The sequence below is a fragment of the Micromonospora sp. NPDC052213 genome (assembly GCF_040679695.1).
In the GTDB taxonomy this organism is placed as follows: Bacteria; Actinomycetota; Actinomycetes; order Mycobacteriales; family Micromonosporaceae; genus Micromonospora.
The window spans coordinates 1-56,610 of record NZ_JBFAVI010000001.1 but is presented as its reverse complement, the minus strand read 5'-3'; the positions used below and the strand labels follow the sequence as shown (position 1 = coordinate 56,610).

Below are 56,610 nucleotides of genomic sequence, written 5' to 3'. Positions count from 1 at the left end.
GCCGCGGCGGAGGTGAACGCCAGCACGTGGGTACGACCGCCGGTCGTCCAGGTGCCCCAGCCCAGCGGCGCCTTCCCGGCGAGCGCCTCGGCCGAGACCGGCAGCAGCAGCTCGGTCTGGGCCAGAACGCGGAAGTAGAGCTGCTGGTCGTTGGCGCGCAACGCGTCGCGCATCGCCGCTTCGGCGTCGGTGGCCGGCTCCCAGTCGGTCACGGCCACCCCTCCTCCCGCGAACAGGCCATAGGCATCGCGTACAACCTACAAGGTAGAAACAAGATCACAATGGCTGGCCGGCGGTGGTCCGCGCCGTCGCGCCGGAGGCGCTAACATCCCGTCCCGGAGTCGACACGATACGGAGGCGGTCGATGTCCCGGTCCCCCGCGCGCCCGCTCCTGGCAGCCCTGACGACGGCACTGCTGACCGCCGTCCCGGCCGCCCCGGCCGCCGCCGCCCGGCCGGACCGGGCCGCCCCGGAACCGGTCGCCGTCGGCCGTTCCGGGCCCGCCGCGCTCACCGCGTGGGCGGCCCCCGGCTGCCCGTCCCCGCTCGCCCCGGTCCGGCCGGTGTCCGCGTCGCCCTGGCCCCACCAGCGGTACGCCCCGGAGCGGCTCGCGCCGTTGGCCACCGGGGCCGGGGTGACGGTGGCGGTCGTCGACTCCGGGGTGGACCGCCGCCACCCGCAGCTGGCCGGGCGGGTCCTCGACGGCACCGACCTGCTCGACCCGGGCGGCGACGGCAGCCGGGACTGCGCCGGTCACGGCACCGGCGTGGCGAGCATCATCGCCGCCCGCCCCCGCGACGGGGTGGCGTTCCACGGGCTCGCCCCGGACGCCCGGATCCTGCCGGTACGGGTCAGCGAGCAGCAGGTCGTCGAGGGGCGGGAGTCGGGGCGTACGGTCAGCGCCGAGGACTTCGCCCGGGCCATCCGCTGGGCGGTCGACCACGACGCCGACGTGCTCAACCTCTCCGTCGTGCTCTACGCGGACAACCCCGCGGTGCGGGCTGCGGTCGGCTACGCGGTCGAGCGGGACGTGGTCGTGGTGGCCGCCGCCGGAAACCTGCACGACAGCGGCGACCCCCGGCCCTACCCGGCCGCGTACGACGGGGTGCTCGGGGTGGGCGCGATCGGGGCGGACGGGGCCCGCTCCCCGTTCTCCCAGACCGGCGCGTACGTCGACCTGGTCGCCCCGGGCAGCGACGTGCTGATGGCCGCCCCCGGCCAGGGGCACCACCGGGCCGAGGGGACCAGCTACGCGGCGCCCTTCGTGGCGGCCACGGCCGCGTTGCTGCGGCAGTACCGGCCGGAGCTGAGCGCGGCGCAGGTGGCGCAGCGGATCATGGCGAGCGCCGATCCGGCGCCCGGAGGCGGCGGGGGCGGGTACGGCGCGGGGGTGCTGAACCCGTACCGGGCGGTCACCGAGACCGGCGGCGGGGCGCCGGAGCGGCCGCGCCCGGCCACGGCGCTCGCCGACGACCGGGACGATCCGGCGCTGGTGGCGCAGCAGGCCCGCCGGGCGACGGCCCGGGACCGGGCGCTGCTGGTGGCCGGGGTCAGCGGAGCGGCGGTCGCGGTGGCGGCGCTGCTCGCGCTGGTCGTGCCGCGCGGGGCCCGCCGCCGCTGGCAGCCCGCCGGTCCGGCCTGACGGCGTGCTGCCGAGGAGTCCGGCTCTCCGCCCGGTCGCCCAGTCACGAGCGGAAACGACGGTGGCGCCGACCGGGTCAGGGTCGGCGCCACCGCCGGGCGTGGCTCACTGGAACAGGCCGACGTTCTTCTTCTCCGTGTCGAGATAGTCGGCCGCGGAGTCGTCGACCGCGAGCTTGATGTCACGCAGCATGGCCTGCAGGTCCTGCGATGCGGAGCGCCAGCGGCCCTGCCGCTGCTCGTACGCCTGTCGGGCCTCGCCGGACCAGCTCGCCACGAGCGGGGCGGCGTCGCGTTCGAGCTGCCCGAGCTGCGAGTCGAGCGTGTTCAGCGCCCGTTGGATGTCCGCGCTGGCCTGCTGCAACGCGGCGAAGTTGACGACCAGCACACCGTGGTCCATCGGATGTCTCCTCCCCCGAAGACCGGGTCAGAGCGGCAGCTGGATGCCGCCGCGGTTGGTGGTGGACACGCGGCTGGCGGCCTCGCTGTCCGAGACGTCGTACTGCTGACCGGCCGTGCGGATGGCGCCGGCGGTCTCCCGCAGCGCCCGCTGCAGCGTCGCCTGGTCCTGTGCCCACTGCTGCTTGACCTGCTCGAACGAGCGCCCGCCGGCGCCGCGCCAGGCCTGCTGCAACACCTCCAGCTGGGCCATCAGGCTGCTCAGCATGGATTGCAGGGACTGGTCCACCTGCTCGAACTTCGCGGCGGTCTGCTGCATCACCGCTGCTTCTGCCTGGGTCTGGGACACCCGGGACGTCACCTCGTCTCATCGGTCGTGGCTGGCCGTCGGCGCGCCCGCTCACTCGGGCGCCCCGCTCGCGCCGCCCGGGCGTCGAGCGCGGCGGGCGCGGGGTCAGCGGAACTCGTCGCTGACGGTAGCCGTCACGTCGCGGTTCTGCTACCCCGTCGCCATCCCCTGTGGACAACCGCGCTCCCGCTCCCCGGAGCAGGCCCTTACGATGGGCGGCGTCGATGTCGCGGCGGGTGACCGGTCGAGGAGGCACGGTGACGGTGACCACCAGCACGGGCCCGGTCCGGCCGGCCGCGCAGCCGGCCGCCGCCGTCCCCGCCCCGGCCCCACCCGCACCGGCCGGTCCCGCACCGGGGGCGTCGGGGCCCCGCGCCGTCCTGCCGCCACAGTGGATTCCGGCCGCCCGGCGGCGGGCCGTCGGCGTCCGGGCCGGTCAGGTCGTCGCCGCGCAGGTCGCGGTGGCCGCCCTGGTCGCGGCCGCCGGCCGGGGCGTGCTCGCGGCGCTGGCCGCCGTGGCGCTGGCCGCGACGCTGCTGCCCCTGGCGTGGGTGCGGCTGCGAGGGCGCTGGCTTTTCGAGTGGCTCGCCACCGGCCTGGGCTATGCGACCCGCCGCCGCGCCCTGCCGCCGGCCGCGGGCCCGGCGGCCCTGCTGGACCTGGTCGACCCGGGTGCGGTGGTCCGCCCCGCCGAGCTGGCCGGCACGCCGGCCGCCGTGCTCGACGACGCCGCCGGCATGGTGGCCCTGGTGGAGGTCGGCGACCCGGCCGACCTGCTCGGCGACGGTCCCCGCGCGCTGCCGTTCCCGGCGTCCCTGCTGTCGGCCGCCGCGCCGGACGGGCCGCCGGTCCGGCTCCAGCTCCTGCTGACGGGCGCGCCGGCACCGACGGTCGGGGCGGGCGGCGGCACGGTCGCCACGTCCTACCGGCAGCTCACCGACGGGCGGCTCGCCGGCCTGGAACAGGCCGTCCTCGCCGTGCGGGTGCTCCGCGCCGAGGGCTGGACCGGCGAGGAGCTGCGGCGGGCGCTCTCCGGCACCGTACGCCGGATCGTGCGCCGGCTCGGGGCGGTCACCGCCCGCCCGCTCGGCGAGCACGCGACGCTGCGCGTGCTGGCGGAGTCGGCCCGCCACGACGACCATCCGGCGCGGGAGTCCTGGCAGACGGTGCGGGCGGGTGACCTGCTCCAGACCACGTTCCGGCTGCGCCGCTGGCCCGACGCGCGCACCGAGGCCGGCCGGCGGCTGGTGCCCCGGCTGCTCGCGCTGCCCGCGACGGCGACCACGGTGTCGCTCTGCGCCGGGCCGTGGGCCGGCGCCGACCCCGCGTCGGCGCCGACCGAGGTGGCCGTACGGCTGGCCGCCGCCACCCCGGCGGAGCTCTCGGTCGCCGCCCAGGCGCTGCGCCGGCTGGTGACCGAGGCGGGCGGCGAGGTGCACCGGCTCGACGGAGCGCAGCTCGGAGGGCTGGCCGCCACGCTGCCGCTCGCGGCGGCGGGGGCGCCGGGGCCGGGGCCGGCGCCCGACGCGTTGGAGCTGACCGTCGGCGAGGCGGGGCTGATGGTCGGCGCGAACCGGCACGGCGGCGCGGTGACCGTCCGGCTGTTCCGGCCGGAGAGCACCCGGGTGATGCTCGTCGGCGGGGTACGCGCGGCGCAGCTCGTCGCGCTGCGGGCCATGGCGCTCGGCGCCCGGGTGGTGGTGCAGACGACGCGCCCCCGCAGCTGGGAGCCGTTCGTGCGGGGCGTCGGCACGCCGGGCGCGATGATCCCGCTGGTTCCGCCGGGCCGGCCGGTGGGCGGCGGACCGGGCTCGCCGCTGTGCCCGCTGCTGGTGGTCGTCGACGCCGGCCCGACGCCGGCCGACCCGGAACCGGGCCCCGCGTGGCGGGCCACGCTGCTGGTCCGCGACGAGCTGACCCCGGCCGACGCCGACGCGCTGGGCCGGGCCGACCTGGCCGTGCTGCAACCGCTCGACCCGGCCGAGGCGGTGGTGGCCGGCGCCGCGTTGGGCCTCGGCGGGTCGGCGGAGTGGCTGACCCGGATCCGGGACGACATGGTCGCGGTGGTCAACCGGCGCGCGCTGCGCTGGGCGCTGCTCTCGCCCACCCCGATCGAGTCACAGCTCATCGGCCGCCCCTCCCGCCGCTGACCGGCGCACCACCCGCCACCGACCGGCGCCACCCGCCACTGACCGGCGCGCCACTCGCCACTGACCGGCGCGCCACTCGCCCGGCGGCCGGCCGCGGATCCGGCTTCCCGCGGCGGTCCGTCGATCTCGCGGGTTCCGCGCGTGGCGCGTCCGTGGCACGATCCCCGCCATGGGATTCCTCAAGGGGCTGCTGATCCGGCTGGCCAGCACGGCACTGGCCTTCTGGCTGGCCACGCTGCTCATCCCGGGCATCACGCTGGAATCGGAGTCCGCCACCGACGCGGTCACCACGCTCGTCCTCGTCGCGGCGATCTTCGGCGTGGTCAACGCGGTGCTCCAGCCGGTCATCAAGACCGTCGGCTGCGGCTTCTACCTGCTGACCCTCGGGCTGATCGCGCTGGTGGTCAACGGGCTGTTGTTCCTGCTCACGAGCTGGATCGCCGACCAGGCCGGGCTGCCCTTCCATGTCGACAGCTTCTGGCCGGAGGCCGTGCTCGGCGCGCTCCTCGTCGGGATCGTCACCTGGATCCTCGGCGCCGTCCTCGACCGGGACTGAGCCGCACCGCCGCGGGGCGGCCGACCAGATGCCGGGAACTGGCTGCTCAGCGGCCCGAGTCGCCGGGCTAGTGTCACCAGGGTGACCACCATGACCACCCTGACCCGCCACGACGGCTACCAGCTCAGCACCGACCCGGACCGGATCGACCTGGACCGCGTGCACCACTGGCTCTCCACCGACGCGTACTGGGCGATCGGGCGGGACCGGGAGACGGTGGCGCGCGCGCTCGCCGGGTCGGTGGCGTTCGGCGTCTACCGCCCCGGCGACGGGCGGCAGGTCGCCGTCGCCCGGGCGGTCACCGACGGGGCCACCTTCGCCTGGCTCTGCGACGTCTACGTCGACCCGGGCGAGCGCGGCCGGGGGCTGGGCACCTGGTTGGCCGGCGCGGTCCGCGACCACCTCGCCGGCCTGGGCGTACGCCGGATCCTGCTGGCCACCTTCGACGCCCACGAGGTGTACGCGAAGGTGGGCTTCGCCCCGGTGGCCGAGCCGCACCACTGGATGCAACTCGACCAGCGGGACCAGCCGATGAGACCGGTCACCGGCAAGGAACCGGGCGGCCAGTCGCCCCTTACGCTGGAGGCGTGACGCCACTTCGCCTCGGCTACCTCTACGGTTTCGGCGCGTACCTGCTCTGGGGCTTCTTCCCGCTCTACATGAAGGTGCTGCGCCCGGCCGGGCCGATGGAGATCCTGGCCCACCGGATCGTCTGGTCGGTGGCGTTCGTCGCCCTGCTGCTGGCCGCGATGCGCAACGTCGGCTTCCTGCGGGCGTTGCTGCGCCGACCCCGCGCGCTGGCCGGCGTCGCCGCGGCCGCCGCGCTGATCGCGGTCAACTGGGGCACCTACATCTACGGCGTCAACTCGGACCGGGTGGTGGAGACCGCCCTCGGCTACTTCATCAACCCGCTGGTGGTGGTGCTGCTGGGCGTCACCGTGCTGCGCGAGCGGCTGCGGTCCGCGCAGTGGTTGGCGCTCGGCATCGGCGGGCTGGCCGTGGCGGTGCTGACCGTCGACTACGGCCGGCCGCCCTACCTGGCGCTGGTCCTGGCGCTCAGCTTCGCCGGCTACGGACTGGTCAAGAAGCGACTCGGGCTGCCCGCCGCGGAAGGGCTCTTCGTCGAGTCGGCGGTGCTGGCGCTGCCCGCGCTGGCGTACCTGGGCTGGCTCACCGCCGGCGGCGACGCCACCTTCGGGCACGTCTCGGTCGGGCACACCGCGCTGCTGGTGGCGGCCGGCGCGGCGACCGCGATCCCGCTGCTGCTCTTCGCCGGGGCGGCGAACCGGCTCCCGCTCACCGGCCTCGGCATGCTCCAGTACCTCGCCCCGATCCTCCAGCTCGGCTGCGGCGTGCTGATCTTCCACGAGCCGATGCCGCCGGCCCGGCTGGCCGGCTTCGCCCTGGTCTGGGCCGCGCTGATCGTCTTCACCATCGACGCCCTCCACCAGTCCCGCCGCACCCGCGCCGCCACCGTCGCCGCCCGCCACGCCGCCCCCACCCCCGCCACGACCCGCTGACCCCACCCCGCCCTCACCCCTCGCGATCTTGCACTGCTCGCCCTGACAAAGGGGATGTGCGAGATCGACGGCGCGGGGACGGGAGGGCCGGGGCGAGGGGCGGGTCAGCGGACGTCGTAGGCGAGGACGGGGGTGCCGTCGGCGCGGAGCAGCTCCAGACGGACCAGTTCGGCGTCGGTGAAGCGGGTCGCGCCGGTGATCCGCAGGTCGTCGCCGGGGGCGGCGAGCCACGAGCCGACCTGCTCCGTCGCGCCGTCCGGGCCGTGCGCCACCAGCCGGAAGGTGTACGCCTTGGCGTAGCCCGTCCTGGCGACGTACCCGCAGCGCATCCGCACCTCGGTGCCCCAGCCGGTGCTGGTCAGGGCGATCTCGGCGGACACCGGCACGGCGCCGGCCACCGGCTGCATGGTGACCATCCGCACGTCGCCGGTCGGCGGGGTGGCCGCCTCGCGGGGCAGCACCACGGCGGTGCCGACGCCGACGACCAGGGCCAGCGCGGCGGCGGCGAGGGCGGTGAGGGCGTACCGGCGGCGGGCGGCCGTCCGCTCGCGGCGCCGGCGGTCGCCCGCGGCGGTGAGCAGCTCGGACACCCGGGGGTTCTCCGGCGACGGCAGGAACTGCTCCAGCCCGGCCGGATCGAGCCGGCCCAGCAGGCCGGGCAGAACGGCGATCTCGGCGACCGCCTCGCGGCACGCGACACAGCCGGCGAGGTGCCGCTCGTAGGCCGCCCGTTCGGCGGGGGCCAGCGCACCCAGCACGTACGCGCCGTCGTCGTGCGCGAAGTCGCACCGGGTCATGCGGTCACCCCCATCTCGGCCAGGACCAACCGTAGTGAGCGCAGGGCGTAGTGCGTCCGGGACTTCACGGTGCCCGGCGGCACGCCCAGCCGGGAGGCCGCCTCGGCCACCGACCGCCCCTGGTAGAAGCACTCCACCAGCACCTCCCGGTGGGTGGGGCTGAGCCGGTTCAGCGCCTCGGCGACGGTCCACGCCTCCACCGCGCGTTCCGCCTCGTCCACCGTCTCCGGGGGCTCGGGCAGCTCGTCGGTGAAGACCTCGCCGACCCGGGTGGAGCGGCGCCGCCAGGCGTCGATGGCCAGGTTGCGGGCGGTGGTGAAGAGCCAGGCCCGGACCGAGCCGCGCTCCGGGTCGAGCGACTCCGGGTGCCGCCAGGCCCGCAGCAGCGTCTCCTGCACCAGGTCCTCTGCCCGCTGCCGGTCGCCGTTGACGAGGCGCAGGGCGTGCGCGTAGAGCGCCTCCGCGTGCTCGTCGTGCAGCGCGCGGAGCAGTTGGGCGTCGTGGTCGCTGATGGCGGTCTCCTCGCTCTCGGCGCGAGTCCGACAGTGGCGTTCGCACGGGAATACGTGCCGTCACCCGGATCGGTTCAGCCGCAGGTCATCGTGGCAGTCCCGGCGGAGGTGTTCATGCCCGGTTCACGCCGCCGCCGACGCCCGCTCACCGGGTCCTCCTACCGTCCGGCGGGTACGCACGCCAGCGGCTGTCCGGCGTGCACCGACCCCCTCCAGGAGGCTCCTTCCATGAGCGACCGTCCCCGGCTGCTCCCGTTGCTGGGCGCCACCCGCCACGGCAGCCGCGACGCCATGACCTGTCTGTACCGGTGCGGCAACGCCTGCGACCACCCGGTACCGAACACCTCCGACAACGCGTACTTCGGCGACGTGGTGGGCGCGGAGGTCTCCCGGCGCGGCGTGGTCCGGGCCGGCGCGGTGGGCGCGCTGGTCCTCGGCTTCGGCGGCGCGGCGGCCGGCGCGCTGGCCGGCGCCGCCCCCGCCGCGGCCGCCCCCGCCGCCCCCGTGGTGCCCGAGGGCGCCGGCTTCGGCCGCCCCGCCGGCGGCGTCGGCAGCGGCGCGCTGACCTTCAAGCCGGTCCCGCCGAACACCCTGGACACCTTCGTCGTCCCCAACGGGTACGACCACGCGGTCGTCATCCGCTGGGGCGACCCGGTCGTCCCGGGCGCGCCCGAGTTCGACCTGCACGGCCAGACCGCCGCCGCGCAGGCCAAGCAGTTCGGCTACAACAACGACTTCGTCGGGGTGCTGCCGCTGGACGGGCGCGGGCAGCGGGCGCTGCTCGTGGTCAACCACGAGTACACCAACGAGGACCTGATGTTCCCCGGCTTCACCGGCCAGGACGCGCTGACCGTGGAGCAGCTCCGGGTCGCGATGGCCGCGCACGGCATGTCCGTGGTGGAACTGGAGCGGGTCGAGGGCACCGGGCAGTGGCGGCCGGTCACCAAGGGCCGCCGGCCCTACAACCGGCGGATCACGGCGCTGGCCACGAAGTTCGAGCTGACCGGGCCGGCCGCCGGCTCGGCCGCCCTGAGGACCGCCGCCGACCCGAAGGGCCGCACGGTCGTCGGCACCCTCAACAACTGCGCCGGCGGGGTGACGCCGTGGGGCACGGTGCTCTCCGGCGAGGAGAACTTCAACCAGTACTTCGTCGGCGGCGACGGCGCGCCGGAGGCGGACAGGCCGAAGCTGGCCCGCTACGGCATCACCACCACCGCCCGCTACCCGAGCGGCAGCCGCAAGTGGGAGCGCGCCGACGAGCGGTTCGACCTGGCCAAGCACCCGAACGAGGCCAACCGGCACGGCTGGATCGTGGAGATCGACCCGTTCGACCCGGAGAGCCGCCCGCGCAAGCACACCGCGCTGGGCCGGTTCAAGCACGAGGGCGCGAACGTCATCGTCGCCGCCAGCGGGCACGTGGTCGCGTACATGGGCGACGACGAGCGGTTCGACTACCTCTACAAGTTCGTCTCCGACAAGAAGTTCATGAAGGGCAACTCCTGGGTCGCCCGCAGGCACAACCTGACCCTGCTGGAGTCGGGCACCCTCTACGTCGCCCAGCTGGAGCAGACCAGCGCCGGCGAGATCGACGGTTCCGGCAAGCTCCCCGCCGACGGCGCGTTCAACGGCCGGGGCCGCTGGATCAAGCTGGTCAGCGGCAACCGCTCGTACGTCGACGGGATGACCGCCGCCGACGTGCTGACCTTCACCCGGCTCGCCGGCGACAAGGTCGGGGCGACCAAGATGGACCGCCCGGAGGACGTCGAGCCGAGCCTGCTCACCGGCAAGGTGTACGTGGCGCTGACCAACAACACCGACCGGGGCAAGGCCGGCAAGCCGGCCGCCGACGAGGCCAACCCGCGCAGCCTGAACAAGCACGGTCAGGTGCTGGAGCTGGTCGAGGACCGTGGCGACAACACCGCCGAGACGTTCGCCTGGTCGCTGCCGATCGTCTGCGGCGACCCGACCGACCCGTCGACGTACTTCGCCGGGTACGACAAGGGGGCGGTCTCCCCGATCTCCTGCCCGGACAACGTGGCGTTCGACGCCACCGGGAACCTCTGGATCTCCACCGACGGCAACGCGCTGGGCAGCAACGACGGCCTCTTCGCGACCGCCGTCGAGGGACCGGAGCGGGGCCACCTGAAGCAGTTCCTGACCGTGCCGGTGGGCGCGGAGGCCTGCGGCCCGTTCATCACCGGGGACAACCGCTCGGTCTTCGTGGCCGTGCAGCACCCGGGTGAGATCAGCGGCGCGTCGGTCGAGAAGCCGGCCTCGAACTGGCCGGACGGCGACTACGCCAAGCCCGGCGTGGTGGTGACCTGGCGTCTCGACGGCGGGCCGGTCGGCAGCTGACTCCTCCTCGGGCGGTCCGGCGCTGGACCGCCACCGAGGGCCCTCTCCCAGCCGGGGTGAGGGCCCTCGGCCGTTTCCGGGCACGGCCGCTGCGGCGGTGCCCGTCGGCCGGGTCAGCTCTCCGACGCCAGGCCGTCGGCGATGGCCCGGGCGGCGGTGAGCAGCTTCGCCCGGACCACCCGGGCGGAGGTCATCATCTCGCTGGCCGGCAGCGCGCAGGCCAGCACCACCCGGCGCTCCATGTCCTTGTCGGGGCTGACCAGCACCGCGGCGCACGCCACCCCCTGCCGGAACTGCCCCAGCTCCAGCTGCATGCCGCGCCGGTCGCCGGCGGCCAGGTCGGCCTCGAACGCCTCGGTGCTGGTCAGGGTGGCGGAGGTGAAGGGGCGCATGCCGTACTCGCGCAGGTAGCGGAAGCGCTGCTCGGCGGTCAGCGTGGCGAGCAGGGCCTTGCCCAGGGCGGTCGCGTGCGCCCCCTCGTCGAACCCGGGCACCAGGTCCTCCAGGTAGGGCGAGCGGGGGCCCTCGGCGACGGCCGTGACGGCCACCTGACCGCCCACGAACCGGCCCAGGTAGTGGCTGTAGCCCGTGTCCACGGCGGCCCGGCGCAGGCTCTCCCCGACCGCCGGCGGCCCCCGGAACGCCGTCACCAGCTCGCGGTAACGGTCGGCCACCTCCAGGCCCACGATGTACGTGCCGTCCTCGCGCCGGATCACGTAGCCCTCGTAGGCCAGGGTGCGGACCAGGTGGTAGGTCGTCGCCACGGTCAGCTCACACCGCCGGGCGATCTGCTTGACGGTCAGCCCCTTCGGGGCGCGACCGACCGACTCGAGCACTCGTAGCGCGCGGGACACGCTCCGGATGAGATCCGAAGGTTCCGCCAAGGGGTCGCGCACAACCACCTCCGCCGCCGGGGACTTACACCATATGAAATACAGGCCCGGTGCGAAATGCCTGTTCGGGTGGAGGATGCCAGATCGTCGGGAACAGCGCGTACCCGCACCGGCACGGTGCGTCACCCGAGACGGCCTCGCGTAGGTTTGCCGCACCATGACCCGCCCCGCGCTCCACCCCGCCCCGGACGTCGCGCCGCCCCGCCCCGCCCGGGCCGCCGCCGGTGCCGTCGCCGTCACCATCGCCTCCGTCCTGCCGGTCTTCCTGGTCGGCGGGCTCGCCGTGCAGTTGGGCGACGACCTCGGCTTCTCCCCCGCCGGGCTGGGCCTGGCCGTCTCCGTCTACTTCGGGGTCGGCGCGCTGGCGTCGGTGCCCTCCGGGAGGCTCGTCGACCGGTACGGGCCGGCCGTGGTGGCCCGCTGCGCCATCCTGCTCTCCGCCGGGGCGATGCTCGCCGTCGCCGCCCTCGCCCGCTCGTACGCCATGCTGGTGGGGCTGCTGGCGCTCAGCGCCGCCGCCAACGCCCTCGGCCAGCTCGCCAGCAACGCCGCGCTGGCCCGGCACGTGCCGGCGCGGCGGCAGGGGCTGTCGTTCGGGGTGAAGCAGGCCGCCATCCCCGTCTCCACCCTGCTGGCCGGCGCGGCGGTGCCGACGGTCGCGCTGACCGCCGGCTGGCGGTGGGCGTTCGTGGTGGCCGCCGGGGCGGCCCTGGCGGCGCTGCCCGCCGTACCCGCGCGGGAGCCGCGCCCGGGCCGGACGGCCGCCCCCGCCCGCGCCGGCCGCGCCACGGCGGCCCTGCTGGTGGTCGGGGGCGCCGCGATGCTCGCCGCGGCGGCCGCGAACGCGCTGGGCACCTTCGTGGTGGACTCCGCCGTCGACCGGGGGCTCACCCCCGGACTGGCCGGGCTGACCCTGACCCTCGGCAGCGCGGTCTGCGTCACCGCGCGGGTCTGCGCGGGCTGGCTGGCGGACCGGCGCCCCACCGGGCACGTGGCCGTCATCGCCGGCATGCTCGTGGTCGGCGCGGCCGGGCTGGGCCTGCTCGCCGTCGCCGGTCCGGCGCCGCTGGTCCTCGGCGTGGTGCTCGGCTTCGGCCTGGGCTGGGCGTGGCCGGGGCTGATGACGTTCGCGGTGGTCCGGCTGCACCCGCAGGCCCCGGCCGCCGCCACCTCGATCACCCAGACCGGGGTGTACGCGGGCGGGTGCCTCGGCCCGCTGGGCCTCGGCACGGTTGCCGCCCACGCCGGCTACCCCGCGATGTGGCTCACCGCCGGGGCGGCCATGCTGGCGGCCGCCGCCCTGATGCTCACCGGCAGCCGGCTGCTCACCCGTCACTGAGCGGGCCGACGATCCTGTCGGTGCCGACGGCTAGTTTGTCGATCATGAATTCGTGGCACCACGCGCAGTCGGCGGCGCGCAAGTGGGGCGGCACCCCGGAGGACTACCTGCCGATCGAGGAGTTCATCGACTCCTCCAAACAGATCATCGGGGACGTCCGGCACCGCGCGATGTACCACCACACCGCCGGCATCTACCTCTGCCAGCGGATCTTCGGCGACACCCTGCGGGTCGGCCGCAAGCGCGTCCCGGTCCGCCTGATCGCCGAACGACACGTGCTGGAGGACCTGGGCTGGCTGCCCAGCCCCGCCGACTACCTCGACGGGATGCCGATCCGCCCCTGGATGTCCGGCGCCCAACGCAAGGACCTGCCCCTCTCCACCCTGCTCGGAGGCGACCAGTGAGTCACGTCAGTTTCCTCGGCATCCCGGTCGAGGGTGAGATCACCCAGGGCCACCGGGTCCCGCAGCGGCCCCTGGAGGAGCTGCGACCGCTCCTGCGCGCCCTGCTCGACGACGAGGCCGTCACGGAGTTCGGCTGGCGGCAGTTCACGCCCTACTTCAACGACGGGGAGCCGTGCGTCTTCGGCGTCCAGGACGTGTGGGTACGCACCACCGCCGACGGGCCGCAGGCCGACCCGGACGACCTCTGCGTGGGCGAGTACGCCGACCGGCACCCCAGCCTGGGCGGTTGGGCCTCCTCGAGGCGGGACACGTACCGCGGGCACGACGAGGCCCGCTACCTGCGGGCGTACGCCTTCGCCGAGGCCCTCGAACAGGGTGGTTTCGACGACGTGCTCCTGGAGACGTTCGGCGACCACGCCGACGTGACCGTCCGGCGAGCGGGAATCCAGGTCCGGTACTACGAGCACGACTGACCGGCCGCACCGGGCCGCCCCTGCTGCGGGGCGGCCGGGACGGGCGTCAGCTCGTGCGGTCGGCGATGTAGTCGCAGAGGGATTCCAGGGCGCGGCGGGCCGGGCCCTCCGGGAGCGGCGCGAGCTGCTCCCGGGCCTCCTCGGCGTAGCTGCGGACCGTCTCCCGGGCCCGCTTGAGCGCCGGGCTCTCGCGGAGCAGGCCGAGCGCCTCGGAATGCAGGTCGTCGTCGGTCAGCGGGCCGGTGGCCAGGATCTCCCGCAGCCGCACCGAGGCGGCGTCGGCGTCGTCCGAGGCGAGCGCGTAGAGCACCGGCAGGGTCGGCACGCCCTCACGCAGGTCGGTGCCGGGCGTCTTGCCCGACTCCACCGACTCCGAGGCGATGTCGAGCAGGTCGTCGGAGAGCTGGAAGGCCACCCCGATGGTCTCGCCGTAGCCGGCCAACGCCTCGATGTGCTCCGGGGCGGCGCCGCCGAACATGCCGCCGAAGCGGGCCGAGGTGGCGATCAGCGAGCCGGTCTTCCCCGCGATCACGTCCAGGTAGTGGGCCACCGGGTCGTCGCCGGGGCGGGGGCCGACGGTCTCGGCGATCTGGCCGTGCACCAGCCGGGCGAAGGTGCGCGCCTGGAGGCGTACGGCCTCGATGCCCAGGTCGGCCGCGATGTCGGCGGCGCGGGCGAAGAGGTAGTCGCCGACGAGGATGGCGACCGAGTTGGTCCACCGGGAGTTGGCGCTGGGCGCCCCCCGGCGCACGGCGGCCTCGTCCATCACGTCGTCGTGGTAGAGCGTCGCCAGGTGGGTGAGCTCCATCACCACCGCGGCCGGCACGACCTGGGCGCTGGTCGGGTCGCCGAACTGCGCGCCCAACGCCACCAGCAGCGGGCGGAACCGCTTGCCGCCGGCCTCCACGAGGTGCCGGGCGGCCTCGGTGACGAACGGGTCGGCACTGGCCACACTGGCCCGCAACTCGACCTCGACGCCCTCCAGCAGGCCCAGCACGGACGCCTCGACGCGGGGATCGGCGAGATAGAGGCCGAGCGCGCCGAACTGACTCGTGCTCACCCTGGTCCGACGGCCGCCGGACCCGATGGCACTTGAACGCTCGCCAGCCGGATTCACCACGCCTTCAACCATGCCACACCCCTCCGACCTGCCCGGGACGGGGGATACGGCGCGGGGGCCGGCACGCCGTGGCGTACCGGCCCCCGCAGGCCAGAGCGTCGGTCATCTGACAAATTCGGCGGCACCGGTGGCCAGGTCGAGCAGCGGCGCCGGGGCGACGCCGAGGACCAGGGTGGCGATCACGCCGATCATCAGCGCGGCCGAGGTCAGCCCGCCCGGCACGGCGACGGTCGGCGTCGACTCGCCCGGCTCGGAGAGCCACATCATCACCACGACCCGCAGGTACGGGAAGGCCAGCACCATGCTGGTCAGCACGCCGGCGATCACCAGCCACGCCTGCCCGCCGTCGAGCGCCGGCCCGAAGACCGCGAACTTGCTCGTGAAGCCGCTGGTCAGCGGAATGCCGGCGAAGGCGAGCAGGATGAAGGTGAAGACGCCGGCGTAGAACGGCGAACGCCGCCCCAGCCCGGCCCAGCGGGACAGGTGGGTGGCCTCCCCGTCGGCGTCGCGCACCAGGGTCACCACGGCGAACGCGGCGAGCACCGAGAAGCCGTACGCGACCAGGTAGAACATCGTCCCCGAGACCCCGTCGGCGCTCGGCGCCAGCACGCCCACCAGCAGGTAGCCGGCGTTGGCGATCGAGGAGTACGCCAGCAGCCGCTTGATGTCGGTCTGGGTGACCGCCAGCACCGCGCCGACAAGCATGGTCAGCACCGCCACCGCGCCGAGGACCGGGGTGAAGTTCCACCGCGCCCCGTCGAAGGCGACGTGGAACACCCGCAGCAGGGCGCCGAACGCGGCGACCTTGGTGCAGGCGGCCATGAAGCCGGTGATCGGGGTCGGCGCGCCCTGGTAGACGTCCGGCGTCCAGACGTGGAACGGGGCGGCCGCGGCCTTGAAGAGCAGACCGATGGCGAGCATCGCCATGCCGGCGAAGAGCAGCACCGGGCTGGCCGGGGAGTCCGCCACGGCCGCGTGGACCGTGGCGAAGTCGACGCCCGCCTGCCGGCCCGGGACGCCCGCGGTGAAGCCGTACACCAGGGCCACGCCGAACAGGAAGAAGGCCGAGGCGTACGCGCCGAGCATGAAGTACTTCAGCGCGGCCTCCTGGCTCAGCAGCCGCCGGCGGCGGGCCAGCGCGCAGAGCAGGTACAGCGGCAGCGAGAAGACCTCGAGCGCGATGAACATGGTCAGCAGGTCGTTCGCCGCCACGAAGATCAGCATGCCGCCGATCGCGAACGTGGTCAGCGGGTAGACCTCGGTGAGGCCGTTCTTGCCCTCGGCCTGCCGACGGTCGTCGGCCGACTCGGCGGTGACCGCGGCCTGGGCGACGAACGCCCCGCCCCGCTCCACCGAGCGCTCGCCGATGAGCAGCAGCGCCATCGCGGCGAGGACCAGGATCGCGCCCTGGAGGAAGAGCGTCGGCCCGTCGACCGCGATCGCCCCGCCGATGGTGATCGACCGCTCGTCCGCCGCCAGCACCACCATCGTCAGCGCGGCGAGCACCGCCAGCAGGGCCAACGAGAGCTGCACCACGTGCCGGAGCCGGCGGGGCACGAACGCCTCGACCAGCACGCCGAGCAGCGCGGCACCCAGCATGATCAGGGTCGGCGCGAGCGCCGCGTAGTCGATCGACGGCAGTTTCAGCTCATTCACTTTGCCGCCTCCTGGACGGTGCCGCCCGAGGTCGGGGCGGGGTCGGTCCTGCCGATGTCCTGCATGGTCGCCTGCACGGCCGGGTTGATCACGTCGGTCACCGGCTTCGGGTAGAAGCCGAGCAGCACGATCAGCACGATCAGCGGGGCGACCACGAACTTCTCGCGCAGGTTGAGGTCCCGCCGCATGCCGTCGACCTCGGTCAGCGCCGGATTGAGCGTGCCCTGCGTGGTGCGCTGCACCATCCACAGCACGTACGCGGCGGCCAGGATGATGCCGAGCGTCGCGATCACCGCGACCGGCTTGTTCACCGTGAACGTGCCGATCAGCACCAGGAACTCGGAGACGAACGGCGCGGTGCCCGGCAGCGCGAGCGAGGCCAGACCGGCGAAGAAGAGCACCCCGGCCAGGAGCGGCACCAGCTTGCCGGCGCCGCCGAAGTCGCTGATCAGCGCCGAGCCGCGCCGGGCGATGAGCATGCCCACCACCAGGAAGAGCAGGCCGGTGGCGAGGCCGTGGTTGAGCATGTAGAGCACCGCGCCGGTGCCCGCCTGGGTGGTGAAGGCGAAGATGCCCACCCCGATGAAGCCGAAGTGCGCGATCGACGTGTACGACACCAGTCGCTTGAGGTCGTTCTGGCCCACCGCCAGCAGCGCGGCGTAGATGATGCCGATCAGGCCCAGCGCCAGCGCCCACGGGGCGAACCACTTGGCCGCGTCCGGGAACAGCGGCAGGCAGTAGCGCAGGATGCCGAACGTGCCGACCTTGTCGAGCACGCCGACGAGCAGCGCCGCCGCGCCGGCCGGGGCCGCGCCACCGGCGTCCGGCAGCCAGGTGTGGAACGGGAAGAACGGCGCCTTGATCGCGAACGCGAGGAAGAAGCCGAGGAACAGCCAGCGCTCCGTGCCGGTGGAGATGTCCACCTGGGACAGCGCCTGCCAATCGAAGGTCTTCCCGCCGACCACCCAGAGGCCGATCACCGCGGCGAGCATGAACAGGCCGCCGACGAGCGAGTAGAGGAAGAACTTCACCGCCGCGTACTGCCGCTGGTGGCCGCCGTAGCTGCCGATGAGGAAGTACATCGGCACCAGCATGACCTCGAAGAACACGTAGAACAGGAAGACGTCGGCGGCGGCGAAGACGCCGATCATCGTGCACTCGAGGACGAGCAGCAGCGCGAAGTAGACCGGCACCGACCGCTTCGACGACTCGGCGTCGTGCCAGGACGCCAGGATCACCAGCGGCACCAGCACCGCGATCAGCATCAGCATGACCAGCGCGATGCCGTCGGCGGCGAAGGTGAAGCTGACGCCCCAGTTCGGGATCCACGGGTACGACTCGCGGAACTGGAAGCGGTCACCGCCGACCTGGAAGGTCACCCACATGACCACCGACAGCGCCAGCACCAGCAGCGACCAGCCGAGCGCCACCTGCTTGGCCAGTTCCGGCCGGCTGCGCGGCAGGAAGGCCACCACCAGGGCACCGACCAGCGGCGCCACGGTGAGCACCGAGAGGAACGGGAAGTCGGACATTATGCGGCCTTACCTCCGTCGTCACTGCGCGGTCCGCCGACGACGGCCGCCTGGAAGAGGTCGATCACGCCAGCCACCCCGCCTCGACGGCCAGGAACGCCGCCACCACCAGCAGCGCGCCGGCCAGGATCGAGGTGGCGTACGACCGGACGAAGCCCGTCTGGAGCCGCCGGAGCCGGCCCGAGCCGCCACCGATCCCCGCCGCGAGGCCGTTGACCAGCCCGTCGACGCCCCGGTTGTCCAGGTAGACCAGGGCCCGGGTGAGGAAGATGCCCGGCTTCTCGAAGACCGCCTCGTTGAACGCGTCGGTGTAGAGGTTGCGCCGGGCGGCGGTGACCAGCACCCCGGCCGGCTGCGGCGCGGTGGCCGTGCCGCCCCGGAACAGGAACCAGGCGAGCCCGGCACCGAGCACGGTGGCCAGGATCGACAGGATCGTGACCACGGCGTGCGAGAGCACCGGGTGGTGCTCGGCCTCCTGGCCGCCCAGCCCGGCGGTGGCGGTCAGCCAGTCCGGCACCGAGGTGGAGAGCAGGTAGCCGGCCCCGACGGAGCCGATCGCCAGCAGGACCAGCGGGACGGTCATCAGCTTCGGCGACTCGTGCGGGTGCTCGATGTCCTCCGTCCAGCGCTTCGGGCCGTGGAAGGTGAGCACGAAGAGCCGGGTCATGTAGAACGCGGTCAGCCCGGCGCCGAGCAGGGCCGCGCCGCCGAAGAGCCAGGCGGTCCAGTCCTCCCGCCCGAACGCGGCCACGATGATCGGCTCCTTGGAGAAGTAGCCGGACAGCGGCGGGATGCCGATGATGGCGAGCCAGCCCATCATGAACGTCAGCCAGGTGACCTTCATGTGCTTCGAGAGGCCACCGAAGCGGCGGATGTCGACCTGGTCGTTCATGCCGTGCATGACCGAGCCCGCGCCGAGGAACATGTTGGCCTTGAAGAAGCCGTGCGCCAGCAGGTGGATGATGGCCAGCGCGTACGCGCCCCCACCGAGGCCGACGCCGACGAACATGTAGCCGATCTGGCTCACCGTCGACCAGGCCAGCACCCGCTTGATGTCGTCCTTGGCCGCGCCGATGACGCAGCCGATCAGCAGGGTCAGCGCGCCGACGCTCACCACCACGAGCTGGAGGGTGGAGTTGGCCGAGAAGATCGGGTTGGAGCGGGCGATCAGGTAGACGCCCGCCGTGACCATGGTGGCGGCGTGGATGAGCGCCGACACCGGGGTCGGACCCTCCATCGCGTCCGGCAGCCACGCCTGGAGCGGGAACTGGCCGGACTTGCCGGTCGCGCCGAGCAGCAGCAGCAGGCCGAGCACCAGCACCGTGGTCGCGGTCAGCGAGCCGACGCCGTTGAAGACCTCGTCGTACTGGGTGGTGCCGAGGGTGGCGAACATGATGAAGATGCCGATCGCCAGGCCGGCGTCGCCGACCCGGTTCATCAGGAACGCCTTCTTGCCGGCCGTGGCGGCGCTCGGCCGCTCGTACCAGAAGGAGATCAGCAGGTACGACGCCAGACCGACGCCCTCCCAGCCGAAGTAGAGCATCACGTAGTTGTTGCCGAGCACCAGCAGGAGCATGGCGGCGACGAACAGGTTGAAGTACCCGAAGAACCGCCGGCGCCCCGCGTCGTGCGCCATGTACTCGACCGCGTAGAGGTGGATCAGGAAACCCACCCCGGTGATCAGCAGCACGAAGACGGCGGCCAGCGGGTCGAAGAGCAGGCCGAAGTCCACCCGCAGGTCGCCGACCGTGATGAAGTCCCACAGGCTCAGCTCGACCGACTTGTTCTCCAGGCCACGCAGCTGGAAGAAGTAGGCCAGGCCCAGCACGAACGCGGCGCCGATGGCGGCCACCCCGAGCCAGTGCCCCCAGCGGTCCGCCCGCCGGCCGAGCAGCAGCAGGATCGCCGCGCTGACCAGCGGGATCGCCACCAGCAGCCAGACGCTGCCCAGCAGCCCGTCCGCCGTCGCGTACGCGACGGTGCCCGCCGGCTCAGCCGGGGCGTTCGTCAGAATCGTTCCCACCGCAGGACCCCTCAGTACTTCAGCAGGTTGGCGTCGTCGACGCTCGCGGAGCGCCGGGTCCGGAAGATCGCCATGATGATCGCGAGCCCGACCACGACCTCGGCCGCCGCGACCACCATCACGAAGAACGCCATGATCTGGCCGTTGAGGTCACCGTTGATCCGGCTGAAGGTGACCAGCATCAGGTTGGCCGCGTTGAGCATCAGCTCGATGCACATGAACAGCACGATCGCGTTGCGCCGGATCAGCACACCGGCCGCGCCGATGGTGAACAGCACCGCGGCCAGCACCAGGTAGTAGTCGGGCGTCATTTCTCGGTCCCCTTCAGCGAGGTCTCCCGGTCGGTGAGCTCGCGCACCGGCAGGATGTCGGGGGTGCTCACCTCGGTCAGCCGGCCGTCGGGCAGGCGCGCCGGGGTGGCCACCGAGGACGAGGTCGCGTAGACGCCCGGGCCGGGCTTCGGGCCCGGGTAGTTGCCCGGGGCGAAGCGCGCCCGCATGGTCGTCGGCTGGTCCAGCTTGTCCTGCTTGCGCCGCTCGATGTGCGCCAGCACCATCGCGCCGACCGCGGCGGTGATGAGCAGCGCCGAGGTGAGCTCGAACGCGAAGACGTACTTGGTGAAGAGCAGCCGGGCGATGCCCTGCACGTTGCCCTCGGCGTTGGCCTGCTCCAGGCCGACGGCCGTGGTGCCCTCCAGCGCGCGCCAGAGCCCGCCGCCGACGAGGCCGGCGAAGCCGAGCCCGAGCACCACCGCCGCGACCCGCTGGCCGCGCAGCGTCTCGATCAGCGAGTCCGAGGCGTCCCGGCCCACCAGCATCAGCACGAACAGGAAGAGCATCATGATCGCGCCGGTGTAGACGATGATCTGCACCATGCCGATGAACGGCCCTGCCTGGAGCACGTAGAACACGCCCAGGCAGAGCATGGTCAGCACCAGCCAGAGCGCCGAGTGCACGGCGTTGCGCGCCGCGACCATCCCGATCGCGCCGATCAGCGCCAGCGGAGCCAGGATCCAGAACGTCACCTGCTCCCCGCTGGAGACCTCGCCCGCCGCGGCGAGCACCGTCTGCGTGGTCATGCTCCGTCCCCCTTGGCGGCCGCCGCCCGCTGGGCGTGCTGCTCGGCGCCGGGGAAGGTCACACCGGGGTGCTCCTCCACCTGGTACCGGCCCGGGTTGTTGGCCGAGTGCTCCGCGCCGGCCGAGGTGCCCGGGTTGGTCAGCGCCCCCACGTAGTAGTCCTTCTCGCTGTCGCCCAGCCGCATCGGGTGCGGCGGCTGCTCCATGCCCGGCAGCAGCGGCGCGAGCAACTGCTCCTTCGTGAAGATCAGATCCTGCCGGCTGTCCCGGGCCAGCTCGTACTCGTTGCTCATCGTCAGCGAGCGGGTCGGGCAGGCCTCGATGCAGAGCCCGCAGAAGATGCAGCGGGCGTAGTTGATCTGGTAGATGCTGGCGTACCGCTCACCCGGCGAGAAGCGCTGCTCGTCGGTGTTGTCGCCGCCCTCGACGTAGATCGCGTCGGCCGGGCAGGCCCAGGCGCACAGCTCGCAGCCGATGCACTTCTCCAGCCCGTCCGGGTGCCGGTTGAGGATGTGCCGCCCGTGGTAGCGCGGCGCCGACACCGGCGGCTTGAACGGGTAGTCGGTGGTGACGACCTTCTTGAACATGTGCGAGAAGGTGACACCGAAGCCCTTGAACGTTCCGGTGATCGCGCCCACGTCACACCTCCCTGGAGTCCGAGCCGGCGGCGATGTTGGCCGGCTCCCGCTCGGCGACCACGCGCCTGGTGCGCGGGCTCGGTGGTACCTGCAGGTCCATCGGGGGCAGCGGGAAGCTCCCGTGCGGCCGGTTGTCGACCTGTTCCTGGACGGTGGGCTTCGGCTGCGGCTTCCGGCTCGGCCACAGCAGCGTGGCGAGCAGCAGGATGCCGGCGGGGATGCCGACCGCGATCAGCTTGCTGCGCGAGTCCCAGTCCTCGATCGAGCGCAGGCCGGCCAGGACCAGGATCCAGGCCAGGTTGATCGGGAGCAGCACCTTCCAGCCGAAGCGCATGAACTGGTCGTAGCGCAGCCGGGGCAGCGTGCCCCGCAGCCAGACGAAGACGAAGACCAGCAGGACGACCTTGGCGAAGAACCAGAGCATCGGCCACCAGCCGGAGTTCGCGCCGGCCCAGATGGTGGTGATCGGCGCCGGGGCCCGCCAGCCGCCCAGGAAGAGCGTCGTCGTGACCGCGGACATGGTGACCATCGAGACGTACTCGCTGAGCATGAAGAGCGCGAACTTCAGCGAGCTGTATTCCGTCATGAAGCCCGCGACCAGCTCGGACTCCGCCTCGGGCAGGTCGAACGGCGCGCGGTTGGTCTCGCCGACCGTGGCGATGAAGAAGATGACGAAGCTGGGCAGCAGCAGGATCGCGTACCAGCCGGGGGCCGGGACCTCGACGCCCGCGATGCTCAGCCGGGTGCCGTCCGCCTGGGCGGCGACGATCCCGCTGGTGGACATCGTGCCGGCGGTCATGAAGACCGCCACGATGCTCAGGCCCATCGCGACCTCGTACGAGATCATCTGGGCGGTGGAGCGCAGGCCGCCGAGCAGCGGGTAGGTCGAGCCGGAGGCCCAGCCGCCGAGCACGATGCCGTAGATGCCCATCGACGAGCAGACCAGCAGCACCAGCACCGCCACCGGCACGTCGGTGACCTGCAGCGGCGTCCAGTGGCCGAAGATGCTCACCATCGGGCCGAACGGCACCACCGACAGCGCGGTGACCGCGCAGATCACCGAGATGGTCGGGGCGAAGAAGTAGACGACCTTGTCGGCCGCCTTCGGCAGGATGTCCTCCTTGAAGGCCATCTTCAGGCCGTCGGCGAGGGTCTGCAGCAGGCCGAACGGGCCGACCTGGTTGGGGCCGGGCCGCACGGCCATGCGACCCACGACCCGCCGCTCGAACCAGACGCCGAGCAGGGTGGCGAGCAGACCGAAGACGAAGGCGAAGACGATCTTGCCGAGGACCAGCCACCAGGGGTCCCGGCCGAAGTCGGCCAGCGTCGGATCCTGGGCCAGGTAGACCGCGTTCACTGGATTGCACCCCCTGCGTTGAGGAGCGGGCCCGGACGGCCGGCCGCGTCCGCGGCGACCTCTCCGGCCTCCGGCGCCGCCCCGGTCCGGGCGGGAGCGGAGATCCGGACGACCGCGCCGGACGTCGCGCCGAGGCTGCGCCGCACGGTCGAGCCGGGCGAGTTGGTCGGCAGCCAGACGACGCCGTCCGGCATCTCGGTGATCGCCGCCGGCAGGGTCAGCGCCCCCCGGTCGGTGCCCACCGTCACCGGGTCGCCGTCGGCGACGCCGAGCGCCTCCGCGGTGCCCTTGCCCAGCCGGACCACCGGCGGGCGGGCGGTGCCCGCGAGGTGCTCGTCGCCGTCGGTGAGGCTGCCCAGGTCGACCAGCTGGTGCCAGGTCGCCAGCACCGCCTCGCCGGCGCCCGGCTGCGGCACCGCGGCCGGCTCCACCGCCGGGGCGGCGGGCCGGTCGGTGCGGGTGCGCGGCAGCGCGCCCAGCTCGCGGCGGACGCTGAGCACGTCGCCGGTGCCGAGCTGCACGTCGAGCTGCGCGGCGAGCGCGTCCAGCACCCGGCCGTCGGTCATCGCGGCGGTCCGCAGCACCGCCTCGAAGGTGCGCAGCCGGCCCTCCCAGTCCAGGAAGCTGCCGGCCTTCTCGGCCACCGGGGCCACCGGGAAGACCACGTCGGCCCGGCGGGCCACCGCGCTCATCCGCTGCTCCAGGCTGACCAGGAACGGCACCGCGTCGAGGGCCGCCTCGGCCAGCCGCGGGTCGGCCAGGTCGGCCGGGTCGACCCCGGCCACCACCAGCGCGCCGAGCTGGCCGCCGGCGGCGGCGGCGAGGATGCCGTCGGTGTCCCGGCCGGCCTGGCTCGGGATCACCCCGGCCGCGATGTCCCACGCCTCGCCCAGCTCTGCCCGGGCGGCGGGCTCGGTGACCAGGCGGCCGCCGGGGAGCATGTTGGGCAGGCAGCCCGCGTCGACCGCGCCGCGGTCACCCGCGCGCCGCGGCACCCAGGCCAGCTTCGCGCCGGTACGCCGGGCGACGTCCGCCGCCGCGGAGAGGCCACCCGGCACGCTCGCCAGCCGCTCGCCGACGATCAGGATCGCGCCCTCGGCGCTCAGCGCCTCGGCGACCGTGGCGTGCTCGGCGAGCACGGTCGCCTCCTCGCCCGGCACCACCCGGGCCAGCTTGGCGCCGAGCTTCTCCAGGCCGCGGGTGGCGAACGGCGCGATCGCGTACACCGTCAGCTTCTTCTTGAGGTACGCCTTGCGCAGCCGCAGGAAGAGGATCGGGCACTCCTCCTCCGGCTCCAGCCCGACCAGCACCACGGCCGGCGCCTTCTCGACGTCGGCGTACGTGACGTCCGTGACCCCGGCGACCGAGCTGGCCAGGAAGTCGGTCTCCTCGCGGGAGACCGGCCGGGCCCGGAAGTCGATGTCGTTGGTGTTCAGGGCGACCCGGGCGAACTTCGCGTACGCGTAGGCGTCCTCGACGGTCAGCCGGCCGCCGGTCAGCACCGCCGTGCCCTGGCCGTCCCGCGCCGCGCGCAGCCCCTCGGCGGCGACGGCCAGCGCCTCGCTCCACGACGCCTCGCGCAGCTCGCCGGTGCGCTCGTCGCGGACCAGCGGGGTGGTGAGCCGGTCGAAGGCGCGGGTGTACTGGAAGCCCCACCGCCCCTTGTCGCAGTTCCACTCCTCGTTGACCTGCGGGTCGTCGCCGGCCAGCCGGCGCAGCACCTTGCCCCGCCGCCAGTCGGTGCGCTGGGCGCACCCGGCCGAGCAGTGCTCGCACACGCTCGGCGTGGAGACCAGGTCGAACGGGCGGGCACGGAACCGGTACTGCGTGCCGGTCAGCGCACCGACCGGGCAGATCTGCACCGTGTTCCCGGAGAAGTACGAGTTGAACGGCACGTCACCCGCGTCGCCCTCCTCGCCGTACTCCTCGTCCCGGTAGATGTTGATCTCCTCGGCGGACGACCGGCCCATCAGGTCGATGAACTTGTCGCCGGCGATCTCCTCGGAGAACCGGGTGCAGCGCTGGCAGAGCACGCAGCGCTCGCGGTCGAGCAGCACCTGGGTGCTGATCGGCAGCGGCTTCGGGTACTCCCGCTTGTGCTCGTGGAACCGCGAGTCGGCGCGGCCGGTCGACATCGCCTGGTTCTGCAGCGGGCACTCGCCGCCCTTGTCGCACATGGGGCAGTCGAGCGGGTGGTTGAGCAGCAGCAGCTCCATGACCCCCTCCTGCGCCTTCTTGGCGACCGGGGAGGTGAGCTGCGTGCGTACCACCATGCCGTCGGCGACGGTCTGGGTGCAGGAGGCGACCGGCTTGCGCTGCCCCTCCACCTCGACCAGGCACTGCCGGCACGCGCCGGCCGGGGCCAGCAGCGGGTGGTCGCAGAACCGGGGGATCTCGGTGCCCAGCTGCTCGGCGACCCGGATCAGCAGCGCCCCCTTCGGGGCGGTGACCTCGACGCCGTCGATGGTGAGGGTGACGGTCTCGGTCTGCTTGACGACGTCAGTCATTAGTGCGCTCCCACCAGCTGCTTGTCCGACAGCTTCGGCGCGGTACGTCCCTCGATGTAGTCGAGGTAGTCCTGCTTGAAGTACTTCAGCGACGAGGTCACCGAGCTGGTCGCACCGTCACCCAGGCCGCAGAACGAGCGGCCGAGGATGTTGTCGCAGGTGTCGAGCAGGGTGTCCAGGTCCTCGTGGGTGCCCTGGCCGGCGAGGATCCGCCGGTAGACCCGGACCATCCAGTAGTTGCCCTCCCGGCACGGGGTGCACTTGCCGCACGACTCGTGGTGGTAGAACTCCAGCCACCGGTAGGTCGCGTAGACCGGGCAGTCCTGGTCGGAGAAGATCTGGGTGGCCGTGGTGCCGAGGATCGAGCCGGCCGCCGCCACCCCCTCGAAGTCCAGTGGCACGTCCAGGTGCTCGGCGGTGAGCAGCGGCGTCGACGAGCCGCCCGGCGTCCAGAACCTCAGGTTGTGGCCCGGCTGCATGCCGCCGGCCAGCTCGATCAGCTCCCGCAGGGTGACGCCCATGGTGCACTCGAACTGGCCGGGGTTGGCGACCCGGCCGGAGAGCGAGTAGATCATCGGGCCGGAGGACTTCTCCGTGCCCATGGTCTTCCACCAGTCCGCGCCGCCCAGCACGATGTACGGCACGCTCGCGATGGTGCCGACGTTGTTGACGACGGTCGGGCTCGCGTACAGGCCGTGGGTCGCCGGGAACGGCGGGCGCAGCCGGGGCTGGCCCCGGAAGCCCTCCAGCGAGTCCAGCAGCGCGGTCTCCTCGCCGCAGATGTACGCCCCGGCGCCCGAGTGCACCACCAGGTCCAGGTCGAAGCCGCTGCCCTGGATGTTCCGGCCGAGGTAGCCCCGGGCGTACGCCTCCTGCACGGCGTTGCGCAGCCGGCGCGCGGCGTGCACCGCCTCGCCCCGGATGTAGATGTAGGCGCGGCTGGCCCGGATCGCGTACGACGCGATGATCACGCCCTCGACGAGCGAGTGCGGGTCGTGCGTCATCAGCGGCAGGTCCTTGCAGGTGCCCGGCTCGCCCTCGTCGGCGTTGACCACGAGGTAGTGCGGCTTGCCGTCGCCCTGCGGGATGAACCCCCACTTGAGACCGGTCGGGAAGCCGGCGCCGCCGCGACCGCGCAGCCCGGAGTCCTTGACCAGCTGGATGAGGTCGTCCGGGTGGGCCTTGAGCGCCTTGCGCAGGGCCGCGTAGCCGTCGAGCTTCTCGTAGGTGCCGATCCGCCACGCGTCCGGCGACAGCCAGCGCTTGGTGAGCACCGGCGTCAGCTTGGCCAGGGTCTCCGGCCGGGGAGTGGTCACTTCTGGACCCCCGTCTCGCTCGCGCGGGCGGAGCCCGCGCCACCGGCGCCGGCCCCCGCCTCGGCTTCCTTGAGGTTGCGCTCCTGCGCCCCGGCCTCGTCGCCGGCGGGCTTGCCGTCGCCGGCCGGCGCGTTGGCCGCTGCTCCGGCGGCCTCCGCCGCCTGGGCGTCGCGGGGCGCCGGCGGCACGCTGTCGGCGGGGACCTTCGTGCCGGGGGCGTCCGGCACGGCCGTCCGCGCGTCCGGCTGGCGGGTCTCGGCGGCCCGCACCTCGGGCGACTTGTCGTCCGGCGCCTTCACGTCCCGGGTGGTGCTGCCGGCTGCCTCGGCCGCCGGGGCCGGCTCGCCGGCGCCCGCCTTGCCGGCGGGCCCAGCGCCGTTGCCACTCGCGGCCGGGGCGGGAGCCGGCTTCGCGGCGGCCTCGCTCCTGGCCTTCGCCTCGGCGGCGGCCTTGTCGGCCTCGGCCTTGCTGCGGATCGGGGTGTTCGGGTCGAAGCCCGGCACCGAGATGCCGTGCTGCTGCGCCAGCCGCAGCCCGCGCAGGGTGGGCTCCCCCGGCCCACCGTCGGCCACCGCGCCCTCGCGCTCGTCGGCGAAGCCGGCGAGCTGCACCGCCATCTCCTTGAGCGTGCAGAGCCGGGCGCCCCGGGTCGGCATCGGCCGGCCCCCGGCGCGCAGCTCGTCGACCACGCCGAGCGCGGTCTGCGGGTCCACCCCGTCGAAGAAGTCGTAGTTGACGGTCATCACCGGCCCGTAGTCGCAGGCCGCCAGGCACTCGGCGTGCTCCAGGGTGATCTTCCCGTCGGTGGTGGTCTCGTCGTGCCCCACGCCGAGGTGCTCGGCGAGGGTGTCGTAGACCTCCTGGCCGCCGAGCACGTTGCACATCGTGTTGGTGCACACGCTCACCAGGTAGTCGCCGGTCGGCCGGCGCTTGTACATGGTGTAGAAGGTGGCCACCGCGCCGACCTGGGCCTTGTTCAGGCCCAGCACCTCGGCGCAGAACTCCACGCCGGCCGGCGAGACGTAACCCTCCTCGGCCTGCACCAGGTGCAGCAGCGGCAGCAGCGCCGAGCGGGACCGGTCGGCCGGGTACCGGGCGATGATCTCCCGGGCCCGTTCGCGGGTCTCTTCGGTGAAAGCACTCATCGGTCACAACCACCCATCACGGGGTCCAGCGAGGCGCCGCCGGCGATCACGTCGGCGATCAGGCCGCCCTCGGCCATCGCCGGGAGGGCCTGGAGGTTGACGAAGCTCGGTTCGCGGTAGTGCACCCGGTACGGCCGGGTGCCACCGTCGGAGACGGCGTGCACGCCCAACTCGCCGCGCGGCGACTCGATGCCGACGTAGACCTGGCCCGGCGGCACCCGGAAGCCCTCGGTGACGAGCTTGAAGTGGTGGATCAGCGACTCCATCGACTGACCCATGATCTTCGCGACGTGCTCCAGCGAGTTGCCCATGCCGTCGACGCCGATGGCGAGCTGCGCCGGCCAGGCGATCTTCTTGTCGGCCACCATCACCGGGCCCGGCCGGAGCCGGTCCAGCGCCTGCTCGACGAGCTTGAGCGACTCCCGGATCTCGGCGAGCCGGACCAGGTAGCGGCCCCACACGTCGCCGTCGGTGTGCGTCGGCACGTCGAACTCGTACGTCTCGTAGCCGCAGTACGGCATCGTCTTGCGCAGGTCCCAGGCGAGGCCGGCGGAGCGCAGCACCGGGCCGGTCACGCCGAGCGCGAGGCAGCCGGTCACGTCGAGCACCGCCACGTTCTTCGTCCGCTCGAGCCAGATCGGCTGCCCGGAGAGCAGGTCCTCGTACTCCTTGAGCCGCTTCGGCAGCAGCTTCAGGAACTCGCGGATCTTCACGACCGCCTCGTCCGGCACGTCCTGGGCCACGCCGCCCGGCCGGACGTACGCGTGGTTCATCCGCAGCCCGGTGATGATCTCGAAGATCTCCAGGATGTACTCACGCTCGCGGAAGCCGTAGAGCATCATGTTGATCGCGCCCAGCTCCATGGCGGTGGTGGCCAGCCAGACCAGGTGCGAGGAGATCCGGTTCAGCTCCATCATCAGCACGCGGATGGTGGTCGCCCGCTCGGTGACCTGCTCCTCGATCCCGAGCAGCTTCTCCACCGCCAGCGCGTACGCCGTCTCGTTGAACAGCGGGGAGAGGTAGTCCATCCGGGTCACGAAGGTGCTGCCCTGGACCCAGTTGCGGTATTCGAGGTTCTTCTCGATGCCGGTGTGCAGGTAGCCGACGACCGAGCGGGCCTCGCGGACCGTCTCGCCCTCCAGCTCCAGGATCAGCCGGAGCACGCCGTGCGTCGACGGGTGCTGCGGCCCCATGTTGACGACGATCCGCTCGTCGTTGATGGGGTCGGTGCCCGACACGACGCTGTCCCAGTCGCCACCGGTGACGGTGAAGACCTTGCCCTCGGTGGTGTCACGCTCGGTGGCGTAGTTCGACGTGGTCACTGGTACGACCTCCGCTGGTCCGGCGGTGGAATTTCAGCGCCCTTGTACTCGACGGGCACGCCGCCGAGCGGGTAGTCCTTGCGCTGCGGGAAGCCCTCCCAGTCGTCCGGCATGAGGATCCGGGTCAGGCTGGGGTGGCCGTCGAAGACGACGCCGAACATGTCGTACGTCTCGCGCTCCTGCCAGTCCGCCGTCGGGTAGACCGAGGTGACGCTCGGCAGGTGCGGGTCCTCGGCGGGGACCGCGGCCTCCAGCCGCACGCGGCGGCGGTAGGTCATCGAGGTGAGCTGGTAGACGACGTGCAGCCGGCGGGAGTCGGCGCCCAGGTAGTCCACACCGGACACCGAGGAGCACAGCTCGAAGCGGAGCGCCAGGTCGTCCCGCATCACCTGGCAGACCTCGACGATCCGCTCGGGGCGTACGTGCAGGGTCAGCTCGCCCCGGTCGACCACGACCTTCTCGATGGCGTCGCCGAAGGCCGGGTACGCCTCCTCCAGCGCGTCGCGGACCTCGTCGAAGTAGCTCCCGTACGGCCGGGGGGCGTCCTCGACGGTCCGGCGCTGCCGGACCAGGCCGCCGAAGCCGGAGACGTCGCCGGAGCCCTGGTTGCCGAACATGCCCCGGCCCGCCGGGCTGGCCGGCGGGTGCTCCGCCGGGGCCCCGCTGGTGGCGCCGGCCGGCGTCACCGGCACCGGCACGCCGCCGTCGTTCGCCTTGTGGTTAGGTGCGGTCACTTGACGCCCCCGTGCTGCAGGTGGTTCTGGGCCTTCATCCAGTTCTCGATCCGCAGCTGCTCCTCGCGGCCCTCGCGGACCGCCTTGGTCCACTCGGCCCGCCGGGCCTTGTCGCTGCGGTACGACGACGGCATCGAGCCGTACGGGACGACCGGGACGTCACCGCGCGCCTTGCGCGCCTCGAGCATCTTGCGGCCGTTCGGGCCGAGCGGCTCGTGCATGATCTTCTCGCGCAGCTTGAGGACCGCGTCGATGAGCATCTCGGGCCGGGGCGGGCAGCCGGGGAGGTACATGTCCACCGGGACGACGTGGTCGACGCCCTGCACGATGGCGTAGTTGTTGAACATGCCGCCGCTGCTGGCGCAGACGCCCATCGAGATGACCCAGCGGGGCTCCGCCATCTGGTCGTAGATCTGGCGCAGCACCGGGGCCATCTTCTGGCTCACCCGGCCGGCCACGATCATCAGGTCGGCCTGACGGGGCGAGGCCCGGAAGACCTCCATGCCCCAGCGACCCATGTCGTAGTGCGGGCCACCGGCGGCCATCATCTCGATCGCGCAGCAGGCCAGGCCGAAGGTGGCGCCCCAGACCGACGACTTCCGCGACCAGTTGACCAGCTTCTCCACCGAGGTGAGCAGGACACCGGCGGGGAGCTTCTCCTCGATACCCATCTGAGGTTCCTCCCTCAGTCCCAGTCCAGGCCGCCACGCCGCCACACGTAGGCGTACGCGACGAAGACCGCGACGATGAACAGGACCATCTCCACGAAGCCGAAGATCGGCAGGGCGTCGAACGAGACCGCCCAGGGGAAGAGGAAGATGATCTCGATGTCGAAGACGATGAAGAGCATCGCCGTCAGATAGAACTTGATCGGGAACCGGCCGCCGCCGACCGGCTGCGGGCTGGGCTCGATGCCGCACTCGTACGCCTCGAGCTTGGCCTTGTTGTAACGCCGGGGACCGGCGAAGCGGGCGGCGCCCACGGAGAACAGCGCGAACCCCGCGGCGAGGGCGAACAGCCCGATGATCGGTGCGTAAGGCGAGAGCGACATCGTTTTCTCCTGCTCGTCCTTCCCTGCCCCTGGTCCTTGACGAAAATCACACTATTCACGTCCCCCGCGACGGCTGTCGCCGGGGGGTCGATCTCTGTCCGCGCCGCGGTCGTCGCCGGCCGCGGCCCGGCCGTCACACGAGCCCGCCTTCGTCTGCGACTGCGGGCTCGCGAGCTCACTCCTCGCGCTACACGGCTGGTGCCACCTTCGTCATCGCGTTGATGACCCGGTCCATCGCGTCCCCGCCACGGGGGTCGGTCAGGTTGGCCAGCAGCTTGAGCACGAAGCGCATCAACATCGGGTGCGGCATGCCGTGCTTCGTGGCCATCCGCATGATCTCGGGACGGCCGATGAGCTTCACGAAGACACCGCCGAGCCGGTAGTAGCCGCCGAAGCGGGCCTTCAGCTCCGCCGGGTAGGCCGTCAGGGCGCGCTCGCGCTCGGCGCCGGCCGGGCGCGCGAGGGCCTGCACGGCGATCTCCGCGGCCATCTCACCGGACTCCATCGCGTACGCGATGCCCTCGCCGTTGAACGGGTTGACCATGCCGCCGGAGTCGCCGACCAGCATCACGCCGCGGGTGTAGTGCGGCACCCGGTTGAAGCCCATGGGCAGCGCGGCGCCGAGGATCGGCCCCTCCGCGTTGGCCTCGTCGGTCATGCCCCAGTCCGCCGGGGTGTTGGCCAGCCAGTCGGTGAGCAGCCGGCGGTAGTTCGTCTTGCCGAACGCGGAGGAGGAGTTGAGCACGCCGAGGCCGACGTTGACCCGGCCGTCGCCGAGCCCGAAGATCCAGCCGTACCCGGGCAGCAGGTTGTCGCCGCTGTCCTTGCTGCGCAGTTCCAGCCAGGACTCCAGGTAGTTGTCGTCGTGCTTGGCGGGCGAGCGGTAGTAGCGCCGGACGGCGACCCCGATCGGCCGGTCCTCCCGCTTGGCCAGCCCGAGGGCGAGCGGGAAGCGGCCGGAGACCCCGTCGGCCGCGACCACCAGCGGGGCGTGGAAGGTGGCGGGCTCCTTGTCCGGGCCGACCTCCGCCTCGACGCCGACGACCCGGCCGTCCGGGTCGAGCACCGGGCCGGTGACGTTCACGCTGGTGCGCAGCTTGGCGCCGGCGGCGACGGCCCGCTGGGCGAGCAGGTCGTCGAAGTCCAGCCGGGTGCGCACCAGGCCGTAGTTGGGGAAGCTCGCCAGGTCGGGCCAGTCCAGCTCCAGCCGGACGCCGCCGCCGATGACCCGCAGGCCCTTGTTCTGGAGCCAGCCCGCCTCCGGCGAGGTGTCCACGCCCATCCGGATCAGCTGTCGCACGGCACGCGGGGTCAACCCGTCGCCGCAGACCTTCTCCCGGGGGAACTCCGTCTTCTCCAGCAGCAGCACCCGTACGCCGTGCCGAGCCAGGTGGTACGCGGTAGCCGACCCACCGGGACCGGCGCCCACGACGATCACGTCGGCGTCATGCTCCACCGCGGTCATCTCGCGCCTCCTCCCGCATGCTCGTGAAATCCTTCACAAGCCAGACGGAGGGAGTCTATGACCGGCGTCATAACCACGCCTGATCAGGGGTACCTAACTTGCCGGAAACCCACCCGTCGGGGTCGGGACCGGGCGTCGGTCGGGGTCGGGACCGGATGCCGACGGGGTCGGCGCCGGGCGTCAGTGCCGGGCCGGAGCGGCCGCGCCCAGGCCGGCGTCGAGCCGGATCGTCTCGGGCAGGTGCTCGCGCAGCGCGCCGCCGGCGGCGCGGTCCAGCGCGGCCAGCACCTCGGCCACCACCTGCCGGACGTCGGCGGGATCCGCGCCGGCCAGCTCCCTGAGCTGCGCGATCAGTTCTGCGGCGTCGTCGTCGGTGGCCTCCACACCGGCCGGCTGCTCTGGTCCCGTCATGGGGGCGAGCTTAACGGCGCAAAGTGGACTAAAAACGGATATTCACGAAACAGCCGCTTTCTCGGCGGGTGCGGCGCGCCGATCGGCCTCCCGTCGGCACCGGCCGCCGCCCGGAAGCGGGCCGTCGGCGCGGCGCCACCTCATGGCGCGGGGGCCGGCCGGCGCCGTGCCCCGCCTAGTCGCGGACCGCCCGGTGCAGTGCCGCCAGGCCGCCGGTCAGGTTCCGCCAGGCCACCGAGCCCCAGCCCGCCGCCTGGATCCGCTGCGCCAGCGCGGCCTGGTCCGGCCACGCCCGGATCGACTCGATCAGGTAGACGTACGCGTCGGGGTTGCTGGAGACCACCCGCGCCGCCGCCGGCAGCCACCGCATGAGGTACGACAGGTAGGCGGTGCGGAAGACGGCGTTGGTGGGGTGGCTCAACTCACAGATCACCAGCCGGCCACCGGGCCGGGTGACCCGGGCGAACTCCCGCAGCGCGGCCTCGGTGTCGACGACGTTGCGCAGCGCGAACGAGATGGTCACCGCGTCGAAGACGCCGTCGGCGAAGGGCAGCCGCAGCGCGTCGCCGGCCAGCAGCGGCACCGCCGGACGGGTGCGCTTGCCGGCGTGCAGCATGCCCAGCGACAGGTCGGCGCCGACCGCGTACGCCCCGGAACGGGCCAGTTCCTCGGTGGAGACACCGGTGCCCGCGCCCACGTCGAGCACCCGCTCGCCCGGGCGCAACCCGAGCGCCTCCCGGGTGGCCCGGCGCCACGCCCGGTCCCGGCCGGCCGTCATCACCGTGTTGGTCAGGTCGTAACGAGCCGCCACGCCGTCGAACATCGCGGCGACCTCGTGCGGCTGCTTGTCCAGGCCGGCGCGCTGGCCCGGCGGGGTACGGCTCACCCCTCCACTCTGCCAGCCCGGCTCCGGCCGACGCCCGGCGGGTCGGCCGAGCGGCGGGTACGCGACAGGGGCGGGGAGGACGCCCCACCCCGCCCCTGCGCGGCGTACGTCAGTCGGTGGACTTCTCGTCGCCGGGGTTGACCAGGACGACGTCGCGCCGCCGGGAGATCAGCAGCAGCGCGCCACCGGCCAGCAGCACGGCAGCGCCGATGCCGCCGATCAGGCCGGCCTGCACGCCGGTCACCGGCAGCCCGCCGCCGTCACCGTCACCGTCGCCGCCGCCCGTGCCGCCGCCCGGGGTCGTGGTCGGGGTCGGGGTCGGCTCGCCGCTCGGGGTCGGGGTCGGCGTCGGCTGCGCCGACAGGTCCACGAACGCCTCGAAGGTCGCGTGGTTGTCCATCGGCTCGGCCTCGGTGAAGCTCTTCCGCTGCGCCGGGCTGGCGACCTGCGCCTCCGCCTCCGGCTCGCCCTCGGCGGCGTCCAGTCCGTACGCGAAGAGGTCGCCCTCCCGGAGCACCGGCTCGGTGACGTCGTCGCCGACCTTCACCGTCACGTCGGCGGTGTAGTACTGCCCCCGGCGGATGATCGCGCCGGCGTCCTCGCACAGCGCCCGCGCCCTGCCGAGGAACTCGTCCTCGACGCAGCTCTCCGGCAGCGTCACAAAGCTCACACCGGACGGGAGCATGAGGCCGTAGAAGAGACCGGTCGCGGGCCGGCTGCCGTCGTTGTAGACCGCCCAGTCCAGCGGAACCGTCTCGCCCCGGCGTACGGGCTTCAGGTCGGGCTCGTCGGCCACCGCCCCGTTGACCACGACGTTGGCCTGGACGTCCTGCACCCAGGCGGTGAGGTCGTAGCCCGGCTTCGTCACGGTCACCGGCACTTCGATGTCCTTGTTGTTCTCCAGGTCCGGGTCGCCGGTGGCCGAGCTGACCGTCACCTTCAGCACGCCGCCGTCGCCCCTGCCGCCGGTGCTGAACAACGGGATGCCGAAGTCCTCGCTGGTGCCGCCCCGCAGGTCGCCGAGGAGGCAGGTGAAGGTCTTGCCGGTCACCTCGCAGCCGTCCGGCACGACGTAGCCGACCCGCTTGGCCTTGAGGCCGCTGGGGTCGACTTCCACCGTGACGGCCTTGGCGTCGACGCCGTCGGTGAGGTTCTGGACGGTGAACTTGAACGGCTTGGCCTTCGCGGCCTTGACGCCCTTGGCCAACTGGTAGCTGGTCGGCGTCAGGGCGAGGTCAGCCTGGTCGGCGGCGTACGCCGGAACGGCGACGGTGGTCAGGCCGCCCGCCGCGAGGAGCGCCACGGCGCCGGCGCGGGCCAGGGCCGAGCGGTGGAACAGGGTCATCGGTCCCCCGGGGGTTAGGGAAGAAACGGATGGTTGCGGAACCGAGCGGACCGTATCGAAGCATGACGTGGTGCGCCAGCAGGGCGGATCATCTTTCATCCATCCGTCCGGTTCGGTCGAACGGACGGGGCGGGACGGTCGCCCGTCCCGCCCCGTCTCCGGGGTCGTACGCCCGGCCGGTGCGGGCCGACGGGGCCGGCCGTCAGGCCGTCGGCGTCCCGTCGCCCGGCGTCACCAGGACGACCCGACGCCGGGCCCTGCCCGCGTCCGGCGCACGGAACGGACAGTGGGGCGGGATGGTCACCCATCCCGCCCCACTGCCGTGCGTTATGTGAACGACCCTCGCGGGTCGATGGAGGACGACCGTCAGGCCGTCGGCTTCTCGTCGCCCGGGGTCACCAGGACGACCCGACGCCGCCGCGCGATCACGAACATCGCCGCGCCCGCGACCAGCACCGCGCCGCCGATCCCGCCGATCAGGCCGGTCTGCGGACCGGTCAGCGGCAGGCCCGGCTCCTCGCCGCCGCCGCCCGCGCCGCCCTTGGCGGTCACGACGACAGCGTACGCGTCGGTGTTGTCGGTGGCGTCCACCTCGGTGGCCGCCACGGCCTCGGCGTTCGCCGGGAGGGCGCTCTTGCCCGCGGCGCGGACGGTGCTCGCCTGGCTGCCGAGCGCCTCCACGGTGACCTGTCCACCGGTCAGGCTGCCGGCCTTGACGTCCTTGCCGACCGAGAGCAGGTGGTAGAACCGGCCACCCGAGATCAGGTCGTCGCCGTCCTTGTCCTGCGAGACCGGGATCAGGTCGGCGTCGCGGTAGGTGCAGACGAGCGAGGTCTTGCCGGAGTTGTACTCGCAGCCGTCCTCGGCCTCGGCGAAGGTCACGCCCTTGGGCAGCTTGACGCTGATCTTCAGCCCGGCGGCGGTGGCGTCGCCCTGGTTGAAGGCGGAGTAGATGAGCTGGGCGGTGTCGCCGGCGCGCAGGTCGCCGCCAACCTTGATCTTGTCGCCCTCGACCGTGACGGCCTTGGTCACGTCATTGGCCACCACGGTCAGGTCCGGGCCGGTGCCCTCGACCTTGACCTTGACGGTCACCTCGTTGTTGGACTCGTCGGGGTCGGCGCCCTCGTGCAGGATGATGGCGCTGATCTGGCCGGCGTCACCCGTCGCCTCGCCCTTGCGGGTCAGCGGGAAACCCCAGTCGATGTCGCGGCCGGCGGGCAGGACGTCACCCTCGATGCCGCACAGGATCAGGCCGTCCTCGCGGGGGCTGCAGCCGCTCTCGTCGATGTCGACCTTGGTGGTGTCCAGCTTGCTGATGTCGAGGCCGACCAGGACGCCCTTGGCGTCCACCTTGCTCTTGTTGAGCAGGGAGACGGTCGAAATCTTGCCGGGCGCGCCGACCGCGATGGTGGTGCCGGTGGCCTCGATGGCCAGGTCGGCCGAGGTGTCGGCCAGGGCCGGGGCGGCGAAGAGGCCCGCGGCCAGGATTCCGGCGGCGCCGGCGCCGGCGACGGCCAGCGCACGGTTACGGAAGATCATTGGAGAGTTCCCCCCGTGGGGTGCAGGAACGGTACGGCCGGGGACGTTAGCGGTCCGCGCTCACCCTTGCCACCCCCGCCGTCGGCCGTGTTGAACAGTGCAGCTAAGAATCGCTTAAGGATTGCCCGGATTGATATGTCTTGCTGCCCCTCGGGCACCGGTCGGCCCCCTGGAACGGCACTGGAATCGATATCAACGGCCGGCAACCACTCACCCGATCGGCTGGTCGGCGACACCGCCGCCGGTCACGCTCGGTCAACTCCGTGTTCACCGACCGGTCGACCAACGGCAGACACCCCACCGTCCGTCGACGGTGGGGTGTCGGGTGGTGCGGCGGTAGCTCAGCGGGCGTCGACCAGCGGAAGGGCCTTCCCGGCGCCGCCGCCCGGCAGCGCGATCGAGGAGAAGTGCGACACGACCCGCTCGTCGGTCGGGTCGTCGGCCGGGGTCCGGTGCACGGCCAAGCGGTTGTAGAGGGTGTCCCGCTGGGCGGGGATCCGGTCCGCCGAGCGGATCATGCCGATCAGCTCGTGCAGGTTGGAGCGGTGCCGCGCGCCGGCGGAGGAGATGACGTTCTCCTCCAGCATGATCGAGCCGAGGTCGTCCACGCCCATGTGCAGGGCGAGCTGCCCGACGTCCTTGCCGGTGGTGAGCCAGGACGCCTGCAGGTGCGGCACCGTCTCGAAGAAGAGCCGGGCCACCGCGACCAGCCGCAGGTATTCCAGCGTGGTGGCCTGGGTGCGGCCCTTGAGGTGGTTGTTCTCCGGCTGGTACGTCCACGGGATGAACGCCCGGAAGCCCCGGGTGCGGTCCTGCACGTCGCGGATCATCCGCAGGTGCTCGATCCGCTCGGCGGCGGTCTCGCCGGTGCCCATCATCATCGTGGCGGTCGACTCGACGCCCTGGCGGTGCGCCAGCTCCATGACCTCCAGCCAGCGCTCACCCGACTCCTTCAGCGGCGCGATCGCCGTGCGGGGACGCGCGGGCAGCATCTCCGCGCCGGCACCGGCGATCGAGTCCAGCCCGGCCGCCTTGATCCGCGCGATGGCCTCGTCCAGGCTGACGCCGGAGACCTTGGCCATGTGCAGGATCTCGCTCGGGCCGATGGAGTGGATGGCGAGCTGCGGGTACGCCTTCTTGACCGAGGAGAAAAGCTCCTCGTAGTACTCCACGCCGTAGTCCGGGTGGTGCCCGCCCTGGAGCATGACCTGGGTCGCGCCCAGCTCGACCGCCTCGCCGCAGCGGCGCAGGATCTCCTCGGTCGGGTGGGTCCAGCCCTCCTTGTGCTTCGGGGCCCGGAAGAACGCGCAGAACTTGCACGCCGTCACGCACACGTTGGTGTAGTTGATGTTGCGGTCGATCAGGTACGTGACGATGTTGTCCGGATAGCGCCGCCGGCGTACGGCGTCGGCCGCCTCGCCCAGGGCGTGGAAGGGCGCCTCGGTGTAGAGCAGCAGGGCCTCCTCGGGCGTGATCCGCCCGCCGTCCGCGCCGCGCTGCAGGATGTCGTCGATCTCCCGGCTCACCGTCACGCCTCCGAGCCTACGTCGCTCCGCACGGCTCTGGTCGGCGGCATCCGACTGTGTGACCAACGCCGAAAAGAGGACGCGAGGGTTGGCCCGACACACCCGAATGCCTGAATGATCACGGCATCACCCCTGAATGGGACCTGCTCGACACCTGGGTCAGGCGGCGCAACCTGCCAGAGCGCGTGGTCAGTGCGCTCCGGCTGGCGGCCACCGGCGGCAAGGTGCGCCGTACGGTCTATCAGCATGACGAGTCGCTCACAGACGACCAAGCCGTCCGCGATCTCCGTGCCCTGGTGCGGGCAGATCTGCTCGAACAGCATGGCCAGACCCGCGGCAGGTACCACGTAGCCTCGGCAGCACTGCGCGAACTCGCCGCTCCAGCACTACGTCCCAGGGAAGTCGTCGATCCGTACAAGCGCGCGCGGTAGGGACTCGGTCGACGTCACCGGTGAGCAGCCAGCTACCTCAGGCGTCGTAGTCGACCGTCAGCCTGTCGGTGGTCGGGCTGGACTGGCACGTGAGGACGTAGCCGGCGGCCACCTCGTCCGGCTCCAGGGCGTAGTTGCGGGCCATCGTGACCGCACCGTCGACGACCTTGGCCTTGCAGGTCGAGCAGACCCCGCCCTTGCAGGCGTACGGCAGCTCGCCGCGGACCTTCAGCGCCGCGTCCAGCACCCGCTCGTCGCGGCCCATCGTGAAGCTCGACGAACGGCCGTCCAGCACGATGGTCACCTCGGCGCCGGCCCCCGGCTCGTCGGCCGGGCGTCGCGGCGGGGCCGGGGCCTCGTCGACGTGGAACAGCTCCGTGTGGACCGCCGACTCCGGCACCCCGCGCCCGGTGAGCACCTCCCGGGCGTCCACCACCATGCCGTACGGGCCGCAGAGGAACCACTCCCCGATGGCGTCGCCGGGGACGATGGTGGCCAGCAGCCGGCCCAGCCGGTCGGCGTCGATCCGGCCGGAGAGCAGCGGGGACTCGCCCTGCTCGCGGGAGAGCACGTGCACCAGGTGCAGGCGGGTCGGATAGCGGTCCTTCAGGTCGGCGAGCTCCTCGGCGAACATCACCGTGTTGGCCGTGCGGTTGCCGTACACCAGGGTGAAGGTGCTGGCCGGCTCGACGGCGAGCGCCGTCGCGACCAGCGCGAGCACCGGGGTGATCCCCGAGCCGGCGACCACCGCGCCGTAGTGTCGGGCCCGGTCCGGCGCGAAGGCCGTGGTGAAGTTCCCGAGCGGCGGCAGCACCTCGACCGTGTCGCCGCCCCGCAGGGCGCCGCAGGCGTACGCCGAGAACGCCCCGCCGGGGATCTCCCGCACGCCGATCCGCAGCCGGCCGTGCCGCGCCAGCTCCTCCGGAGTGGAGCAGATGGAGTACGACCGCCGCACGTCCTCCCCCGCCTCGGTGCCGCGCCGGACGGTGAGGTGCTGACCGGCGGAGAACGCGAAGGTCTCCCGCAGCTCCGGCGGCACCGCGAAGGTGATCGCCACGGCGTCGTCGGTGAGCCGGTCTACGGCGGCGACGGAGAGCGGGTGGAAGACCGGCCGGCGGCGGACCGGGCGGGTGATGGTGACAGTCACAGCGCCTTCAGGTGGTCGAAGGGTTCACGGCAGGAACGGCAGCGCCAGAGCGCCTTGCACGCGGTGGAGCCGAACCGGCTGACCTGCTCGGTCTCCGGCGAGCCGCAGCGCGGGCAGCGTACGGCGAGGGTCAGCGGCACCACGCCGCCGGTGCGGACGGGGGCCGGCGGGGCGATGCCGGCGGCGGCGAGCTTGGCCCGGCCGGCGGCGGAGATCCAGTCGGTGCTCCACGCCGGGCTGTAGACGGTGCGCACCTCGGCGTCGGGGTGGCCGGCGGCGGCCAGGGCCCGGCGGATGTCGGCGCGGATCACGTCCATCGCCGGGCAGCCCGTGTAGGTGGGGGTGATGGTCACGACGACCCGGCCGGTCACCGGGTCCTCGTCGACCGCCCGCAGGATGCCGAGGTCGGCGATGGTGACGACCCTGATCTCCGGGTCCACCACCGCCGCCACGGCCTCCCTCGGGTTCACCAGCGCCGCCTTCCGTCCGCGCTCGTCGCGCTCACCAGTGCCGCCTTCCGTTCGCGACTGCGGGGCTCCGCTTCGCTGCACTCCTCGCGCTCACCAGTTGGCCCCGGGGTGGGCGCGGTGCAGCACCTGCATCTCGGCGAGCAGGTAGGACAGGTGCTCGGTGTGCACCCCGTCCCGCCCGCCGGCCGGCGCCCAGCCGCCCTCCGGCCGGGTCAGCGTGGCCTCGTCGAGCACGGCGGAGACGGTGGCGTCGAAGTCGGCCCGCAGGGTGGCCGGGTCGACCGGCGCCGCCGGGTCCGCCGCGAACAGCTCGTGCGCGTACGGCCAGACCTGCTCGACGGCCGCCTGCATGCGCCGGTGCGACTCCTCGGTGCCGTCACCCAGCCGCCGCACCCACAGGGAGGCGTGGTCGAGGTGGTAGGCCGACTCCTTGCGGGCCTTGGCCCCGATCGCGGCCAGCCGCTCGTCGGCGCAGCCGACCAGCGCGGTGTAGAGCGGGAGCTGGTACGCCGAGAGGAAGAGCAGTTTCGCCATGGTGACCGCGAAGTCGCCGTTCGGCAGCTCCACGAGGAGGCAGTTGCGGAACTCCCGGTCGTCGCGGAGGAACGCCAGCGCGTCCTCGTCCCGGCCGGCGCCCTCCAGCTCGCCCGCGTACGTCAGCAGGAGCCGGGCCGCGCCGAGCTGGTCGAGGGCGATGTTCGCCAGCGCGATGTCCTCCTCCATCTCCGGCGCGCGGGTGGTCCACTCGGCCAGCCGCTGCGCCGCGATCAGCGCGTCGTCACCGAGGGCGAGGGTGAAGTCGAAGGGGCCGGTCACGCCGCCACCTCGCTCCGCTCGGCGGCGGCGCGACGCGCCCCGGTGCTGAGCCGAACGGTTCGCTCGCTGCGCTCGCTCACAGGTGGGCCACCCCGTCCGGCACCTCGTAGAAGGTGGGGTGGCGGTAGACCTTGTCGGCCGCCGGGTCGAAGAAGGCGTCCTTCTCGTCGGGGCTGGACGCGGTGATCGCGCCCGCCGGCACCACCCAGATGGAGACGCCCTCCTGGCGGCGGGTGTAGAGGTCCCGCGCGTTGCGCAGGGCCAGCTCGGCGTCGGGGGCGTGCAGGCTGCCGACGTGGGTGTGCGACAACCCGCGCCGCGCCCGCACGAAGACCTCCCACAACGGCGACGGATCGCTCGCACCCCGCTGATCCGTTCGCTCGCCACGCTCGCTCACGCCGCCACCCTCTCCTTCTTCTCCGCCCGCTTGGCGGCGTACGCCGCGGCGGCCTCACGCACCCAGGCTCCGTCGGTGTGGGCGCGGCGGCGGTGCTCCGCCCGCTGCCGGTTGCACGGCCCGTCCCCCTTGATCACCCGCATCAGCTCGTCGTAGTCCGGCTGGGTGAAGTCGTACGACTGCCGGGACTCGTTCCAGCGCAAACCCGGGTCGGGGATGGTCAGACCGAGGATCTCGGCCTGCTGCACGCACATGTCCACGAAGCGCTGGCGCAGCTCGTCGTTGGAGAACCGCTTGATCTTCCAGGCCATGGACTGCGCCGAGTGGGTGGAGTCGGTGTCCGGCGGGCCGAACATCGCCAGCGACGGGTACCACCAGCGGTCGACGGCGTCCTGCGCCATCGCCTTCTGCGCGGGCGTGCCGTGCGCCAGGGTGTGCAGGATCTCGTAGCCCTGCCGCTGGTGGAACGACTCCTCCTTGCAGACCCGGATCATCGCGCGGGCGTACGGACCGTACGAGCAGCGGCAGAGCGGCACCTGGTTGACGATCGCGGCGCCGTCCACCAGCCAGCCGATCGCGCCGACGTCCGCCCAGGTCAGCGTCGGGTAGTTGAAGATCGAGCTGTACTTCTGACGGCCGCTGAGGAGCAGCTCGACCAGCTCGTCCCGGCTGATCCCGAGGGTCTCCGCGGCGGCGTAGAGGTAGAGGCCGTGGCCGGCCTCGTCCTGGACCTTGGCCAGCAGGATCGCCTTGCGCTTGAGCGAGGGGGCTCGGCTGATCCAGTTCCCCTCCGGCTGCATGCCGATGATCTCGGAGTGCGCGTGCTGGGCGATCTGCCGGATCAGCGTCCTGCGGTACGCCTCGGGCATCCAGTCGCGCGGCTCGATCTTCTGGTCGGCGTCGATGACCTCGGCGAAGTACGCGGCGAGGTCCTCGTCGGGGCCGGGGGCACCGGCGCGCCGTCCCCGCTCGGCGGCCTCCCGCAGCGCCGCCTCCGCCGCCTCGACCTCGCCGAGCAGGCCACCGCCGGGTGCGTCCTCGGCGGAGAAGTCGTTGCCATACATGGGGTCAAGTGTTACAGCTTGCAACTCGCCGCACCAGAGGTGTGTAACAGGTTTCCGAGGACAGTTCGGGACGCGACGGTGACTCCCAGCGGGCGGCAAACTATGACTTGGATCACGCGGCGAAAACGAATTCCCCCAATAGCCGCATAGCGGCCCGATATCCCGCCTTCATGGCAAGTTGCCAGGTGTCATGTTCTGGCGTGCGGACGATCCGCACGTAGACTTCCCCCGGTCACACCATCGGCTGCCGACTATCGCCCCCACGAACACGGAGGCCGCATCCCCCGGCCTCGGCGAGCCGCCGATCCGTCCGGACAACAAGCCGGTCCCCCCGGCCCTGACATCTGGAGCTCACCCACTCATGCGATCCCGCGTGACCCTGGTGCTCGCCGTCGTGGCGGTCCTCCTCGGTGGCGGCCTGCTCGTGCCCGCCGCGTACGCCCGACTCGCCGGCGACGACGCCGCGAGCGGCGGAAGCGTGGCGGCGCCGGCGCCCACCCCGCCCCCGCCGCCGACCCTGGCCGCCGGCCCGGTGTCGGTGAACTTCAAGGGCGAGTTCTTCTCGTGGGCCCTGATGGACCGGGAGACCGGCGAGATCTCCGGCGCCAAGAACATGGCCTCGACCAGCTCCACCGAGTCGATGATCAAGGCCTGGTTCGCGGCCGACTACCTCCGCCGACTCGGCGACAAGCCCGTGCCGGCCGAGCGGAAGAAGCAGATCTCCGCCGCCATCCGCAACAGCGACGACGACGCCGCCAACGCCCTCTACAACGCGGTGGGCCGCGCCGAGACGATCAATCGGATGACCAGCACCTGCGAGCTGACCGACACCAAGCCGGGCAACGTGCCGGGCTACGTGGGCTGGTGGAGCTTCACCCGGATGTCCCCCCGCGACGCCGTCCGGCTCGGCGACTGCATCGGCGACGGCACGGCCGCCGGCCCGAAGTGGACCAACTACCTGCTGGACGAGATGAGCAAGGTCAAGGGCACCACCGCCGCCAAGGACCAGAAGGCCCGGTCGGGCGGCGGCCGTTGGGGCATCATCGACGGGCTCCCCCAGTCGATCCTCAGCCAGGGCCCGGTCAGCATCAAGAACGGCTGGACCCCGCTGAACTACGACGGCAACTGGCACGTGAACTGCCTCGCGGTCACCGACAAGTGGAGCCTCGCGGTGATGCTGCGCTACCCGCAGAAGAGCGGGCTGGACTACGGCGCGCAGACCTGCGCCTCGGTCGCCAGCCAGCTGGTGACCCCGCAGCCGGGCGCCGCCCTCAAGGTGCCGCAGCAGCCGGTCGGGAAGCTCTGATGGCCGGGCAGCGCCGGGACGACCGGCGCGGCGACGCCTCCCCCGCCAAGCTGATCGCCGTCGCGGTGGTCCTGGTCGGCCTGGTGCTCGTGTCCCTGCGGCTGCTGCCGGGCTCGCCGTTCGAGTCCACCGCCGCCGCCCGCTGGGGCGAGCCCGCCGTGCCGGCCGACCGCGGTGCGAGCGCGCCGGGCGACCGCAGCGCGCGGCAGTCGCCATCGCCGTCGCCGTCGCCCAGCGCGACGCCGGAGCCGCTGCCGTTCGAGGCGAGGGACCTCGACATGGACATCGAGGGCTGGTACTCCTGGAGCGTCCTCGACCGCCGGACCGGCGAGATCATCGGTTCGGACAACATGGACGAGACCAGCACCACCGCCTCGCTGATCAAGGCATGGATCGTGGCCGACTACCTGCGCCGCGCCGCCGATGCCGGCCAGACGCCGAGCGACGCCAAGCTCGCCGACGCCACGAGGATCATCCGGGACAGCGACAACACCCGGGCCGAGCAGTTCTACAACACCGTCGGCCGGTCCGCCTCGATCAAGCGGCTGATCTCGCTGTGCGAGCTGACCGACAGCAAGGTCGCCCCCGACGGCGGCTGGAGCCGCACGGCGCTCTCCCCCCGCGACACCGCCCGGATGGGGGCCTGCATCGCCGACGGCCGGGCCGCCGGGCCGAAGTGGACCACCTGGCTGATCAAGGAGATGCGACTGGTCCGGGGGGCGGGCGACTTCGGCATCCGCAAGGCGTTCCCGGCCGCGGAGCGCAAGACCATCGCCATCAAGAACGGTTGGATCGACCGGACCAGGGAGCAGGAGATGCACATCAACTGCCTGGCCATCGGCGACACCTGGACGATGGGCGTGATGGTCCGCTACCCGATCGGCAAGGGCTACGAGTACGGCATGAAGAACTGCCAGAAGATCACGGAAGCTCTCCTCCGCGACCCCGTCTGACCCTCGCCGCCGATCGTGGCGGTCGCGGGCGGGCGGGGTCAGCCCGTGAAGAAGTCGGGGCCGGTGTCGGGGAGGGACGGGGCGGCGCCGAGGGCGGCGGCGCGGCGCGCGAACTCGCGCAGGCCGGCCACCTGGCGGTCGCCGAGCGAGAAGTCCAGCGCCCGGAAGTACGTCGCCAGGGTCTCCGCGTCGAACGGCTCCCAGCGCGCGCCGGCCTCGGCGACCTGGTCCAGCTCCGAGAGGCACAGGTCCCGGGAGCGCAGGAACGCGTCGTGCACCTCCTTGACCAGACCCGGGTGGGCGGCGGCGAAGTCCCGGCGTACGGCCCAGACGGCGAAGACCATCGGCAGGCCGGTCCACTCCCGCCACGCCTGCCCGAGGTCGGTGACCTCCAGCCCGCGCTTCGGCGCCTCGTAGAGCGCGCGCAGCGCCACGTCGCCGATCAGCACCCCGGCGTCGGCCTCCAGCAGCATCTGGGTCAGGTCCGGCGGGCAGCGGAAGTACTCGGGGTTCACCCCGTACCGCTCGCCGAGCAGGAGCTGGGCCAGGAGGACCCCGGTCCGCGAGGTCGAGCCCAGCGCCACCTTTCCGTGGTCGAGCTCGGCCAGCGGGCGGGTGGAGACGATGTTGACCGACAGCACCGGGCCGTCGCTGCCGACCGCCAGATCGGGCAGGAGCAGCAGTTCGTCGGCGTGGCGCAGGTACTCCACGTGCGAGATCGGGCCGATGTCCAGGTCACCGGCGACCAGCGCCGCGCTCAGCCGGTCCGGCGAGTCCTTGTGCAGGTCGACGTCGATCAGGGCGCCGGAGCGCATCAGCCCCCAGTAGATCGGCAGGCAGTTCAGGAACTGGATGTGCCCGACCCGGGGGCGCGCGACGTGCTCAGCCATGCCCCGACCGTATCCCCGCCATTCGCCCGGGGCTCAGCGGGTCGGCGTCGGAGTGGCCAACCCCGCATCCACCGCGGCGTCGGAGGCGGGGGCGCCCGAACCGGTTCCTGTCGGGGCGGCGCCCGCGACCGGCGCACCGGCGGGCGTCCGCGCGGGGGCCGCACGGGCCGCGCGGCGGAGGGGAACCGAGACGACGGCGACCGCCAGCAGGCCGGCCAGCCCGCAACCGGCGACCAGCGGCCGGGGATCGGCCGCCTCAAGCAGGAGGCCGCCGGCCAGGAAGCCGACCATCGCGGCGCCCTGAACCGCCGCGCCGAAGGAGGCGAAGGCGCGGCCCCGCGCCGCCTCCGGCACCCGGCGGGCCAGCAGCACGTTGTTGAAGACGTTGCTGCCGCCGTTGAAGATGCCGCCGGTCAACCAGATCGGCACCAGCAGCAGGGCCGTCGGCACGGCCGCCGAGGCCAGCACCATCGCGCAGCACCCGCCGAGCAGCGCCAGGCTGGCCCGGACCAGCCTGGCGTCGCGGTCGAGCCGCCGGACCACCCGCGCGAAGAGCCACGCGCCGGCCAGGACGCCGAGCGTCCAGGCGCCCGTCACCAGCCCGTACATCGTGGTCGAGCTGCCCAGCGTCTCCCGGATGAAGAACACCTCGATCACGTTGATCGCCCCGACGGCGCCGAACACGCCGGCGACGCTGGCGACCATCGCCACCAGCAGCGGGTCGTGTCGCAGCCGCCAGGCCGGGGGCATCGCCGCGTCGCCGGCCGCCGCCGGCCCACGGCTTCCTCTGCGGGTACGGATCAGCAGTCCGGCCGCCACCAGCGCCAGATAGCTGCCGGCGCCCACGAGCAGCGGCAGGCGCGTGCCGAACTCGCCCACCAGCAGCCCGGCCAGCGCCGGACCGGCGAGCGAGCCCAGGGTGCCGGCCGACTGGCTGAGCGCGCTGGCCCGGGGCAGGTCCTCGGCCCGCACCATCGCCGGCACCAGCGCCGAGAGCACCGGCTGGGTCACGGCGAGGCCGGTGGCGAGCAGCGCCACCAGCGCGATGACCAGAAGCGGGTGCCCGGCGTACGCGAGCGTGAGGCAGATGCCGGCCTGGGCCAGCCCCGCGGTCACCAGCAGGATTCGGCTGTCCACCCGGTCCGCGAGGCGACCGGTCAGCGGCGCGAACGCCACCAGCGGCAGGGTCGCGGCGAGCAGCAGGCCGGACACGGCGAGCCCGCCCGCCCCGGCCGACTGCAACGCCAACGTGAGCGTGCTGGCGGCGAGGAAGTCACCGCAGGTGGCCACGCCCCGGGCGGTGGTGGCGAGCCAGACGTCCGGCCAGCGCGACGGACCAGACGTGAAGGACATACTTCGAAAATAATCCTTCACATCTGGCGGGTGCAATCCCCTTTCAGTCGACCGGCAACGCCTTGTAGTGCACCGAGACGGTGCGCGCCCCGGCCGGCGGGTCCACCCGCGACCGTTTGCGGTACGGCTCGAACAGGCGGTCCACCGCCTCGTTCAGCTCGCTCAACTCCGCCGCGGTGAGCAGCAGTCGGGAGTCGGCGAGCCGGCTCGCCTCGTACCACTCGGCCGGCTCGTCGGGCGCGCGCCGCAACCAGTCGCGGCTGCGCTCCAGGTCGCGGGCCAGCCACGCCTCCACCAGCGCACGCTCGGCCGCCCGGGCCTCCGGCGCCGTCCCGCGCCCGGCGTCGACGGTCCAGCTCGGGCTGACCACCCGCCAGACTCGCTCCCGCGCGTCGCCGCGGTTCGGCGCCTGCTCCACCAGGCCCGCCTTCGCCAGCTCCCGCAGGTGGTAGCTGGTGGCGCTCGGCGACAGGCCGACGATCTCCGCGCACTCCGTGGCGGTCGCGCCGGCCTCGATCGAGCTGAGGTGTTCCGTGATCGCGAGTCGGGCCGGGTGGGCCAGCGCCCGCATCACCTGCGGATCGCTGATGGTCACCCGGGGTCGCTCGGCAGGCGGCTCGGTCATCCCCCCATGATCCCGGCCGCCGGTGGTCGGCCACCACCGGCAACGACAGGAGGGTGCGCCGGAGCCGGCGGCGGCGACCGGTCAGCACGTCAGCGCGTGGGCGCCGGGCGCGGAGGGCGGTGAAATTCGGTGGAGCGGGAGCCGGTGTGCGCGTAGGCTGGCAGGTCGCTTGACGGCCAGGGTGAGGTGAGCACCGCATCGGACGTCCCGCGCCGGGGGCCGGCCATCCGCCCGCCGGACACGCGAGCGATCAGCAGATGACCTCGATGGGATTCAGCGTGACCGCAGTCGACCTCGACCTCGACACCGACCTCGCCGCCGAGCGCGAGCACCTCGCCACCTCCCGGGCCGCCCTGGCCCAGATGCGGGAACGCGCCGAGGCCCTCTTCGCCACCGGCGACCAGGTGGCCGGCGACGCCTACGCCGCCGAGACGCTCGGGCGCACCCTGGCCCGCCGGGTCGCCGAACTCGCCGACGACCCGACCACGCCCCTCTTCTTCGGCCGCCTCGACTTCGGCCCGGCCCCCGACGCCGCACCAGCCGACGGCCCGGCCCCCGACGCCGCACCAGCCGACGGCCCGGCCCCCGACGCCGCACCCGCCGCCGGCCCGGCCCCCGACGGCACGCCCGGTGGCAGCGACGACGGGGCGGGTCCCGGGCACCCCGACCACGCCGGCCGGCGCTACCACGTGGGGCGGCGGCACGTCACCGACGAGCGGGGCGAGCCGCTGGTGCTGGACTGGCGGGCACCCGTCTCCCGGTCGTTCTACCGGGCCAGCGCCCGCGACCCGCAGGGCGTGGCGGTACGACGCCGCTTCGGGTTCAGCAGCGGGACGCTCACCAGCTTCGAGGACGAGCACCTCGACCGGGGCGAGGAACTCGGCACGGCCAGCCGGATCCTGACCGCCGAGATCGAACGGCCCCGCGTCGGGCCGATGCGTGACATCGTCGCCACCATCCAGCCGGAGCAGGACGAGCTGGTCCGGGCCGACCTGGCCGACTCGATCTGCGTGCAGGGCGCGCCGGGCACCGGAAAGACGGCGGTCGGCCTGCACCGGGCCGCCTACCTGCTCTACCTGCACCGGGAGCGGCTGCGCCGCGCGGGTGTGCTGATCGTCGGGCCGAACCGGGCCTTCCTGTCGTACATCGCGGCGGTGCTGCCGGCGCTCGGCGAGGTCGAGGTCGAGCAGGCCACGGTGGAGGACCTGGTCGCCCGGGTGCCGGTGCGGGCGGTCGACGACCCGGCGGTGGCGGCCGTCAAGCACGACGTGCGGATGGCCGAGGTGCTGCGCCGGGCGATCGACGCGCACATCGGCGAGCCGACCGAGCCGATCATGGTCTCGGACGGCTCCTACCGCTGGCGGATCGGGCTGGACCCGCTGCACCGGCTGGTCGAGGAGACCCGCCGGGAGCGGTTGCCGTACGCCACCGGGCGGGAACGCGTCCGGGCCCGGGTGGTGGCTCTGCTCCAGCGGCAGGCCGAGGCGCGGCGCGCCGAGTCGCCGAGCGACGCCTGGCTGCGCCGGATGGGCAGGTGCGCGCCGGTCGCCGCCTTCCTCGACGCGGTCTGGCCGGCGCTGACCCCGGAAGGGCTGGTCCACCGGCTGCTCACCGACGCCGAGCTGCTGGCCGCCAGCGCCGACGGGTTGCTGACCGCCGACGAGCAGGCGCTGCTGCGCGGGACGCCCGACCTGGTGGCGGCAGGCGGCGCGGCGGATGCCCCGCGTCCGGCGCGACGCGCCGCGGCAGCCGGGACGAAGCTCGGGCGCACCCCGAAGGCCACGAAGTGGACGGCGGCGGACGCGGTGCTGATCGACGAGGCGGCCGGGCTGGTCGAGCGGCCGGCCGGCTTCGGCCACGTGGTGGTCGACGAGGCGCAGGACCTGTCGCCCATGCAGTGCCGGGTGATCGCCCGACGCAGCGAGCACGGGTCCATCACGCTCCTCGGCGACCTGGCCCAGGGCACCGCGCCGTGGGCCGCCGCCGACTGGCGGGAGTCCCTGCGCCACCTGGGCAAGCCGGACGCGGTGGTGGTCCCGCTGACGGTCGGCTTCCGGGTGCCCGCCGCCGTGGTCGCGTTCGCCAACCGGCTGCTGCCGGCGCTCGCCGTCGACGTGCCGCCGGCGGAGTCGCTGCGCCGCGACGGCGCGCTCGACGTGCGTACCGTCGCCGACCTGACCGCCGCGACGGTGGCCGAGGTGCGCGCGGCGCTGGCGTTCGACGGCTCGGTCGCGGTGATCGCCGCCGACGACGCGGTCGACGGGCTGCGGGCCGCCCTCGCCGCCGCCGGGGTCGAGACCGCGACCGTCGACGACCCGGCCGCCGCGGCGCGCGTCACGGTGGTGCCGGCGACGATGGTCAAGGGCCTGGAGTACGACCACGTCATCGTCGTCGAGCCGGCGGCGATCGTGGCGGCCGAGCCGCGCGGCCTGCACCGGCTCTACGTGGTGCTCACCCGGGCCGTCTCCCGCCTCGCCGTGCTGCACGCCGCGCCGCTGCCCGCGCCGCTCGCCTGACCGGCCGCGCTGCACGCCCGACCGCTGCCCGCGCCATTGGGACGAACAATTTCACGCGGCGTTCACCGGCGCGTCCGCGGAATGACGTAAACGGCCGATGAAACGTGGCCGACAACCGAGAGATGGTCGACCGCGAGGAAACCCGGCCGAATGGTCGCGCCGGCCGGATCAGCCTTTCGGCAGGATCCGGCCGGCGCCATCGCCGAACTACACGTCCTTCACACAGGTCATGTAGGTGTAGCCGACGCGGTCAGGGAAGTCGATGATGATCCAGCCGTTGGCATTGCTGACGCCACATGCCGTGTACCGGCCGCCCAGGGCGTAGGTGTTCGGGATGCAGTTGTACTGGTAGCCCTTCTGGGCCGTCGTGAAGGCGGGCGAGTCCGTGAAGGGCTCCCAGCGGATCGGCAGATTGGCCGCGATCGACTCGATCCGGCCGGTTGCGCACTGGGTGGAATAGTTGGCGCCGATGGCGGTGGCGCCGGCGCCGGACGCATTCGCGGACGCCGGTGCGGCCGGCGCGGCGAGCACCAACCCCAGGCTGCCGACGGTCGCCAGAACGGCCCTGGTCTTTCCGATTCTCGACATGGCAGAAAACCCCGTTCACTCGGTTCCGGCGCGGCCTCCCGCGCCACGACGAAGTTACCACAGCCATCGATGTATTTCTGTCCCTGAATTCGTGGGCGGATGCCGTCGCGCGGCTCGTCGGGAAACAATTTCGGAGAGCGAGAACCTCGCTGGTCGGGACCGTGTGGCGGACCGGAGGCGTGCCGCTCCGACGGAGCGCCGCAACGAGGGTCGACGGTTCAGCTGACGTTTCCTCCGATCCGCCCCGTGGCGCGGCGGGTCGGTGCCACGATGCCGGCAGGGGCGCGCCGTCGTGGTCGCCCCCCGCCGAGAGGGGTCGACGTGAGCACCGTCCCGCCGGGCACGCCCTGCTGGGCCGACCTCGCCACCCCCGGTCTCGCCGACGCGCGGAGGTTCTACCCGGAGCTGTTCGGGTGGACGGGCCGGATAGACCCGGAGCCCGAGGCGGGCGGCTACACGGTCTTCCTGCTCGGCGGACGGGCGGTGGCGGGCGCGGGACCGCCGGCCATCCCCGACCAGGTGCCGATCTGGTCGACGTACCTGGCGACGGACGACGCGGACCTCGTGGCCAGCCGGGTCGAGCGGGCCGGCGGGCAGGTGGTGGTGCCGCCGTTCGAGGTGTTCGACCGGGGGCGGATGGCGGTCTTCACCGACCCGGCCGGGGCCGCCTTCAGCGTCTGGCAGCCAATGGCGATGCCCGGGGCCGAGGTGTTCGACACCCCGGGCGCGCTGACCTGGACCGAACTGGTCACCCCCGACCCGGACGGCGCCAAGGTCTTCTACGAGCTGGTCTTCGGCTGGCACCCGGACGACCAGCCGGCAGGGCCGGTCACCTACACCGGCTGGCGGCTCGGCACCCGGATCGTGGCCGGCATGGTGCCGCCGCTGGGCGACGGGTTCCCGGCGGACACGCCCGCGTACTGGTCCGTGTACTTCGCGGTGGCCGACGCCGACGCGGCCGCCGCCCGCGCCGCCGAACTGGGCGGCACGATCCTGGTCCCGCCCCAGGACGCCCCGGCGGGCCGCTTCGCCGCCCTCCGCGACCCCCACGGCGCCCTCTTCAACATCCTCACCCGCCCCTGACCCCACCCACCCCACCCACGTTGATCATGAAGCGGTTGCGGCGACACGCCGGTCGAAGCCCGGGGAGGGGGGAGGGGACAGAGGGGGTCAGGGGCGGGGGCGGACGGGGACTACCAGGGGGCCGTGGTCGCCGTCGATGACGCGGACGGTGGCGCGGTACCAGGTGGCGAGGAGCTGCTCGGTCAGCACCTCGCGCGGGGTGCCGGCGGCGACCACCCTGCCGTCGGCGAGGAGCACCATGCGGTCGGCGTACTCGCCGGCTATCGAGAGGTCGTGCATGGTGGCGAGCACGGTCAGGCCGTGCTCGCGGCGGAGCCGGTCGACCAGCTCCAGCACCTCCTGCTGGTGGCCGATGTCCAGGGCGCTGGTCGGCTCGTCCAGCAGCAGCAGGGTCGCGCCCTGGGCCAGCGCCCGGGCCAGGAAGACCCGCTGCCGCTCGCCGCCGGAGAGGGTGGCCAGCTCCCGGTCCTGGAACCCGGTCAGGTCCAGCCCGTCGAGCACGTCGTACGCGGCGGCCAGGTCGGCGGCCGACTCCCGGCCGAGCGGCGGGATGTACGGGGTGCGGCCCAGCAGCACGTAGTCGAGCACCGACATGCCGGCCGGCACGACCGGGGACTGTGCCACGGTCGCCACCACCCGGGCCCGGTCGCGGCGGCGCAGCGCCTCGCTCGGCGTACCGAAGAGGGAGATGGCACCCGGCGCGGGCAGCAGGCCGCCGACGGCGCGCAGCAGGGTCGACTTCCCGGCGCCGTTCGGGCCGATCACGGTGACCCACTCGCCCGGGGCGACGGTCAGGTCGACGCCGCCGAGGATCGGCGTGCCGTCGAGGCGGACGTGCAGGTCGCGGACCTCGACGGCGGGGACGACGGGCCCGGCCGTCCGGTCGCCGCCGTCCGCCGGCTGCGGGGCGGACACGCGCGCCCCGCCGTCCGCCGGCCGCGGCGCCGGCGCACGTCGCGCGCTCATCCGAGCACCCGCCGGGAGGTGCGCAGGACCAGGACGAAGAACGGACCGCCGAGCAGCGCGGTGACCACGCCGATCGGCACCTCCGCCGGGGCGGCGACGGTACGCGCGACCACGTCCGTCAGCGCCAGGAAGGCGCCGCCGAAGAGCAGCGAGAGCGGCAGGATCACCCGGTAGCTCGACCCGGCCAGCAGCCGTACGGTGTGCGGCACGATGATCCCGACGAAGCCGATCAGCCCGGAGGCGGAGACCGCGGCGGCGGTGCCGAGCGAGGCGGCGGCGATCAGCAGGTAGCGGGACCGCTGCGGGTGCAGCCCGAGGCCGGTCGCCTCGTCGTCGCCGACGGAGAGCACGTCCAGCTCCCGCCGGTGCAGCAGCACCACCAGGGCGGTGAGGAGGAAGTACGGCAGCACCAGCCGGACGTCGTGCCAGCCGGCGGTGGCGAGCCGCCCGAGCAGCCAGGAGTAGACCTGCTGGATGCTGTCGGAGTTGCGTTGCAGCAGGTAGGTCTGCCCGGCGGAGAGGAACGCGGAGACGGCCACCCCGGCCAGGATCAGCGTCGCCGTGGAGCGGGCGCGCCCGCCGGACGCCCCGAGCAGGTAGGTCATCGCCACCGCGCCGAGCGCGCCGACGAAGGCGGCCAGCGGGATGGTGAGCGGCAGTCCGGTGAGTGCGCCGCCCGCCCCCACCCCGAGGGTGATCACGGCGGTGACCGCCAGCCCGGCCCCGGCCGCCACCCCGAGCAGGTACGGGTCGGCCAGCGGGTTGCGGAACACGCCCTGGTAGCAGCCGCCGGCCAGGGCGAGCAGCCCGCCGACCAGCAGGCCGAGCACCACCCGGGGCAGCCGCAGCTCGGTGACGATGGCGATCTCCCGCTCGGTCAGCCCGCTGTCGATGCGGACCCCGGGGACGAGGTTGAGCAGCTCGGCCGCGACGCTGCCCGGCGGCAGGCTGACCGGGCCGAGCGACACCCCGGCGACCAGGGCGACCAGCACGGCGGCGACGCCGGCCACGAGCCAGCGCGGCCGCAGCCCGGCGGGGGCGGGGGCCGGGGGGGGGCCCCCGGGAGGGGGGCGGCCCCCCCCGCGACGGTCGGCGGATCAGTTCAGATCGAACTGTCCGTTCTTGGCGCCGGCGATGAAGCCCAGCCAGCCCGCCCGGTTGAACAGCAGCACCGGGCCGCCCTGGTCCTTGCTGTCCCGCAGGGCCACCGCGGCCGGCCCCGTTCCCAGTGGCGCGACCTCGACGCAGTTCGAGGTCTGGCTGCGCGTGCTCTTGCGCCACGGGGCGTCGGCGAGCCGCGCGCGGACGGACGGCGTGTTGGGGATCTGGTTCATGGTCTCACTCCTGAGGTGAACTGCACCGATGGAACGAGTGGCGCCGCACGACCCGACGGTGGTCCCCCGTGATCACCGTTCCGTCAGGCGCCCGGAGTGCCGGCGGCGTTGGGTCGGCGCCGTTGCCGACCCGTACGCCACCGTGGACGCGGTCGCCGTGCCGGGCAGCCGCCCCGTCGCCTCGATCAGCCAGGAGAGGGTGTCCGATGCGGAGAGCGCCGCCGTGCATAACCACTCGAACACCACTTTATAGCGATTTAGCGCGTTTACCTCGGTCGACATGACGTCGGTGAACCCCCCTTCGATGGCCAGCGTCTCCGGATCGAGGGGGTCCGCGAACCGGTAGACGGAGAACGCCGTCGGCGGGAGGTACCAGTTGCCGATCTGGGTGTCGCGGGGCAGCACGTGCAGCGTGACGTTCGGCAGCATCGCCAGCTCGCAGAGCTGCCCCAACTGCTCGCGCAGCACCTCGGGCGGCCCGGTCCGGACGCCGAGCGCCGCCTCCTCCAGCACCGCCGTGTAGCGGGGCGCGTCGGGCGTGCGGGTCAGCAGCGACTGACGGGCCAGCCGGGCCCGCACCTCGGTGTCGATGTCCTCCCCGGCCTCCGGGTCGCCCGCCTCCTCGTCGACCTGGCGGGCCGAGGCGATCCGCACCGACGCGTAGCGCGGCGTCTGGAGCAGGCCCGGGACCAGGACCGGGTTGTACTCGGAGATCTCCGCGCAGCCCGCCTCCAGCTCGGCGAAGCTGCGCTGCTGCTGGGTCATCACCGGGTAGTTCTTCAGCCAACCGCGGATGTCGCCGGCCTCCTGGGTGATGCCGAGGAGCTCCTCGCGCAGCGCCCGCTCGGCGCCGTAGAGGTCGAGCAGGACCCGGACGTCGTCGGGATCCGGACGGCTGCGGCCGTTCTCCAGACGGGACAACTTGGACGCGGAGGCCCAGCCGATCCGCTCGATGACCTGGTCCCCGGTGAGACCGCTGGCCTCGCGCAACCGGCGCAGTTCGGTGCCCAACCTGCGACGGCGCAGGATCGGGCTGGGTGAGGCAGGAGGCACGACGTCCTCTTTTCCGTGGACCGCCACAGAGGCGACGGTAACTGTATGAAGTTCGCCCCCCACGGTCAGTATGGACGGCGCAACCCCCGCCGGAGGTCCCGGCGGGGGCGTGTCTCGCAGAAAAGAGGACCGTGGAAGGGCGTGGCGGACGGTACGACGCCGTCCCGACCCGACCACGCGACTCCCGACCGCGCCGAGACGCGCACCACCCCGCCGGAGGGACCCATGCGCACCGTCCTGCGCCGCCCGGATTTCCGCCTGCTCTTCGGCGGCCTGCTCGCCAGCATGGCCGCCGAGTCGATCCTGCTGCTCGCCCTCGCCATCTGGGTGAAGGACCTGACCGGGTCGGACGGGCTGGCCGGCGCCACCATCTTCGCGGTCATCGCGCCGATGACACTGGCCCCGCTGGTCGGGTGGTTCGTCGACCGCTACCCGCGCCGCCCGTTCTTCGTGGCGGCGAACCTGGTGACGGCGGTGCTGCTCACCCCGCTGTTCGCCGTCCGCGACCGGGCCGACGTGTGGATCATCTACGCGGTGGCGGCCCTGTACGGCCTGTCGTACATCACGCTCAGCGCCGCGCTCAGCGGCCTGATCCGGCAGCTCGTGCCGCTGGACCTGCTGGCCGAGGCCAACGGCGTGCTCCAGACCGTACGCCAGGGGCTGCGGCTGATCGGCCCGCTGGCCGGCGCCGGCCTCTACGCCGCCGTCGGCGGGTGGATGCTGGCCGCGATCGGGATGGTCGGCTTCCTGTCCGCGGCAGCCGTGGTCGGGGCACTGCGGACGACGGAGTCACCGCCCGCCGGGTCCGGGTCGCGCTGGCTCGCGGAGGTGGGCGCCGGGCTGCGGCACCTGGGCCGGGAGCCGGCGCTGCGCCGGGCGCTGTTCGGCTACGGGCTGGGCTCGCTGGCGATGGGTTTCAGCGAGTCGCTGATCTTCGCGTACGTCGACCGGGGTCTCGACCGGGACGCCGCGTTCGTCGGCGTGCTGGTCACCGTGCAGGGGATCGGCGGGCTGGTCGGCGGGCTGCTCTCCCCGGCGGTGGTGCGCCGGGCGGGCGAGGTGGGCACGCTCGCCGCCGGGGTGGCGTTCTTCGGGCCGGCCTCGCTGGCGCTGGCGTACCCGAACCTCTGGCTCGGCTTCGTCGCGGTGCTGCTGGCCGGGGTGTCGTTGCCGCTGACCATGGTCGGCCTGCACACGCTCATCCAGCGGCGCACCCCGCCCGGGCTGATCGGCCGGGTCGCCGCGGCCTCGGAGGCCGTGGTGAGCGGCCCGCAGGCGTTCTCCATCGGCGCCGGGGCGCTGCTCGTCGGGGCGCTGGACTACCGTCTGCTCTTCGCCCTGATCGGCCTGGTCACCCTGCTCGCCGGCGGCTACCTCTGGCACGGCCGCACCCTCAGCCCCCCGCCGGTGGCCCGGATCCCCGCCCCGCGGCGCCCGGCCGACCGGCCCGGCCCCGCCGACGGGCTCGCCCCGGCCGACCGGCTCGTCCCCGCGGGGGAGGAGGCCGTCGGCACGAGCCGCCCGCGGCGGGGGCGGTGACGGCTCCCGGCGGGATCGGTCCCCGCGCCCGGCCGCCCGG

General features: G+C 73.2%; 55 protein-coding genes (1 of these 55 only partly in view). 15 read left to right on the top strand and 40 right to left on the bottom strand.

Annotated features, from left to right (window positions below):
* Positions 1-212: the 5' portion of an SseB family protein gene (locus AB0L34_RS00275; RefSeq protein WP_363700601.1), read on the bottom strand. It extends 2,506 nt beyond the left edge of the window; the window shows 212 of its 2,718 coding nt (coding positions 1-212); its start codon is at positions 210-212; its stop codon lies off the left edge, out of view.
* 152 nt (positions 213-364) lie between these two features.
* Here AB0L34_RS00275 and mycP point away from each other — a divergent pair, with 152 nt between their 5' ends.
* Positions 365-1,642, top strand: coding sequence for a type VII secretion-associated serine protease mycosin (gene mycP, locus AB0L34_RS00270; RefSeq protein ID WP_363700599.1), 1,278 nt, complete (start codon positions 365-367; stop codon positions 1,640-1,642).
* A 105-nt stretch (positions 1,643-1,747) separates the two neighbouring features.
* Here the strand turns inward: mycP and AB0L34_RS00265 are convergent, their stop codons facing one another.
* Positions 1,748-2,041 (bottom strand): WXG100 family type VII secretion target, encoded by a 294-nt coding sequence (locus tag AB0L34_RS00265; RefSeq protein WP_350701842.1) that lies wholly within the window; start codon positions 2,039-2,041, stop codon positions 1,748-1,750.
* 27 nt (positions 2,042-2,068) lie between these two features.
* Positions 2,069-2,389 (bottom strand): WXG100 family type VII secretion target, encoded by a 321-nt coding sequence (locus AB0L34_RS00260; protein ID WP_350701843.1) that lies wholly within the window; start codon positions 2,387-2,389, stop codon positions 2,069-2,071.
* 263 nt (positions 2,390-2,652) lie between these two features.
* Between AB0L34_RS00260 and eccE the strand changes: the two genes are divergently transcribed.
* The 4 genes from eccE to rarD all read left to right on the top strand — a co-directional run bounded on the left by eccE (position 2,653) and on the right by rarD (position 6,615).
* The gene (gene eccE / locus AB0L34_RS00255) at positions 2,653-4,539 is read left to right on the top strand and encodes a type VII secretion protein EccE (RefSeq protein ID WP_363700597.1); all 1,887 of its coding nucleotides are present in this window, start codon (positions 2,653-2,655) and stop codon (positions 4,537-4,539) included.
* A gap of 169 nt (positions 4,540-4,708) precedes the next feature.
* Positions 4,709-5,095 carry a phage holin family protein gene (locus AB0L34_RS00250; RefSeq protein ID WP_363700595.1) on the top strand — a complete coding sequence of 129 codons (387 nt, stop codon included), beginning with the start codon at positions 4,709-4,711 and terminating at the stop codon, positions 5,093-5,095.
* Between the two features lie 90 nt (positions 5,096-5,185).
* Positions 5,186-5,686, top strand: coding sequence for a GNAT family N-acetyltransferase (locus tag AB0L34_RS00245; protein WP_357452470.1), 501 nt, complete (start codon positions 5,186-5,188; stop codon positions 5,684-5,686).
* Positions 5,683-6,615, top strand: coding sequence for an EamA family transporter RarD (gene rarD, locus AB0L34_RS00240; RefSeq protein ID WP_357452467.1), 933 nt, complete (start codon positions 5,683-5,685; stop codon positions 6,613-6,615). The genes AB0L34_RS00245 and rarD overlap by 4 nt, the downstream gene beginning before the upstream one ends.
* A 104-nt stretch (positions 6,616-6,719) precedes the next feature.
* Here rarD and AB0L34_RS00235 read toward each other — a convergent pair whose 3' ends face one another.
* The gene (locus AB0L34_RS00235) at positions 6,720-7,412 is read right to left on the bottom strand and encodes a zf-HC2 domain-containing protein (protein WP_363700593.1); all 693 of its coding nucleotides are present in this window, start codon (positions 7,410-7,412) and stop codon (positions 6,720-6,722) included.
* A complete protein-coding gene (locus AB0L34_RS00230; protein WP_350702681.1) occupies positions 7,409-7,903 on the bottom strand; it encodes a sigma-70 family RNA polymerase sigma factor in 495 nt (164 codons plus the stop codon). The genes AB0L34_RS00235 and AB0L34_RS00230 overlap by 4 nt, the downstream gene beginning before the upstream one ends.
* Positions 7,904-8,152: 249 nt before the next feature.
* Between AB0L34_RS00230 and AB0L34_RS00225 the strand changes: the two genes are divergently transcribed.
* Positions 8,153-10,279, top strand: a complete 2,127-nt coding sequence (locus tag AB0L34_RS00225; RefSeq protein ID WP_363700591.1) for a PhoX family phosphatase — start codon at positions 8,153-8,155, stop codon at positions 10,277-10,279.
* 113 nt (positions 10,280-10,392) lie between these two features.
* Here AB0L34_RS00225 and AB0L34_RS00220 read toward each other — a convergent pair whose 3' ends face one another.
* Entirely contained in the window at positions 10,393-11,175 is a 783-nt protein-coding gene (locus AB0L34_RS00220) for an IclR family transcriptional regulator C-terminal domain-containing protein (protein WP_350701854.1), read from the bottom strand.
* A 154-nt stretch (positions 11,176-11,329) separates the two neighbouring features.
* Between AB0L34_RS00220 and AB0L34_RS00215 the strand changes: the two genes are divergently transcribed.
* Genes AB0L34_RS00215 through AB0L34_RS00205 form a run of 3 tightly spaced genes read left to right on the top strand, consistent with a single transcriptional unit; the run spans position 11,330 to position 13,388 of the window.
* Entirely contained in the window at positions 11,330-12,511 is a 1,182-nt protein-coding gene (locus tag AB0L34_RS00215; protein WP_363700589.1) for an MFS transporter, read from the top strand.
* 44 nt (positions 12,512-12,555) lie between these two features.
* Complete coding sequence (locus AB0L34_RS00210) at positions 12,556-12,915, top strand: hypothetical protein (protein ID WP_363700587.1); 360 nt, start codon at positions 12,556-12,558, stop codon at positions 12,913-12,915.
* A complete protein-coding gene (locus AB0L34_RS00205) occupies positions 12,912-13,388 on the top strand; it encodes a hypothetical protein (protein ID WP_363700585.1) in 477 nt (158 codons plus the stop codon). Before AB0L34_RS00210 ends, AB0L34_RS00205 begins: the two co-directional genes overlap by 4 nt.
* A gap of 46 nt (positions 13,389-13,434) precedes the next feature.
* On the opposite strand, the gene AB0L34_RS00200 is transcribed toward AB0L34_RS00205, so the two are convergent.
* The 21 genes from AB0L34_RS00200 to mqnC all read right to left on the bottom strand — a co-directional run bounded on the left by AB0L34_RS00200 (position 13,435) and on the right by mqnC (position 38,045).
* Complete coding sequence (locus tag AB0L34_RS00200) at positions 13,435-14,520, bottom strand: polyprenyl synthetase family protein (protein WP_357452449.1); 1,086 nt, start codon at positions 14,518-14,520, stop codon at positions 13,435-13,437.
* A 90-nt stretch (positions 14,521-14,610) separates the two neighbouring features.
* On the bottom strand, positions 14,611-16,164 hold the full coding sequence (gene nuoN, locus AB0L34_RS00195) for an NADH-quinone oxidoreductase subunit NuoN (RefSeq protein WP_363700583.1): 1,554 nt from the start codon (positions 16,162-16,164) through the stop codon (positions 14,611-14,613).
* Positions 16,161-17,696, bottom strand: coding sequence for an NADH-quinone oxidoreductase subunit M (locus tag AB0L34_RS00190; protein ID WP_350701863.1), 1,536 nt, complete (start codon positions 17,694-17,696; stop codon positions 16,161-16,163). Before AB0L34_RS00190 ends, nuoN begins: the two co-directional genes overlap by 4 nt.
* A gap of 64 nt (positions 17,697-17,760) precedes the next feature.
* A complete protein-coding gene (nuoL, locus tag AB0L34_RS00185; protein ID WP_363700581.1) occupies positions 17,761-19,719 on the bottom strand; it encodes an NADH-quinone oxidoreductase subunit L in 1,959 nt (652 codons plus the stop codon).
* A gap of 11 nt (positions 19,720-19,730) precedes the next feature.
* On the bottom strand, positions 19,731-20,030 hold the full coding sequence (gene nuoK / locus AB0L34_RS00180) for an NADH-quinone oxidoreductase subunit NuoK (RefSeq protein ID WP_350701867.1): 300 nt from the start codon (positions 20,028-20,030) through the stop codon (positions 19,731-19,733).
* A complete protein-coding gene (locus tag AB0L34_RS00175; protein WP_363700579.1) occupies positions 20,027-20,797 on the bottom strand; it encodes an NADH-quinone oxidoreductase subunit J in 771 nt (256 codons plus the stop codon). The genes nuoK and AB0L34_RS00175 overlap by 4 nt, the downstream gene beginning before the upstream one ends.
* On the bottom strand, positions 20,794-21,435 hold the full coding sequence (gene nuoI, locus AB0L34_RS00170; RefSeq protein WP_121397080.1) for an NADH-quinone oxidoreductase subunit NuoI: 642 nt from the start codon (positions 21,433-21,435) through the stop codon (positions 20,794-20,796). Before nuoI ends, AB0L34_RS00175 begins: the two co-directional genes overlap by 4 nt.
* A gap of 1 nt (position 21,436) precedes the next feature.
* A complete protein-coding gene (nuoH, locus tag AB0L34_RS00165) occupies positions 21,437-22,792 on the bottom strand; it encodes an NADH-quinone oxidoreductase subunit NuoH (RefSeq protein WP_350701871.1) in 1,356 nt (451 codons plus the stop codon).
* Positions 22,789-25,299, bottom strand: coding sequence for an NADH-quinone oxidoreductase subunit G (locus AB0L34_RS00160; RefSeq protein WP_357452437.1), 2,511 nt, complete (start codon positions 25,297-25,299; stop codon positions 22,789-22,791). Before AB0L34_RS00160 ends, nuoH begins: the two co-directional genes overlap by 4 nt.
* Positions 25,299-26,615, bottom strand: coding sequence for an NADH-quinone oxidoreductase subunit NuoF (nuoF, locus tag AB0L34_RS00155; RefSeq protein ID WP_357452434.1), 1,317 nt, complete (start codon positions 26,613-26,615; stop codon positions 25,299-25,301). Before nuoF ends, AB0L34_RS00160 begins: the two co-directional genes overlap by 1 nt.
* Entirely contained in the window at positions 26,612-27,760 is a 1,149-nt protein-coding gene (gene nuoE, locus AB0L34_RS00150; protein WP_363700576.1) for an NADH-quinone oxidoreductase subunit NuoE, read from the bottom strand. Before nuoE ends, nuoF begins: the two co-directional genes overlap by 4 nt.
* The gene (locus AB0L34_RS00145) at positions 27,757-29,082 is read right to left on the bottom strand and encodes an NADH-quinone oxidoreductase subunit D (protein ID WP_357452428.1); all 1,326 of its coding nucleotides are present in this window, start codon (positions 29,080-29,082) and stop codon (positions 27,757-27,759) included. Before AB0L34_RS00145 ends, nuoE begins: the two co-directional genes overlap by 4 nt.
* On the bottom strand, positions 29,079-29,816 hold the full coding sequence (locus tag AB0L34_RS00140; RefSeq protein ID WP_363700574.1) for an NADH-quinone oxidoreductase subunit C: 738 nt from the start codon (positions 29,814-29,816) through the stop codon (positions 29,079-29,081). Before AB0L34_RS00140 ends, AB0L34_RS00145 begins: the two co-directional genes overlap by 4 nt.
* Complete coding sequence (locus tag AB0L34_RS00135; protein WP_357452422.1) at positions 29,813-30,487, bottom strand: NADH-quinone oxidoreductase subunit B family protein; 675 nt, start codon at positions 30,485-30,487, stop codon at positions 29,813-29,815. Before AB0L34_RS00135 ends, AB0L34_RS00140 begins: the two co-directional genes overlap by 4 nt.
* A gap of 14 nt (positions 30,488-30,501) precedes the next feature.
* Positions 30,502-30,867 carry an NADH-quinone oxidoreductase subunit A gene (locus AB0L34_RS00130; protein ID WP_350701881.1) on the bottom strand — a complete coding sequence of 122 codons (366 nt, stop codon included), beginning with the start codon at positions 30,865-30,867 and terminating at the stop codon, positions 30,502-30,504.
* A 187-nt stretch (positions 30,868-31,054) separates the two neighbouring features.
* Positions 31,055-32,332, bottom strand: a complete 1,278-nt coding sequence (locus AB0L34_RS00125) for a geranylgeranyl reductase family protein (protein WP_357452418.1) — start codon at positions 32,330-32,332, stop codon at positions 31,055-31,057.
* A gap of 180 nt (positions 32,333-32,512) precedes the next feature.
* On the bottom strand, positions 32,513-32,743 hold the full coding sequence (locus AB0L34_RS00120) for a hypothetical protein (protein WP_350701884.1): 231 nt from the start codon (positions 32,741-32,743) through the stop codon (positions 32,513-32,515).
* Positions 32,744-32,918: 175 nt separating this feature from the next.
* The gene (locus AB0L34_RS00115) at positions 32,919-33,629 is read right to left on the bottom strand and encodes a demethylmenaquinone methyltransferase (protein ID WP_350701886.1); all 711 of its coding nucleotides are present in this window, start codon (positions 33,627-33,629) and stop codon (positions 32,919-32,921) included.
* 109 nt (positions 33,630-33,738) lie between these two features.
* On the bottom strand, positions 33,739-34,974 hold the full coding sequence (locus tag AB0L34_RS00110) for a cell wall anchor protein (RefSeq protein WP_363700571.1): 1,236 nt from the start codon (positions 34,972-34,974) through the stop codon (positions 33,739-33,741).
* Between the two features lie 366 nt (positions 34,975-35,340).
* Complete coding sequence (locus AB0L34_RS00105; RefSeq protein ID WP_363700569.1) at positions 35,341-36,513, bottom strand: LPXTG cell wall anchor domain-containing protein; 1,173 nt, start codon at positions 36,511-36,513, stop codon at positions 35,341-35,343.
* A gap of 341 nt (positions 36,514-36,854) precedes the next feature.
* Positions 36,855-38,045, bottom strand: a complete 1,191-nt coding sequence (gene mqnC, locus AB0L34_RS00100) for a cyclic dehypoxanthinyl futalosine synthase (protein ID WP_350701893.1) — start codon at positions 38,043-38,045, stop codon at positions 36,855-36,857.
* Between the two features lie 179 nt (positions 38,046-38,224).
* Here mqnC and AB0L34_RS00095 point away from each other — a divergent pair, with 179 nt between their 5' ends.
* On the top strand, positions 38,225-38,470 hold the full coding sequence (locus AB0L34_RS00095; protein ID WP_363700567.1) for a hypothetical protein: 246 nt from the start codon (positions 38,225-38,227) through the stop codon (positions 38,468-38,470).
* A 37-nt stretch (positions 38,471-38,507) separates the two neighbouring features.
* Here AB0L34_RS00095 and paaE read toward each other — a convergent pair whose 3' ends face one another.
* From paaE to paaA, 5 genes are all read right to left on the bottom strand, one after another.
* Positions 38,508-39,617 (bottom strand): 1,2-phenylacetyl-CoA epoxidase subunit PaaE, encoded by a 1,110-nt coding sequence (gene paaE, locus AB0L34_RS00090; protein ID WP_363700565.1) that lies wholly within the window; start codon positions 39,615-39,617, stop codon positions 38,508-38,510.
* Entirely contained in the window at positions 39,614-40,090 is a 477-nt protein-coding gene (gene paaD, locus AB0L34_RS00085; RefSeq protein ID WP_363700725.1) for a 1,2-phenylacetyl-CoA epoxidase subunit PaaD, read from the bottom strand. The genes paaE and paaD overlap by 4 nt, the downstream gene beginning before the upstream one ends.
* Positions 40,091-40,177: 87 nt before the next feature.
* Positions 40,178-40,903 carry a 1,2-phenylacetyl-CoA epoxidase subunit PaaC gene (gene paaC / locus AB0L34_RS00080; protein ID WP_363700563.1) on the bottom strand — a complete coding sequence of 242 codons (726 nt, stop codon included), beginning with the start codon at positions 40,901-40,903 and terminating at the stop codon, positions 40,178-40,180.
* Between the two features lie 76 nt (positions 40,904-40,979).
* Positions 40,980-41,300, bottom strand: coding sequence for a 1,2-phenylacetyl-CoA epoxidase subunit PaaB (paaB, locus tag AB0L34_RS00075; RefSeq protein WP_363700561.1), 321 nt, complete (start codon positions 41,298-41,300; stop codon positions 40,980-40,982).
* The gene (gene paaA, locus AB0L34_RS00070; RefSeq protein ID WP_363700559.1) at positions 41,297-42,364 is read right to left on the bottom strand and encodes a 1,2-phenylacetyl-CoA epoxidase subunit PaaA; all 1,068 of its coding nucleotides are present in this window, start codon (positions 42,362-42,364) and stop codon (positions 41,297-41,299) included. The genes paaB and paaA overlap by 4 nt, the downstream gene beginning before the upstream one ends.
* Positions 42,365-42,725: 361 nt before the next feature.
* Here paaA and AB0L34_RS00065 point away from each other — a divergent pair, with 361 nt between their 5' ends.
* Together AB0L34_RS00065 and AB0L34_RS00060 are read left to right on the top strand one after the other, a co-directional pair.
* On the top strand, positions 42,726-43,670 hold the full coding sequence (locus AB0L34_RS00065; RefSeq protein ID WP_363700557.1) for a hypothetical protein: 945 nt from the start codon (positions 42,726-42,728) through the stop codon (positions 43,668-43,670).
* Positions 43,670-44,623 (top strand): hypothetical protein, encoded by a 954-nt coding sequence (locus AB0L34_RS00060; protein ID WP_363700555.1) that lies wholly within the window; start codon positions 43,670-43,672, stop codon positions 44,621-44,623. The genes AB0L34_RS00065 and AB0L34_RS00060 overlap by 1 nt, the downstream gene beginning before the upstream one ends.
* 38 nt (positions 44,624-44,661) lie before the next feature.
* Here AB0L34_RS00060 and AB0L34_RS00055 read toward each other — a convergent pair whose 3' ends face one another.
* From AB0L34_RS00055 to AB0L34_RS00045, 3 genes are read right to left on the bottom strand one after another with little or no spacing between them, the layout of a single operon-like run.
* On the bottom strand, positions 44,662-45,513 hold the full coding sequence (locus tag AB0L34_RS00055; protein ID WP_350701906.1) for a menaquinone biosynthesis protein: 852 nt from the start codon (positions 45,511-45,513) through the stop codon (positions 44,662-44,664).
* Positions 45,514-45,546: 33 nt separating this feature from the next.
* Positions 45,547-46,866, bottom strand: a complete 1,320-nt coding sequence (locus AB0L34_RS00050; RefSeq protein ID WP_363700553.1) for an MFS transporter — start codon at positions 46,864-46,866, stop codon at positions 45,547-45,549.
* 43 nt (positions 46,867-46,909) lie between these two features.
* Positions 46,910-47,491, bottom strand: a complete 582-nt coding sequence (locus tag AB0L34_RS00045) for a metalloregulator ArsR/SmtB family transcription factor (RefSeq protein WP_363700551.1) — start codon at positions 47,489-47,491, stop codon at positions 46,910-46,912.
* Between the two features lie 278 nt (positions 47,492-47,769).
* On the opposite strand from AB0L34_RS00045, the gene AB0L34_RS00040 reads away from it, so the two are divergent.
* Positions 47,770-50,007, top strand: coding sequence for an AAA family ATPase (locus tag AB0L34_RS00040; protein ID WP_363700549.1), 2,238 nt, complete (start codon positions 47,770-47,772; stop codon positions 50,005-50,007).
* 207 nt (positions 50,008-50,214) lie between these two features.
* On the opposite strand, the gene AB0L34_RS00035 is transcribed toward AB0L34_RS00040, so the two are convergent.
* Positions 50,215-50,595: a hypothetical protein gene (locus AB0L34_RS00035; protein ID WP_363700547.1), complete on the bottom strand. Its 381-nt coding sequence runs from the start codon at positions 50,593-50,595 to the stop codon at positions 50,215-50,217.
* 321 nt (positions 50,596-50,916) lie between these two features.
* On the opposite strand from AB0L34_RS00035, the gene AB0L34_RS00030 reads away from it, so the two are divergent.
* Positions 50,917-51,678 (top strand): VOC family protein, encoded by a 762-nt coding sequence (locus AB0L34_RS00030; protein WP_363700545.1) that lies wholly within the window; start codon positions 50,917-50,919, stop codon positions 51,676-51,678.
* Between the two features lie 87 nt (positions 51,679-51,765).
* Here the strand turns inward: AB0L34_RS00030 and AB0L34_RS00025 are convergent, their stop codons facing one another.
* The 4 genes from AB0L34_RS00025 to AB0L34_RS00010 form a co-directional block, all read right to left on the bottom strand.
* Positions 51,766-52,644, bottom strand: a complete 879-nt coding sequence (locus AB0L34_RS00025; RefSeq protein ID WP_363700543.1) for an ABC transporter ATP-binding protein — start codon at positions 52,642-52,644, stop codon at positions 51,766-51,768.
* Entirely contained in the window at positions 52,641-53,672 is a 1,032-nt protein-coding gene (locus AB0L34_RS00020; RefSeq protein ID WP_357453148.1) for an iron ABC transporter permease, read from the bottom strand. Before AB0L34_RS00020 ends, AB0L34_RS00025 begins: the two co-directional genes overlap by 4 nt.
* A gap of 69 nt (positions 53,673-53,741) precedes the next feature.
* Positions 53,742-53,978 (bottom strand): DUF397 domain-containing protein, encoded by a 237-nt coding sequence (locus AB0L34_RS00015; protein WP_357462431.1) that lies wholly within the window; start codon positions 53,976-53,978, stop codon positions 53,742-53,744.
* Between the two features lie 72 nt (positions 53,979-54,050).
* Positions 54,051-55,031 (bottom strand): helix-turn-helix transcriptional regulator, encoded by a 981-nt coding sequence (locus AB0L34_RS00010; RefSeq protein WP_363700541.1) that lies wholly within the window; start codon positions 55,029-55,031, stop codon positions 54,051-54,053.
* A 225-nt stretch (positions 55,032-55,256) separates the two neighbouring features.
* Here AB0L34_RS00010 and AB0L34_RS00005 point away from each other — a divergent pair, with 225 nt between their 5' ends.
* Positions 55,257-56,570, top strand: coding sequence for an MFS transporter (locus AB0L34_RS00005; RefSeq protein ID WP_363700539.1), 1,314 nt, complete (start codon positions 55,257-55,259; stop codon positions 56,568-56,570).
* Positions 56,571-56,610: the final 40 nt, after the last annotated feature.

Coding starts and splice junctions, on each gene's coding strand:
- AB0L34_RS00225 (WP_363700591.1), top strand. CDS start 8,153: ATGAGCGACCGTCCCCGGCTGCTCCCGTTGCTGGGCGCCACCCGCCAC.
- AB0L34_RS00050 (WP_363700553.1), bottom strand. CDS start 46,866: ATGTCCTTCACGTCTGGTCCGTCGCGCTGGCCGGACGTCTGGCTCGCC.
- AB0L34_RS00005 (WP_363700539.1), top strand. CDS start 55,257: ATGCGCACCGTCCTGCGCCGCCCGGATTTCCGCCTGCTCTTCGGCGGC.
- AB0L34_RS00065 (WP_363700557.1), top strand. CDS start 42,726: ATGCGATCCCGCGTGACCCTGGTGCTCGCCGTCGTGGCGGTCCTCCTC.
- AB0L34_RS00265 (WP_350701842.1), bottom strand. CDS start 2,041: ATGGACCACGGTGTGCTGGTCGTCAACTTCGCCGCGTTGCAGCAGGCC.
- paaA (WP_363700559.1), bottom strand. CDS start 42,364: ATGTATGGCAACGACTTCTCCGCCGAGGACGCACCCGGCGGTGGCCTG.
- AB0L34_RS00135 (WP_357452422.1), bottom strand. CDS start 30,487: ATGGGTATCGAGGAGAAGCTCCCCGCCGGTGTCCTGCTCACCTCGGTG.
- AB0L34_RS00175 (WP_363700579.1), bottom strand. CDS start 20,797: ATGACCACGCAGACGGTGCTCGCCGCGGCGGGCGAGGTCTCCAGCGGG.
- AB0L34_RS00120 (WP_350701884.1), bottom strand. CDS start 32,743: ATGACGGGACCAGAGCAGCCGGCCGGTGTGGAGGCCACCGACGACGAC.
- nuoK (WP_350701867.1), bottom strand. CDS start 20,030: ATGACGCCCGACTACTACCTGGTGCTGGCCGCGGTGCTGTTCACCATC.
- AB0L34_RS00250 (WP_363700595.1), top strand. CDS start 4,709: ATGGGATTCCTCAAGGGGCTGCTGATCCGGCTGGCCAGCACGGCACTG.
- AB0L34_RS00045 (WP_363700551.1), bottom strand. CDS start 47,491: ATGACCGAGCCGCCTGCCGAGCGACCCCGGGTGACCATCAGCGATCCG.
- AB0L34_RS00160 (WP_357452437.1), bottom strand. CDS start 25,299: ATGACTGACGTCGTCAAGCAGACCGAGACCGTCACCCTCACCATCGAC.
- AB0L34_RS00210 (WP_363700587.1), top strand. CDS start 12,556: ATGAATTCGTGGCACCACGCGCAGTCGGCGGCGCGCAAGTGGGGCGGC.
- AB0L34_RS00105 (WP_363700569.1), bottom strand. CDS start 36,513: ATGATCTTCCGTAACCGTGCGCTGGCCGTCGCCGGCGCCGGCGCCGCC.
- mycP (WP_363700599.1), top strand. CDS start 365: ATGTCCCGGTCCCCCGCGCGCCCGCTCCTGGCAGCCCTGACGACGGCA.
- AB0L34_RS00130 (WP_350701881.1), bottom strand. CDS start 30,867: ATGTCGCTCTCGCCTTACGCACCGATCATCGGGCTGTTCGCCCTCGCC.
- AB0L34_RS00125 (WP_357452418.1), bottom strand. CDS start 32,332: ATGACCGCGGTGGAGCATGACGCCGACGTGATCGTCGTGGGCGCCGGT.
- AB0L34_RS00055 (WP_350701906.1), bottom strand. CDS start 45,513: ATGGCTGAGCACGTCGCGCGCCCCCGGGTCGGGCACATCCAGTTCCTG.
- AB0L34_RS00015 (WP_357462431.1), bottom strand. CDS start 53,978: ATGAACCAGATCCCCAACACGCCGTCCGTCCGCGCGCGGCTCGCCGAC.
- AB0L34_RS00025 (WP_363700543.1), bottom strand. CDS start 52,644: ATGAGCGCGCGACGTGCGCCGGCGCCGCGGCCGGCGGACGGCGGGGCG.
- AB0L34_RS00190 (WP_350701863.1), bottom strand. CDS start 17,696: ATGTCCGACTTCCCGTTCCTCTCGGTGCTCACCGTGGCGCCGCTGGTC.
- AB0L34_RS00035 (WP_363700547.1), bottom strand. CDS start 50,595: ATGTCGAGAATCGGAAAGACCAGGGCCGTTCTGGCGACCGTCGGCAGC.
- AB0L34_RS00215 (WP_363700589.1), top strand. CDS start 11,330: ATGACCCGCCCCGCGCTCCACCCCGCCCCGGACGTCGCGCCGCCCCGC.
- AB0L34_RS00245 (WP_357452470.1), top strand. CDS start 5,186: ATGACCACCCTGACCCGCCACGACGGCTACCAGCTCAGCACCGACCCG.
- AB0L34_RS00235 (WP_363700593.1), bottom strand. CDS start 7,412: ATGACCCGGTGCGACTTCGCGCACGACGACGGCGCGTACGTGCTGGGT.
- AB0L34_RS00200 (WP_357452449.1), bottom strand. CDS start 14,520: ATGGTTGAAGGCGTGGTGAATCCGGCTGGCGAGCGTTCAAGTGCCATC.
- nuoE (WP_363700576.1), bottom strand. CDS start 27,760: ATGAGTGCTTTCACCGAAGAGACCCGCGAACGGGCCCGGGAGATCATC.
- AB0L34_RS00060 (WP_363700555.1), top strand. CDS start 43,670: ATGGCCGGGCAGCGCCGGGACGACCGGCGCGGCGACGCCTCCCCCGCC.
- AB0L34_RS00110 (WP_363700571.1), bottom strand. CDS start 34,974: ATGACCCTGTTCCACCGCTCGGCCCTGGCCCGCGCCGGCGCCGTGGCG.